The 56,884-nt window shown below is 63.9% G+C and carries 54 protein-coding genes (2 of these 54 cut by a window edge); 32 read left to right on the top strand and 22 right to left on the bottom strand.

Annotation, left to right across the window (positions count from 1 at the left end; all coding sequences use genetic code 11):
* The 3 genes in view from HBF25_RS20890 to HBF25_RS20880 are tightly spaced (at most 10 nt apart) and all read right to left on the bottom strand, a layout consistent with a single transcriptional unit that may run on beyond the window.
* Positions 1-1,015, bottom strand: partial view of a Gfo/Idh/MocA family oxidoreductase gene (locus tag HBF25_RS20890; RefSeq protein ID WP_166952436.1) — the 5' portion only. Its footprint begins 2 nt before the window's first position; the window shows 1,015 of its 1,017 coding nt (coding positions 1-1,015); its start codon is at positions 1,013-1,015; its stop codon straddles the left edge of the window (only 1 of its three bases is visible, at position 1).
* Between the two features lie 10 nt (positions 1,016-1,025).
* Positions 1,026-2,018 (bottom strand): inositol 2-dehydrogenase, encoded by a 993-nt coding sequence (gene iolG, locus HBF25_RS20885; protein ID WP_166952433.1) that lies wholly within the window; start codon positions 2,016-2,018, stop codon positions 1,026-1,028.
* The gene (locus tag HBF25_RS20880; protein ID WP_243853350.1) at positions 2,011-2,877 is read right to left on the bottom strand and encodes a MurR/RpiR family transcriptional regulator; all 867 of its coding nucleotides are present in this window, start codon (positions 2,875-2,877) and stop codon (positions 2,011-2,013) included. Before HBF25_RS20880 ends, iolG begins: the two co-directional genes overlap by 8 nt.
* 199 nt (positions 2,878-3,076) lie before the next feature.
* Here HBF25_RS20880 and HBF25_RS20875 point away from each other — a divergent pair, with 199 nt between their 5' ends.
* The 9 genes from HBF25_RS20875 (at position 3,077) to HBF25_RS20835 (ending at position 14,644) form a co-directional block, all read left to right on the top strand.
* Entirely contained in the window at positions 3,077-4,120 is a 1,044-nt protein-coding gene (locus tag HBF25_RS20875) for a sugar ABC transporter substrate-binding protein (RefSeq protein WP_166952429.1), read from the top strand.
* Between the two features lie 16 nt (positions 4,121-4,136).
* Positions 4,137-5,297: an ABC transporter permease gene (locus tag HBF25_RS20870; RefSeq protein ID WP_208392704.1), complete on the top strand. Its 1,161-nt coding sequence runs from the start codon at positions 4,137-4,139 to the stop codon at positions 5,295-5,297.
* A gap of 11 nt (positions 5,298-5,308) precedes the next feature.
* Entirely contained in the window at positions 5,309-6,097 is a 789-nt protein-coding gene (locus HBF25_RS20865) for an ATP-binding cassette domain-containing protein (RefSeq protein WP_166952426.1), read from the top strand.
* Positions 6,098-6,114: 17 nt separating this feature from the next.
* The gene (locus tag HBF25_RS20860; RefSeq protein WP_166952423.1) at positions 6,115-8,085 is read left to right on the top strand and encodes a bifunctional 5-dehydro-2-deoxygluconokinase/5-dehydro-2-deoxyphosphogluconate aldolase; all 1,971 of its coding nucleotides are present in this window, start codon (positions 6,115-6,117) and stop codon (positions 8,083-8,085) included.
* The gene (gene iolD, locus HBF25_RS20855) at positions 8,082-9,965 is read left to right on the top strand and encodes a 3D-(3,5/4)-trihydroxycyclohexane-1,2-dione acylhydrolase (decyclizing) (protein ID WP_166952420.1); all 1,884 of its coding nucleotides are present in this window, start codon (positions 8,082-8,084) and stop codon (positions 9,963-9,965) included. Before HBF25_RS20860 ends, iolD begins: the two co-directional genes overlap by 4 nt.
* Positions 9,962-10,870 carry a myo-inosose-2 dehydratase gene (iolE, locus tag HBF25_RS20850; protein ID WP_166952417.1) on the top strand — a complete coding sequence of 303 codons (909 nt, stop codon included), beginning with the start codon at positions 9,962-9,964 and terminating at the stop codon, positions 10,868-10,870. The genes iolD and iolE overlap by 4 nt, the downstream gene beginning before the upstream one ends.
* Positions 10,867-11,664, top strand: coding sequence for a 5-deoxy-glucuronate isomerase (gene iolB, locus HBF25_RS20845; protein ID WP_166952414.1), 798 nt, complete (start codon positions 10,867-10,869; stop codon positions 11,662-11,664). Before iolE ends, iolB begins: the two co-directional genes overlap by 4 nt.
* A gap of 23 nt (positions 11,665-11,687) precedes the next feature.
* The gene (locus HBF25_RS20840; RefSeq protein ID WP_166952411.1) at positions 11,688-13,211 is read left to right on the top strand and encodes a CoA-acylating methylmalonate-semialdehyde dehydrogenase; all 1,524 of its coding nucleotides are present in this window, start codon (positions 11,688-11,690) and stop codon (positions 13,209-13,211) included.
* A gap of 119 nt (positions 13,212-13,330) precedes the next feature.
* A complete protein-coding gene (locus tag HBF25_RS20835) occupies positions 13,331-14,644 on the top strand; it encodes a carbohydrate porin (RefSeq protein WP_166952408.1) in 1,314 nt (437 codons plus the stop codon).
* 148 nt (positions 14,645-14,792) lie between these two features.
* Here HBF25_RS20835 and HBF25_RS20830 read toward each other — a convergent pair whose 3' ends face one another.
* The gene (locus tag HBF25_RS20830; protein ID WP_166952405.1) at positions 14,793-14,984 is read right to left on the bottom strand and encodes a CPXCG motif-containing cysteine-rich protein; all 192 of its coding nucleotides are present in this window, start codon (positions 14,982-14,984) and stop codon (positions 14,793-14,795) included.
* A gap of 41 nt (positions 14,985-15,025) precedes the next feature.
* On the opposite strand from HBF25_RS20830, the gene HBF25_RS20825 reads away from it, so the two are divergent.
* The 4 genes from HBF25_RS20825 to msrB all read left to right on the top strand — a co-directional run bounded on the left by HBF25_RS20825 (position 15,026) and on the right by msrB (position 17,885).
* On the top strand, positions 15,026-15,730 hold the full coding sequence (locus tag HBF25_RS20825) for an HAD family hydrolase (RefSeq protein ID WP_166952402.1): 705 nt from the start codon (positions 15,026-15,028) through the stop codon (positions 15,728-15,730).
* A gap of 198 nt (positions 15,731-15,928) precedes the next feature.
* A complete protein-coding gene (locus HBF25_RS20820) occupies positions 15,929-16,858 on the top strand; it encodes a YihY/virulence factor BrkB family protein (RefSeq protein ID WP_341778310.1) in 930 nt (309 codons plus the stop codon).
* On the top strand, positions 16,855-17,199 hold the full coding sequence (locus tag HBF25_RS20815; RefSeq protein ID WP_166952399.1) for a glycine zipper 2TM domain-containing protein: 345 nt from the start codon (positions 16,855-16,857) through the stop codon (positions 17,197-17,199). The genes HBF25_RS20820 and HBF25_RS20815 overlap by 4 nt, the downstream gene beginning before the upstream one ends.
* Positions 17,200-17,276: 77 nt before the next feature.
* Positions 17,277-17,885 (top strand): peptide-methionine (R)-S-oxide reductase MsrB, encoded by a 609-nt coding sequence (gene msrB / locus HBF25_RS20810; protein WP_166952397.1) that lies wholly within the window; start codon positions 17,277-17,279, stop codon positions 17,883-17,885.
* Between the two features lie 1,643 nt (positions 17,886-19,528).
* Here the strand turns inward: msrB and HBF25_RS20805 are convergent.
* Together HBF25_RS20805 and HBF25_RS20800 are read right to left on the bottom strand one after the other, a co-directional pair.
* Positions 19,529-21,847: a S9 family peptidase gene (locus HBF25_RS20805; protein WP_166952394.1), complete on the bottom strand. Its 2,319-nt coding sequence runs from the start codon at positions 21,845-21,847 to the stop codon at positions 19,529-19,531.
* A gap of 87 nt (positions 21,848-21,934) precedes the next feature.
* Positions 21,935-22,753 carry an SDR family NAD(P)-dependent oxidoreductase gene (locus tag HBF25_RS20800; RefSeq protein WP_166952391.1) on the bottom strand — a complete coding sequence of 273 codons (819 nt, stop codon included), beginning with the start codon at positions 22,751-22,753 and terminating at the stop codon, positions 21,935-21,937.
* Between the two features lie 159 nt (positions 22,754-22,912).
* On the opposite strand from HBF25_RS20800, the gene HBF25_RS20795 reads away from it, so the two are divergent.
* On the top strand, positions 22,913-23,371 hold the full coding sequence (locus tag HBF25_RS20795) for a PA2169 family four-helix-bundle protein (RefSeq protein ID WP_166952388.1): 459 nt from the start codon (positions 22,913-22,915) through the stop codon (positions 23,369-23,371).
* Positions 23,372-23,547: 176 nt separating this feature from the next.
* On the opposite strand, the gene HBF25_RS20790 is transcribed toward HBF25_RS20795, so the two are convergent.
* Complete coding sequence (locus HBF25_RS20790; protein ID WP_166952385.1) at positions 23,548-24,075, bottom strand: hypothetical protein; 528 nt, start codon at positions 24,073-24,075, stop codon at positions 23,548-23,550.
* A 58-nt stretch (positions 24,076-24,133) separates the two neighbouring features.
* Positions 24,134-24,907 carry a YdcF family protein gene (locus HBF25_RS20785; protein ID WP_166952382.1) on the bottom strand — a complete coding sequence of 258 codons (774 nt, stop codon included), beginning with the start codon at positions 24,905-24,907 and terminating at the stop codon, positions 24,134-24,136.
* A gap of 87 nt (positions 24,908-24,994) precedes the next feature.
* On the opposite strand from HBF25_RS20785, the gene HBF25_RS20780 reads away from it, so the two are divergent.
* From HBF25_RS20780 to HBF25_RS20765, 4 genes are all read left to right on the top strand, one after another.
* Complete coding sequence (locus HBF25_RS20780; RefSeq protein ID WP_166952379.1) at positions 24,995-25,909, top strand: hypothetical protein; 915 nt, start codon at positions 24,995-24,997, stop codon at positions 25,907-25,909.
* Between the two features lie 39 nt (positions 25,910-25,948).
* Positions 25,949-26,125, top strand: a complete 177-nt coding sequence (locus HBF25_RS20775) for a hypothetical protein (protein WP_166952376.1) — start codon at positions 25,949-25,951, stop codon at positions 26,123-26,125.
* 94 nt (positions 26,126-26,219) lie between these two features.
* The gene (locus tag HBF25_RS20770; protein ID WP_166952373.1) at positions 26,220-26,984 is read left to right on the top strand and encodes a helix-turn-helix domain-containing protein; all 765 of its coding nucleotides are present in this window, start codon (positions 26,220-26,222) and stop codon (positions 26,982-26,984) included.
* A 14-nt stretch (positions 26,985-26,998) separates the two neighbouring features.
* Positions 26,999-27,505: a MarR family winged helix-turn-helix transcriptional regulator gene (locus HBF25_RS20765; RefSeq protein WP_166952370.1), complete on the top strand. Its 507-nt coding sequence runs from the start codon at positions 26,999-27,001 to the stop codon at positions 27,503-27,505.
* 17 nt (positions 27,506-27,522) lie between these two features.
* Here the strand turns inward: HBF25_RS20765 and HBF25_RS20760 are convergent, their stop codons facing one another.
* Complete coding sequence (locus tag HBF25_RS20760; RefSeq protein ID WP_166952366.1) at positions 27,523-28,152, bottom strand: LysE family transporter; 630 nt, start codon at positions 28,150-28,152, stop codon at positions 27,523-27,525.
* 297 nt (positions 28,153-28,449) lie between these two features.
* Between HBF25_RS20760 and HBF25_RS20755 the strand changes: the two genes are divergently transcribed.
* Together HBF25_RS20755 and HBF25_RS20750 are read left to right on the top strand one after the other, a co-directional pair.
* A complete protein-coding gene (locus tag HBF25_RS20755) occupies positions 28,450-29,754 on the top strand; it encodes a NupC/NupG family nucleoside CNT transporter (protein ID WP_166952363.1) in 1,305 nt (434 codons plus the stop codon).
* A 4-nt stretch (positions 29,755-29,758) separates the two neighbouring features.
* Positions 29,759-30,604 (top strand): PfkB family carbohydrate kinase, encoded by an 846-nt coding sequence (locus HBF25_RS20750; RefSeq protein WP_166952360.1) that lies wholly within the window; start codon positions 29,759-29,761, stop codon positions 30,602-30,604.
* Between the two features lie 140 nt (positions 30,605-30,744).
* On the opposite strand, the gene HBF25_RS20745 is transcribed toward HBF25_RS20750, so the two are convergent.
* Together HBF25_RS20745 and HBF25_RS20740 are read right to left on the bottom strand one after the other, a co-directional pair.
* A complete protein-coding gene (locus HBF25_RS20745; RefSeq protein WP_166952358.1) occupies positions 30,745-33,375 on the bottom strand; it encodes a M1 family metallopeptidase in 2,631 nt (876 codons plus the stop codon).
* 175 nt (positions 33,376-33,550) lie between these two features.
* Complete coding sequence (locus HBF25_RS20740) at positions 33,551-34,792, bottom strand: tetratricopeptide repeat protein (RefSeq protein WP_166952355.1); 1,242 nt, start codon at positions 34,790-34,792, stop codon at positions 33,551-33,553.
* A gap of 187 nt (positions 34,793-34,979) precedes the next feature.
* Here HBF25_RS20740 and HBF25_RS20735 point away from each other — a divergent pair, with 187 nt between their 5' ends.
* Complete coding sequence (locus HBF25_RS20735) at positions 34,980-35,987, top strand: zinc-binding alcohol dehydrogenase family protein (RefSeq protein ID WP_166952352.1); 1,008 nt, start codon at positions 34,980-34,982, stop codon at positions 35,985-35,987.
* A 94-nt stretch (positions 35,988-36,081) separates the two neighbouring features.
* Here the strand turns inward: HBF25_RS20735 and HBF25_RS20730 are convergent, their stop codons facing one another.
* The 6 genes from HBF25_RS20730 to HBF25_RS20705 are packed head-to-tail and all read right to left on the bottom strand — an operon-like array spanning position 36,082 to position 41,480.
* Positions 36,082-38,016, bottom strand: coding sequence for a response regulator (locus HBF25_RS20730; protein ID WP_166952349.1), 1,935 nt, complete (start codon positions 38,014-38,016; stop codon positions 36,082-36,084).
* Entirely contained in the window at positions 38,003-38,854 is an 852-nt protein-coding gene (locus HBF25_RS20725) for a sensor histidine kinase (protein ID WP_166952346.1), read from the bottom strand. Before HBF25_RS20725 ends, HBF25_RS20730 begins: the two co-directional genes overlap by 14 nt.
* Entirely contained in the window at positions 38,851-39,864 is a 1,014-nt protein-coding gene (locus HBF25_RS20720; protein WP_208392703.1) for an ATP-binding protein, read from the bottom strand. Before HBF25_RS20720 ends, HBF25_RS20725 begins: the two co-directional genes overlap by 4 nt.
* Positions 39,855-40,259: an anti-sigma regulatory factor gene (locus HBF25_RS20715; RefSeq protein WP_166952343.1), complete on the bottom strand. Its 405-nt coding sequence runs from the start codon at positions 40,257-40,259 to the stop codon at positions 39,855-39,857. The genes HBF25_RS20720 and HBF25_RS20715 overlap by 10 nt, the downstream gene beginning before the upstream one ends.
* Entirely contained in the window at positions 40,256-40,618 is a 363-nt protein-coding gene (locus tag HBF25_RS20710; protein WP_166952340.1) for an STAS domain-containing protein, read from the bottom strand. The genes HBF25_RS20715 and HBF25_RS20710 overlap by 4 nt, the downstream gene beginning before the upstream one ends.
* A gap of 4 nt (positions 40,619-40,622) precedes the next feature.
* Positions 40,623-41,480 (bottom strand): STAS domain-containing protein, encoded by an 858-nt coding sequence (locus HBF25_RS20705; protein ID WP_166952337.1) that lies wholly within the window; start codon positions 41,478-41,480, stop codon positions 40,623-40,625.
* A 145-nt stretch (positions 41,481-41,625) separates the two neighbouring features.
* Between HBF25_RS20705 and HBF25_RS20700 the strand changes: the two genes are divergently transcribed.
* Both HBF25_RS20700 and cycA read left to right on the top strand, forming a co-directional pair.
* On the top strand, positions 41,626-41,979 hold the full coding sequence (locus tag HBF25_RS20700) for a response regulator (RefSeq protein ID WP_166952334.1): 354 nt from the start codon (positions 41,626-41,628) through the stop codon (positions 41,977-41,979).
* A 218-nt stretch (positions 41,980-42,197) separates the two neighbouring features.
* Positions 42,198-43,571 (top strand): D-serine/D-alanine/glycine transporter, encoded by a 1,374-nt coding sequence (cycA, locus tag HBF25_RS20695; protein WP_166952331.1) that lies wholly within the window; start codon positions 42,198-42,200, stop codon positions 43,569-43,571.
* A 97-nt stretch (positions 43,572-43,668) separates the two neighbouring features.
* On the opposite strand, the gene HBF25_RS20690 is transcribed toward cycA, so the two are convergent.
* Positions 43,669-44,127: a PH domain-containing protein gene (locus HBF25_RS20690; protein WP_166952328.1), complete on the bottom strand. Its 459-nt coding sequence runs from the start codon at positions 44,125-44,127 to the stop codon at positions 43,669-43,671.
* A 17-nt stretch (positions 44,128-44,144) separates the two neighbouring features.
* Positions 44,145-45,470 (bottom strand): lysozyme inhibitor LprI family protein, encoded by a 1,326-nt coding sequence (locus tag HBF25_RS20685; RefSeq protein ID WP_166952325.1) that lies wholly within the window; start codon positions 45,468-45,470, stop codon positions 44,145-44,147.
* A 364-nt stretch (positions 45,471-45,834) separates the two neighbouring features.
* On the opposite strand from HBF25_RS20685, the gene HBF25_RS20680 reads away from it, so the two are divergent.
* From HBF25_RS20680 to HBF25_RS20660, 5 genes are all read left to right on the top strand, one after another.
* Complete coding sequence (locus HBF25_RS20680; RefSeq protein WP_166952322.1) at positions 45,835-46,674, top strand: restriction endonuclease; 840 nt, start codon at positions 45,835-45,837, stop codon at positions 46,672-46,674.
* Between the two features lie 90 nt (positions 46,675-46,764).
* A complete protein-coding gene (locus tag HBF25_RS22315; protein ID WP_166952319.1) occupies positions 46,765-47,073 on the top strand; it encodes a type III PLP-dependent enzyme domain-containing protein in 309 nt (102 codons plus the stop codon).
* Between the two features lie 7 nt (positions 47,074-47,080).
* Positions 47,081-48,019 (top strand): ornithine cyclodeaminase family protein, encoded by a 939-nt coding sequence (locus HBF25_RS20670; protein WP_166952316.1) that lies wholly within the window; start codon positions 47,081-47,083, stop codon positions 48,017-48,019.
* A 35-nt stretch (positions 48,020-48,054) separates the two neighbouring features.
* The gene (gene dbpA, locus HBF25_RS20665; RefSeq protein ID WP_166952313.1) at positions 48,055-49,428 is read left to right on the top strand and encodes an ATP-dependent RNA helicase DbpA; all 1,374 of its coding nucleotides are present in this window, start codon (positions 48,055-48,057) and stop codon (positions 49,426-49,428) included.
* A gap of 28 nt (positions 49,429-49,456) precedes the next feature.
* Positions 49,457-50,146 (top strand): hypothetical protein, encoded by a 690-nt coding sequence (locus HBF25_RS20660; RefSeq protein WP_166952311.1) that lies wholly within the window; start codon positions 49,457-49,459, stop codon positions 50,144-50,146.
* Here HBF25_RS20660 and yjjJ read toward each other — a convergent pair.
* Positions 50,141-51,517, bottom strand: a complete 1,377-nt coding sequence (gene yjjJ / locus HBF25_RS20655; protein WP_166952308.1) for a type II toxin-antitoxin system HipA family toxin YjjJ — start codon at positions 51,515-51,517, stop codon at positions 50,141-50,143. The two genes, HBF25_RS20660 and yjjJ, sit on opposite strands and share 6 nt — an antisense overlap.
* Before the next feature lie 249 nt (positions 51,518-51,766).
* Here yjjJ and HBF25_RS20650 point away from each other — a divergent pair, with 249 nt between their 5' ends.
* Entirely contained in the window at positions 51,767-52,624 is an 858-nt protein-coding gene (locus HBF25_RS20650) for a hypothetical protein (RefSeq protein WP_166952305.1), read from the top strand.
* 39 nt (positions 52,625-52,663) lie between these two features.
* Here HBF25_RS20650 and HBF25_RS20645 read toward each other — a convergent pair whose 3' ends face one another.
* The gene (locus HBF25_RS20645; RefSeq protein ID WP_166952302.1) at positions 52,664-53,566 is read right to left on the bottom strand and encodes a cupin domain-containing protein; all 903 of its coding nucleotides are present in this window, start codon (positions 53,564-53,566) and stop codon (positions 52,664-52,666) included.
* Between the two features lie 100 nt (positions 53,567-53,666).
* Here HBF25_RS20645 and HBF25_RS20640 point away from each other — a divergent pair, with 100 nt between their 5' ends.
* A complete protein-coding gene (locus HBF25_RS20640) occupies positions 53,667-54,410 on the top strand; it encodes an SDR family oxidoreductase (RefSeq protein ID WP_166952299.1) in 744 nt (247 codons plus the stop codon).
* A gap of 228 nt (positions 54,411-54,638) precedes the next feature.
* On the top strand, positions 54,639-55,526 hold the full coding sequence (locus tag HBF25_RS20635; RefSeq protein WP_166952296.1) for a restriction endonuclease: 888 nt from the start codon (positions 54,639-54,641) through the stop codon (positions 55,524-55,526).
* A 148-nt stretch (positions 55,527-55,674) separates the two neighbouring features.
* Here the strand turns inward: HBF25_RS20635 and HBF25_RS20630 are convergent, their stop codons facing one another.
* Complete coding sequence (locus HBF25_RS20630; RefSeq protein WP_166952293.1) at positions 55,675-56,091, bottom strand: lysozyme inhibitor LprI family protein; 417 nt, start codon at positions 56,089-56,091, stop codon at positions 55,675-55,677.
* 603 nt (positions 56,092-56,694) lie between these two features.
* On the opposite strand from HBF25_RS20630, the gene HBF25_RS22480 reads away from it, so the two are divergent.
* A protein-coding gene (locus HBF25_RS22480) for an HNH endonuclease (RefSeq protein WP_166952290.1) crosses the window boundary here: on the top strand, positions 56,695-56,884 show its beginning. The gene runs 254 nt beyond the window's last position; the window shows 190 of its 444 coding nt (coding positions 1-190); its start codon is at positions 56,695-56,697; the stop codon falls past the right edge of the window.

Here is a 56,884-nt window from a genome sequence, read left to right as displayed (position 1 = left end):
AATCCAGCAAAACCGGCTGCCCACTCTGCAACGACTCACGCATCGCGATGGCAATGCGCGTCGCCTCGACGGCATCCTCCATGGTCAGGTCGAACGGCGTCTCGTCGAGGATGGCATCCACGAAATGCTTCGCCTGCGTCACGAAGGCCGGTGCGAAGCGCTCGTAGAACGACGGCAGCACCGTATTGCGGACGCCCGCCGCATCGGAAATCTCCACCCGGTCCGCCCTCGGATTGCGGCCCACGCTCACCTTGCCGGCCGTACCCGTGACATCGGTATGCGTATCGTGCCCGTGCGCCTGCGTGCGCGAGGCATGGAACATCGCCATGCGGCCGCCTTCGAATTCCACGATGGCAATACCGTTGTCGATGTCGCCGATCTCCTTCAGCGCCGGATACATCGCCACCGTACCCGTCGCATAGGCCTTCACCGCTTTCGGGCGCCCCAGCAACCAGCGCGCCAGGTCCACATCGTGCACGCTGCAATCCAGGAAAATGCCGCCGCTGGTCGGTGCGAACTTGATGAAGGCGCCCGACGGATCGGCCAGGTCAGCCGTCTGCGAATACACCAGGAATGGATGCCCGATGCCGCCCGCCGCGATATGTCGGTAAGCGTTGCGATAGCTTTCATCGAAGCGACGCACGAAACCTACCATGGCGCGCTTCGTGGACTTATCCGCGTGCTCGGCGGCACGACGGCATTCGTCGAGATCGAGCGACAAGGGCTTTTCGCAGAACACATGCTTGCCGGCATCCAGCGCCTGCTCGATCTGCGCCGGATGCAGCGAGGTCGGCGTGACCAGGAACACCGCATCGATGGATGGATCGGCGAGCATGCGCTCGTAGCTGTCATGAATGACCGGGATGCCCAGTGTCTCGCGCGCCCATTCACGCTCGCTTTCCACGGGGCTGCACGCGGCCACCAGTTCCGCCCGGGGCACGGCCCGGGCGAGGTTTTCCGCATAGCGTTGGCCAAGCCGGCCGAGGCCGGCAAGGCCGATACGAAGGGTAGTCATGGACGTGGCCTCAGATGTTCACCTGCACGGCCTGGCCTTCACGCCAGGAACGCGCGGCGGCTTCGGCCAGTTCCAGTGCCTTGATGCCGTCGGCGATGGTGGTGCGTACCGGCGTGCCGGCCGCCAGGGCATCGAAGAAGTGCGCGATCTCGGCGGCATAGGCCTCGCGGTAGCGCTCCAGGAAGAAGTGCTCCGGCAGGTCATGCGCGATGTTCGTGGCCGTGTGCGAAACGACCTGGGTCGGCGTGACATTACCCGCCTGGAGCATGCCCTTGCTGCCGAGCACTTCGAAGCGCTGGTCGTAACCGTAGGCGGCGCGACGCGAGGTATTGATCTGGCACAGCTTGCCGCTCTTCGTGCGGATGGTGACGGCCGTGGTATCGATATCGCCCGCACCTTCGATGGCCGGGTCGGTCAGGCAGCTGCCCGCCGCATGCACGCTGACCGCCACGTCGCCCAGCACCCAGCGGAAGATGTCGAAGTCGTGGATCAGCATGTCCTTGAACACGCCACCGGAACTCTTGATGTAATTCACCGGCGGCGCGCCTGGATCGCGGCTGGTCACCACCAGCACTTCCGGCGTGCCGATCTCGCCATCGTCCAGGCGCTTCTTCAGCGACGAGAACGTGGGATCGAAGCGGCGCTGGAAGGCAATCATGCAGACCACGCCCGCCTTTTCCACCGCGGCCTGGCAGGCACGCGCACGTTCCACGTCGAGATCCACCGGCTTCTCGCAGAAGATCGCCTTGCCGGCGGCCGCCGCGCGCTGGATGAGGTCGGCATGGGTATCGGTGCTGGAGCCGATCACCACCGCGCCCACGGCCGGATCGTTCAGCGCCTCGTCGACGCTGGCGACGGTGGCGCCATGTTTTCCGGCCAGTTCCTTCGCCGAGGGTTCGTGCACGTCCACCACGTAGCGCAGCTTCGCTTCCGGGTGACGGGCGACGTTGCCCGCGTGGATCTTGCCGATGCGACCGGCACCGAAAACGGCAACTTCAATCATCGTATTCTCCTCGGGGAATCGTTTCTTCGACAGTGAGTTCGAGCTTGTAGGCCAGCGCGACGAACAGCGCCTGGCACAGGCACATCGTGCTGGTGAGGCCACGGAAGGCAAACGCACTGCCCTCCTTCACCTTCAGCAACACATCCGAATGACGCGCCAGCGGACCGAGATCGCTCTCGGTGATCGCCAGCACGTTCGCGCGATGCTGCTGCGCCACGCGCATCGCATAGAGGGTTTCCTTGCCGAACGGCGGGAAGCTGATGGCGATCAGCGCATCGCCCTTGCGGATGCTGCGAAGCTGTTCGCGATACATGCCACCCAGGCCGTTGACCAGGTGCACGCGCTTCTGCGTGTGCTGCAACGCGTAGGCGATGTAGGTGGCAATGGCGAACGAGCGACGCACGCCCACCACGTAGATGTTCTCGGCCTCGGCGAGGATATCCACCGCTTTCTGGAAGCGGCGTTCGTCGAGTTCGGAGGCCAGTTCGTCGAGGCCTGCACGGCTGGCGTCGATGAAGCGGGATGCGATCTCACCGGCCGGGATACCGCCTTCGCGGTCTTCGATCACCCGACGGATGCGTTGCTGGTAGCTGCGCGAGGGAGCGGACTGCGCCGCCCAGGCCTCGCGGAACACCGCCTGCATCTCGGTGAAGCCGGAATAGCCGAAGCGCTGGGCGAAGCGCACCACGGCCGAGGCGTGGACACCGCAACCTTCTGCGATCTCACCCACCCGCTGGACCATGATGGAACTACGGTGTTCCTCAAGGTACCGCGCCACGCCTTGCAACTGGCGCGGCAAGGCCTCGAATTCCTCCGCAATGCGCTGCATGAGCGCGTCGGCTTCGCTGCGTTTTGCCATGGGTGGCTCCGTGTCGGGGACGGACGGCATTGAAGCACGCGATGGAACATATTTTCCATTTATTTTTTTGCTGCAATGCAAATTGCAACCCGCATTCCACGGGTCCATGCTCAGCCCGCTTTCGGCAAAACAGCGGCCGTCAGGCCGTATCGCGTTCGACACCATCCCGGCCGGGTTTCCGGCCCCCTGTGGAGGCACTATGCGATCCAAACTGTTCCACGCCTCATTGGCGGCCGCCCTGGCCCTCGGCCTCGGTCTTTCCACCCCCTCGGCCCACGCCGCCCCCGGCGACCGCTACGTGCTGGTCTCCCATGCGGCCGACTCGGACTCCTGGTGGAACACCATCAAGAATGCGATCAAGCAGGCTGGCGAAGACTTCGGCGTGGCCGTGGACTACCGGGGCTCCGGCAACGGCGACCTGAGCGAAATGGCCCGCCAGCTGGAATCCGCCGCCGCCCGCAACTACCAGGGCGTGTCGTTCGATATCGCCAGCTACGCCGTGCTGAAGGCCCCTGCCGCCAAGATCACCGCCAAGGGCATTCCCATCGTCACCATCAACTCCGGCACGCCCGACGAAAGCAAGAAACTCGGCGCGATCATGCACGTGGGCCAGGGTGAGTACGACGCAGGCAAGGCCGCCGGTGAACGCGCCAAGGCCGCCGGCATCACCAGCTTCGTCTGCGTGAACCACTATGCCACCAACAACGCCTCGTTCGAACGCTGCCAGGGCTTTGCCGATGCCATCGGCCTGAAGGACTGGCGCAAGACCTCCATGATCGACACGGGCATGGACCCGACGGTGGTCGCCAGCAAGCTCAGCGCCTACCTGCGCGCCAACCCGAAGACCCAGGCGATCCTGGCGCTCGGCCCGAACGCCGCCGAACCGGCCATCAAGGTGGTGCAGGACATGCACCTGGTGGGCAAGATCAACTTCGGCACATTCGACCTCTCGCCCGCCATCATCGACGGCATCAAGTCCGGCACCATCCAGTACGCCATCGACCAGCAGCCTTATCTGCAGGGCTACATGGGCATCGCCGCCCTCGTGATCGCCCACGACGAAAAGACCAACGACCCGGCAAAGATCATCGCCGCGCTCAAGGCCAATCCGAAGTTCCAGGCCCGCCTGAAGCAGTACGACCTGAAGCCCATCTACACCGCCACCGGCGTCAGTTCGGGTCCGGCCTTCGTGACCAAGGACAACGTTGCCACCGTAGAGAAATACGCCGGTCAGTACCGCTGATCGTCGGGAGTCGAACATGAGTGCCATCAACGAGAGCGTCACCCACATGATCCAGCGCCAGCGCGACACGTCGCCGCAAGCCGCGAAACCCTCGGACGAACGCGTCAGGAAGGTCTCTCCCTGGCGCATCCTCCTCGAAAGGCCCGAACTGGGCTCGATCGCGGGCACCGTGCTCGTCTTCGTGTTCTTCGGCTTCACCGCCGGCGGCTCGGGCATGTTCGCCCTCGATGGCGTCATCAACTGGGCCCAGGTGGCGGGCTACCTCGGCGTCCTCGCCGTGGGTGCCTGCCTGCTGATGATCGCCGGGGAATTCGATCTGTCGATGGGTTCGATGATCGGTTTCTCGGGCGTGCTGGTTGCCATTCCCCCCATGTACCTGGGCTGGCCGCTATGGGCCGCCGTGATCTTCGCCTTCGCCGCGTCCATGGCGCTGGGCTGGCTCAACGGTTACCTCGTGGTGCGCACGAAGCTGCCGTCGTTCATCGTCACCCTTGCCTTCATGTTCATCCTGCGCGGCCTCACGCTGGTGCTGTCCACGGGCTTTGCCAACAGCACCATCGTGAGCGGCGTGGGCGACAAGTTCACGGCCGACCCGATCAGCAGCGCGCTGTTCGACGGCACCACGATGCACTGGCTGTTCAGCGCACTGGCCGGCATGAACCTCATCGACAAGCTGCCCAATGGCGATCCCGTGGTCGGCGGTATTCCCAAGGTGCTGCTGTGGTGGGCGCTCATGGCCATCGTGGCCGGCTTCGTGCTCGCCCGCACCCGCTTCGGCAACTGGATCTACATGGTGGGCGGCGACGCCAACGCGGCGAAGAACGTCGGCGTGCCCGTGCGCCGCGTGAAGATCTCGCTGTTCGTGCTCACCGCCTTCTGCGCCTGCCTGTTCGGCGTGCTGCAGGTGGCCGACGTGGGTTCGGCGGCGGCGGATCGCGGCCTGCAGAAGGAATTCGAAGCCATCATCGCCGTGGTCATCGGCGGCACCCTGCTTACCGGTGGCTTCGGTTCCGTCATCGGCGCCTGCTTCGGTGCGCTGATCTTCGGTGTCGTGCAGATCGGCATCTCGTACACCAACATCGATTCCGACTGGTACCGCGTGTTCCTTGGCGGCATGTTGCTGCTGGCGGTGCTGTTCAACCACTACATCCGCAGCCGCGCTGCGAGCACCAAGTGAGGACCGCCACCATGGCCGACGACTACATCCTCGAACTGGACAACGTCAGCAAGTTCTTCGGCACCGTGATCGCCCTGCAAGGCGTGACCCTGCGCCTGAAGCGCGGCGAGGTGCACTGCCTGCTGGGCGACAACGGCGCGGGCAAGTCCACCCTCATCAAGACACTGGCCGGCGTGCACCAGCCCAGCAGCGGCGAATACCGCGTGGACGGCAAGGCGGTGCGTTTTGCCTCGCCGCGCGAAGCGCTCGACCAGGGCATCGCCACCGTCTACCAGGATCTGGCGCTCGTGCCGCTGATGAGCGTGGCGCGCAATTTCTTCGCCGGTCGCGAACCCCGCCGCAAGCTGTTCGGCGTGATACCCGTGATCGACATGAACTACGCCAACGAGACGGCGCGCGAGAAACTGGCCGAGATGGGCATCTTCGTGCGCGACGCCGGCCAGGCCGTGGGCACCATGTCGGGCGGTGAGCGGCAGTGCCTTGCCATCGCCCGCGCTATTCATTTCGGCGCCAAGGTGCTCATCCTCGACGAGCCCACCGCCGCGCTCGGCGTCAAGCAGTCATGCAACGTGCTCAAGCTTATCCACAAGGCCCGGGAGCGAGGCATCTCGGTGATCTTCATCACCCATAACGTCCATCACGCCTATCCCATCGCCGACAGCTTCACCCTGCTCAACCGTGGCCAGTCCATGGGCACCTTCGCCAAGAGCGACATCTCGAAGGAAGAAGTGCTCGACATGATGGCCGGCGGTACCGAGATCCAGAGCCTTGTCGACGAACTGGAAGGCCGCGCGGCCTGAACACGGAAAAACCACCCATGCGTAGTCCCCCGCCTCGTTCTCCCTCCCGTCCCGTCGACATCGCCTGCCTGGGCCGTCTCGCGGTCGACCTCTATGCCCAGCAGATCGGTGCGCGCCTGGAGGATGTCACCAGTTTCGCGAAATACCTCGGCGGCTCGTCGGCCAACGTGGCCTTCGGCACCGCGCGGCTCGGCCTGCGCTCGGCCATGCTGGCCCGCGTCGGCGACGACCACATGGGGCGCTTCCTCACCGAAACGCTCGCCGCCGAAGGCAGCGACACCAGCCAGATCCGCATCGATCCCGAGCACCTGACCGCATTGGCCATTCTTGGCATTAAGGATCGCGAAACCTTTCCCCTGTTGTTCTATCGCGAGAACTGCGCCGACATGGCGCTCGTGCCGGGCGACATCGACGAGGGTTTCCTCGCCGGCTGTCGTGCGCTCGCCATCACCGGCACGCATTTCTCACAGCCCGGCGTGCATGCCGCGGCCAGCCGTGCGCTGGCCCTGGCACACAAGCACGACGTGCGCACCGTGCTCGACATTGATTACCGCCCCGTCCTGTGGGGGCTTACCGGTCGTGCCGATGGCGAACAGCGTTTCATCGCCGCCGACCATGTCACCCGCCATCTGCAGGCGATTCTTCCCCAGTTCGACGTCATTGTCGGTACGGAAGAAGAATTCCATATCGCCGGAGGCAGCGAGAACCTCATCGAAGCCTTGCGTGCCGTTCGCACCGTGAGCGAAGCCACCCTCGTGGTGAAGCGCGGGCCGATGGGTTGCAGCGTGGTCGACGGACCGGTCCCCGCCGATATCGACGATGCGCCCACCTATCGCGGCAGCCGCGTCGACGTGCTCAACGTGCTGGGCGCCGGCGATGCCTTCCTGTCCGGCTTCCTCGCCGGCTGGCTGGGCGGCGAATCGCTGGAACGGGCGTGTGCGTTTGCCAACGCCTGCGGTGCCATCGTCGTCTCCCGCCACGGCTGCGCACCGGCCATGCCGTGCCGCGACGAACTGGACGCCTTCCTCGCGCGTGACGGCGCCATTCGTCGTCCGGATCTCGATGCCGAGTTGTCGCACCTGCATCGTGCCGCCATCGCCCGCAAGCGCTGGGACGAGCTGTACGTGTTCGCCTTCGACCACCGCACGCCCTTCTTCGAACTGGCCCGCGAGGTGGGCGGCGACGAGGCACGGATCCCGCGACTGAAGGAACTGCTGGTCGAAGCGGTGGCCGCCACCGAACAGGCTGGCAGGCTCCAGGGCCATGTGGGCCTGCTGGCCGACGACCGCTACGGCCAGGATGCATTGAATGCCGCCACCGGCCGGGGCTGGTGGATCGGCCGACCGGTCGAGGTTCCCGGTTCCAATCCGCTGGAATTCGAACGTGGGCGCTCCATCGGCAGCCAGCTGGTGAGCTGGCCGAAGGAACACGTCATCAAGTGCCTCGTGGCTTTCGATCCCGACGCGCCGGCCATGCATCGCCTTGAGCAGGAAACCCAGCTGCACGCGCTCTACGACGCGGCAAAGCTCAGCGGGCACGAGCTGCTGCTCGAAGTGATTCCGCCGAACTGCAACGACCAGGCGCATCGCGATGAACTCACCCTGCGTGCGCTCAAGCGCATCTACAACATCGGCATCAAGCCCGACTGGTGGAAGCTCTGCCCGCTGGGCCGCGACACCTGGCAGGCCGTGGATGCACTGATCGAAGAGCGTGATCCGTACTGCCGTGGCGTGCTGCTGCTGGGCCTCAGCGCCTCCGTGGAAACACTGGCCGAAGGGTTCGTCGCTGCTGCGGGCAGCCGCACCTGCCGTGGCTTCGCCGTGGGCCGCACGCTGTTCAAGGCACCGTCCGCCGACTGGCTCGCCGGCCGTATCGATGACGCCACCTTCGTGGCCCGCGCGCGGGCCGCCTTCGAAGAAATGATCGGCCTGTGGCAGCAGGGCCGCCGGGCTACCCACCCCGCACTGAAGGAAGGCGCCGCCGCATGAGTGCCACCGTCCGCCTCACCTGTGCCCAGGCGCTGGTGCGCTACCTCGCCGCGCTGCGTTGTCGCGACGTGGACGAGGAAACCAGTGCGCCACTGTTCGGCGGTGTCTTCGCCATTTTCGGCCACGGCAACGTGGCCGGACTGGGCGAGGCCCTGCACGCCGCCCGCGACGAACTGCCCACCTTCCGAGCGCACAACGAACAGGCGATGGCACACGCTGCCATCGCCTATGCCAAGACGAACATGCGCCGTCGCATGATGGCGGTTACCACCTCCATCGGCCCCGGTGCCACCAACCTCGTCACCGCCGCCGCGCTCGCCCACGTCAACCGCCTGCCGGTGTTGCTGCTGCCGGGCGATATCTTCGTCTCGCGCGCACCCGACCCCGTGCTGCAACAGCTGGAGGATTTCTCCGACGGCACGGTATCCGTCAACGACTGCCTGCGCCCCGTCTCGCGCTATTTCGATCGCATCGTTCGCCCTGAACAACTGCTCACCGCGCTGCCCCGCGCCATCCGCGCACTGACCGATCCGGCCGCCTGCGGTCCGGTCACACTGGCCTTGCCGCAGGACGTGCAGACCGAAGCCTACGATTTCCCCGTGTCGTTCTTCGAACCACGCGAAATCGTCTTCCGTGCGCCGATTCCCACCGACGACGAGCTGATGGCGGCCCTCGACGCCATCGAAGTATCGCAGCGGCCCGTCATCATCGCTGGTGGCGGCAGCCTGTATGCCAAGGCCACACCCGAGCTGATGGCCTTCGCGGACAAGCACGGCGTGCCTGTCTGCGAAACGCAGGCCGGCAAGGGCGCCATGCCGTGGAATCATCCCTTGCAGCTGGGGCCTGCCGGTGTCACCGGTTCCACCGCCGCCAACACCTTGCTGCGCGATGCCGACCTCGTGATTGCCGTGGGCACGCGCCTGCAGGACTTCACGACCGGCTCAAACGCGCTCTTCCGCCATGTGCCCATCCTCTCGATCAACGTCAATGCCTTCGACTCGCTCAAGGGCGATGGCGTGGAAGTGATCGGCGATGCCGCCATTGCGCTCGACGACCTCAGCTTCGGCCTCGACGACTGGGCCGCCCCGGAAGCCTGGACCACCCGCGCACGTGACGCAGCACGCGAATGGGTGGACACCGTCACCCGCATCACCGGCGAGCGCAAGGCACCGGCGGGACGCCTGCCCTACGACGGCGAAGTGATCGGTGCCGTGCAGCGCTCGTCCGCGCTCTCCGCACAGAGCGACATCGTGGTCTGCGCCGCAGGCACGCTGCCCGCCGAGCTGGAAAAACTCTGGCGCACCGAAACGGCCGGCGGTTACCACATGGAATACGGCTACTCGTGCATGGGCTACGAGATTGCCGGCGGCCTCGGCGTGAAGATGGCGGCGCCCGATCGCGAGGTGATCGTGATGGTGGGCGACGGCAGCTACCTCATGATGAACTCGGAGATCGCCACCTCGGTCATGCTCGACGCCAAGCTGATCATCGTGGTGCTCGACAACCGCGGCTACGGCTGCATCAACCGCCTGCAGCAGGCCACCGGCAGCGCGCCGTTCAACAACATGTTCGACGACTGCGTACAGGGTCGCCACGGCGCGCCGCGCATCGACTTCGCCGCGCATGCCCGTGCCATGGGCGCCATCGCCGAACACGTGGCCGACATCGCGGGCCTTGAATCGGCCATGGAACGCGCACGCGCGGCCGACCGCACCTATCTCATCAGCATCGACACCGATCACACCCGCACCACCGCCGATGGCGGCGCCTGGTGGGAAGTGGCCGTGCCGGAAGTCTCCACGCGGGACGCCGTACGCGACGCGCGCAACGGCTACGAATCCGCCACCGTGGGCCGCAAGGCCAGGAACACGTCAGCATGAAGAACGATCCCATCCGCATCGGCATCAACCCCATCTCGTGGAGCAACGACGACCTGCCGTCGCTCGGCGGCGAGACTCCGCTGTCCACGGCATTGAGCGAAGGCAAGGCCATCGGCTACGAAGGCTTCGAGCTGGGCAACAAATTCCCGAAAGATCCCATCGAACTGCGCGAGCTGATGGCCGGTTATGGCCTCGACGTGGTGTCCGGCTGGTATTCCGGCCGTGTCGCCGCGCGCAGCGCGAAAGAGGAATGCGAAGCGGTCGGCGGCCATTTGCGCCTGCTCGCGGAAAACGGCTGCAAGGTGATGGTCTACGGCGAAGTGGCCAACGCCATCCAGGGTGAGGCGGTACCGCTGTACAAGCGTCCGCGCTTCCGCACGGCCGACGAGTGGAAGAGCTACGGCGAACGCCTCACCGAGTTCGCGAAGTTCACCCTGTCGCACGGTGTACGCCTCGCGTATCACCATCACATGGGTGCGTATGTGGAATCCCCGGACGATGTCGACCAGCTCATGGCGAACACCGGCGAGGAAGTGGGCCTGCTGTTCGACAGCGGTCATACCTATTTCGGCGGGGGCGATCCGCTGACCGTGCTCGATCGCCATATCCAGCGCATCTGCCACGTGCATTGCAAGGATGTGCGCCCCGGCGTCGTCCGCCTGGCGCGCAACCGTCACTGGACCTTCCTGGAATCCGTGCTCAATGGTGCCTTCACCGTACCCGGCGACGGCATCATCGATTTTGCGGGCATCATCGACCGGCTGAAGTCGCATGGTTACCAGGGCTGGCTGGTGGTGGAGGCCGAACAGGACCCTGCCGTGGCACCCAGCTACGAATTCGCCGAGAAGGGTTACCGCACCCTGCGTTCGCTGCTCGACCGCGAGGCGGTCCGGGAGGTCGCATGAGCCTGCTCGTCAAAGCCTCACCGCGCGGCGAGAGCATCGTCACCGTCACGCCTGAGTCCGCGCACTGGAAACATGTGGGCTTCGAGGCACGTCGCGTCCAGGCCGGCGGTTTCACCACCGTGAACCTGCCGACGGATCGCGAAGGCTGCCTCGTGGTGCTCACCGGCACCGTGGACATCTCCGTCGACGGTCGCGACTTCAAGGGCCTCGGCGGCCGCGCCAGCGTATTCGATGACCAGTCGCCGACGGCCATCTACGCACCGCCCGGCTCCGTGTACTTCATCCGCGCCTCCACCGATGCGGAACTGGCCATCGCCAGCGCGCCGGCCACGGGCAAGCTGCACGCCCGCCTGATCGAGCCGGCTTCCATGAAGCGCTCGGTGCGCGGCACCGGCGCGAACACGCGCTACGTCTGCGACATCCTCCCTGAAACGGAACCCGCCGAATCCCTGCTGGTGGTGGAAGTGCTCACCCCTGCCGGCCATTCGTCCAGCTATCCGCCGCACAAGCACGATACCGACGCGCTACCGGAAGAAAGCGTGCTGGAGGAAACCTACTACCACCGCATCGATCCGCCGCAGGGCTTCGCCTTCCAGCGCGTCTATACCGACTCGCGCGACATCGACGAGTCCATGGCCGTGGGCGACCACGACGTCGTGATGGTGCCGCGCGGCTATCACCCCGTGGTGATGCCGCATGGCTATCGCGGCTACTACCTCAACGTGATGGCCGGTCCCCGTCGCGAATGGCATTTCCGCAATGACCCCGCCCACGAATGGATGATCGCGCGCTGAGCGCGCGATCGGAGCAACCGAACATGTCCGCACAGCCCTCCTCCCCCTCCCTGCCACGCGTCAGTCATTTCGTGGCCGGCAAGCCCTTCGCCGGCTCGCCCATCGGCACCTCCCCCGTCTACAACCCGGCCCATGGTCATGTGGCGGCCGAAGTGGATCTTGCCTCGGTCGCCGATATCGATGCGGCCGTGCGCGCCGCGCATGCGGCCTTCCCCGCCTGGTCGCAGACCCCGGCGCTTCGCCGTGCCCGCGTCATGTTCCGCTTCAAGGAACTGATCGAACGCGACATGGATCGCCTGGCCCGGATCATCGTCGCCGAGCACGGCAAGGTGCTTTCCGATGCCAAGGGCGAGCTGGTACGCGGCCTGGAAGTAGTCGAGTACGCCTGCGGCATCCCCGAACTGCTCAAGGGTGAGTACACCGAGCAGATCTCCAACGGCATCGACGCCTGGACGATGCGCCAGGCGCTCGGTGTGTGCGCGGGCATCACCCCGTTCAACTTCCCCGCCATGGTGCCCATGTGGATGTTCCCCATGGCCATCGCCTGCGGCAACAGCTTCGTGCTGAAGCCGTCCGAGCGCGATCCCTCGCTGGCCATCGAACTGGCCCTGCTGCTCAAGGAAGCCGGCCTGCCCGATGGCGTGTTCAACGTGGTCAACGGCGACAAGACCGCCGTGGACGCGCTGCTCGACCATGAGCTGGTGCGCGCCGTCAGCTTCGTGGGCTCCACGCCCATCGCCGAGTACATCTATGCGCGCGGCACCGCGAAGGGCAAGCGCGTGCAGGCACTGGGCGGCGCCAAGAACCACATGGTGATCATGCCGGACGCCGACCTCGACAAGGTGGCCGACGCGCTGATGGGCGCCGGCTACGGCGCGGCCGGTGAACGCTGCATGGCGATCTCGGTGGCGGTGGCGGTCGGCCAGGCCACCGCCGACGCCCTCGTGGCGAAGCTGAAACCCCGCGTCGAAGCCCTGCGCATCGGCCAGGGCCTGGACGAAAGCATCGAGATGGGCCCGGTCGTCACCGGCGTGCATCGCGACCGCATCACCGGCTACATCGACGATGGCGTGACCTCGGGCGCCGAACTGGTGGTGGATGGCCGCGGCTACCAAGTGGCGGGCTGCGAGCAGGGCTTCTTCGTGGGCGGCACCCTGTTCGACCGGGTGACACCGGAAATGCGCATATACAAAGAGGAGATATTTGGCCCTGTATTGTGCGTAGTCCGCGTGCCGGATTTTGCCGGCGCGCTAGCTCTGGTCAATGAACATGAATATGGTAATGGCACTGCGATCTTCACGCGCGATGGACAAATCGCACGCGAATTCGGACATCGCGTCCAGGTGGGCATGATCGGCATCAATGTGCCCATTCCCGTGCCGATGGCATTTCACAGTTTCGGTGGATGGAAAAAGAGCCTCATGGGCGATCATCACGCTCATGGTCCTGAATCTGTGCGCTTTTACACAAAACAGAAAGCCATTACACAGCGTTGGCTGAACCACGATGAAAGCGCTGGCGCTGAATTCGCGATGCCCACACATTAGTACGACAAAACCCTTAGAATGCGCCGGTTGAACGCACGGGGAGCATTGTGCGTTGCAACTTAAATAATCAAAACCCAATCACGAAAAAGCGTAATTTTTCATTTCAGGGAGAAGGGTACATGCGCATTAATCTCAAAATACGGCCACTTGCCGGAATCGTGGTCGCCTGCCTGGGGTTCGCCGCAACTGCGGCCCATGCAGACGACCTTGCCAACAGCAAGTACCTGTTCGGCGACTGGGGTGGCGAGCGCACCCGGCTCGCCGAGAAGGGCATCACCTTCGACTTTGGCTACGGCTTCGAGGCGGCGCATAACTTCTCCGGTGGCGACAAGCACATCACCCGCTACACCGACCAGTGGAAGTTCGGCGGCACCTTCGACCTCGACAAGCTCTGGGGCTGGCGGGGCGGCACCTTCAAGCTGATCATCACCGACCGTAACGGCCGCAACATCGGCGCGGACGCCAACATCGGCAACAACCAGCTCATCCAGGAAGTCTATGGCCGCGGCCAGACCTGGCACCTGACGATGTTCTCGCTGGAACAGAAGTTCTTCAACGACCGCCTGACCTGGACCTTCGGCCGCCTGCCGGTCGGCGAGAACATCGGCTCGTTCTCGTGCGACTTCCAGAACCTGACCTTCTGCGGCGCCCAGCCCGGCAACATCGTGGGCGACTACTGGGTCAACTGGCCCACCAGCCAGTGGGCCACCATCCTGAAGCTGGATACCACGAAGGAAACCTGGGTGCAGATCGCCGCCTACCAGGTCAATCCGAACTACGTGAACGACCAGTGGGCCCGCCGCAACGGCTGGAAGCTCAACAACCCCGGCGGCACCACCGGCGCGCTGATCCCGCTGGAGTTCGGCTGGAAGCCCATGGTCAACGGCCTGCCGGGTTCCTACCGCGTCGGCGTCTGGTACAACACGTCCAAGGGCAACGACCTGTTCTACGACGTGAACCACCAGCCCATCGCCCTCACCGATGGCAAGCCGCTGCAGCATGACTCGCGCCAGGGCGCGTGGATCACCTTCCAGCAGCAGGTCACGGGCGAAGCCGGTGGCAAGGGCGCCACGGTGTTCCTGAACATCACCTCGGCCGACCACGCGACCTCGCAGACCAACAACCAGATCGCGCTGGGCATGGAGTACAAGGGCATCTTCGATCGCCCGAACGACTTCGTGGGCGTGGCCTTCGGCGGATCGCACGCCAACGGCGAATACGCCAAGCGCCAGCGCCTGTTCAACGCCGCCAACCCCGGCCAGGCGCAGATCGTGCAGAGCGGCTACGAGAAGGTCACGGAAGTCTTCTACAGCTGGTCGCCGATCCCGTCGATCGCGCTGCGCCCCAACCTGCAGTACATCCAGGACCCGGGTGGCAGCAACAAGCGCGACAACGCGTTCGTGCTGGGCCTGAAGACCAGCGTAGCGTTCTGATCCAAAGGCCCGGGCACTGCCCGGGCCTTTTTTGTGCCCCTACCGAAGGGTGGGAGCGGATCGTATCCGCGATGGGTGCTCGCATACCGAATGGCTATCGCCGGACACGGTCAGCTCCCACCCTTCCAGTAGACAGCAGCGGCCAGGCCTAGGCTTCGTTCTCGGCCGAGGCGGAGAGCTGAAAGCCCTCGTCCCCTTCATCGACCACCAGCCGCATCACGATGGGGCGGCAGCACACCTGGCAGTCCTCGATATAGGTCTGGCTGCCGGCCGAGGTGTCCACGGCCACCTCGATGGTCTCGCCACAGTAGGGGCAGGCAATATCAGTGAATTCGTACATGGCGCTATGCTACGCCGTTGCGGCAACACGGATACCTACCCATGATCGAACTCATCGGCTTCGACGGCGACGATACCCTCTGGCACAGTCAGGAATACTACGACCGTGCCCAGGACGAGTTCGAAGCGATCCTCGGCAAGTACATCGATCTGGGCAGCCACGGCCTGCACGACAGCCTGCTGGCCACGGAGCGCGGCAACATCGCCCTGTTCGGTTACGGCGCCAAGGGCATGACGCTGTCGATGATCGAATCGGCCATCGAACTCACCGATGGCCGCATCGAGGCCCGCGACATCCATCGCATCGTGCGCCTGGGCAAGGACGTGCTGGCCCACCCCGTCGAACTGCTGCCGGGCATCCGCGCGGCGGTGGAAGCCGTGGCCGCCACCCACCGCGTGGTGCTGATCACCAAGGGCGACCTCTTCCACCAGGAAAACAAGGTCGCCCGCTGCGGCCTCGCTGACGTGTTCCATCGCATCGAGATCGTCTCGGAAAAGGACCCGGCCGCTTATGCGCGCCTGTTCCGCGAATTCGACGTACCGGCCGAACGCTTCGCCATGGTGGGCAATTCGCTCAAGTCCGACATCGCGCCCGTGGTGGAGCTGGGCGGTTGGGGCGTCTACATGCCCTACCACAGCACCTGGGCCCACGAAGTGGTCACCGGCTTCACCATGACCGAGCGCGTGGTCGAAGTCCGCGGCGCCGACGGCATCCCCGCCGCCATCCAAAGCATGCAAACCCTGTAGGAGCGCGCCTCGCGCGCGACCGTTAAAACCGAAACGCAGGGGCCATCAGAACCGCGCCCAACCGCCGCTCCGCCTCATTTCATGGCATCCCCGTTTTACAGCACGTCCTGAGGCTGTCGCGCGCGAGGCGCGCTCCTGCACACACATTTCTTTCGCACCCTTGCCACCACCCTGTCCCCGTACCAACGGAGGACACGCGTGGATCGAAGGATCAAACTTGGCCTGCAGGTGGTCCGGACCACCGCGAAGGGCTTCAGCGACGACGAACTGATGACCCGCGCCGCCGCGCTGGCCTTCTACTCGGCCCTCTCCTTCGCGCCGCTGCTGGTGCTCCTGCTCTGGGTGGTGGCCTCGCTGCGCCCCGAATGGCAGGCCCAGCTCATCGACAGCCTCAACGGCCTCGTCGGCCCGCGCGCCTCGGACGCGGTGCGCCTGGTGATCGCCAACGCGAAAGAAAAACCCAGCGTCGGCAGCATGGCCGGCCTGATCGGCCTGGGCGTGACCCTGGTCGGCGCCTCCGCCGTGTTCGCGCAGCTCCAGGGCGCCCTCAACCGCGTCTGGAACCTCCAGCCCCGGCCCGGCAACACCAGCCGCGCCATCCTCGGCTGGCTGCGCGCCCGCCTGCACGCGCTGGGCCTGCTGCTCTCCCTCGCCTTCCTGCTGGTGATCTCCTTCTCCGCCAGCACCCTTATCGCCGTCTTCGTGCGCGGCGGCACCACCGGCTGGCACCTGCTGGAAATGGTGGTCTCGCTGGCCGTATTCATCGTGATCTTCGGCGCGATCTACAAGGTGCTGCCCGATGCCATCATCGAATGGCGCGACGCCATCATCGGCGCCAGCCTCACCGCCCTGCTCTTCGTCATCGGCAAGTTCGCCATCGGCATCTACCTGGAGCGCAGCAACGTCGGCGGCCCTTATGGCCCGGCCGGCGGCGTGGTGGTGCTGCTGGTCTGGGTCTACTACTCCGCGCTCATCCTGCTGCTGGGTGCGGAGCTGACCGAAGCCGTCGCCGAGGCCCGTGGCACGCCCATCCGGCCCCGTCCCTACGCCATGTCCACGAAGACACCACCCGCTACTCACGAAGCTGCGGGTATCTATGACAGTCACAGAAAGGAGGACTCGCCATGAAGACGCATCTCATCGCAGCCGCCGTGCTCACGCTCGCCGCCGGAACCATCGCCTCGGCGCCCGTCGAGGCCCAGGCACGCCGCAGCCAGCACCAGGTATGCCGGAACGTGCAGGTCAAACAGATCAACTCCAAGGACGACAACCGCCTGATCGGTACGGGTGTCGGCGCCGTGGCGGGCGGCCTGCTCGGCAATCAGGTCGGCGGCGGCAAGGGCAAGACCCTGGCCACCGTGGCCGGCGCCGTAGGCGGCGGTTACGCCGGTAACCAGATCCAGAAGAACCACCAGGACAAGAACGCCACCTACACGACCAAGCGCGAATGCCATTGGGTCGACGACTGATGTAAGGCGCCGGCGGGAACCCCGGTCTCTCATGGGGAGGGTGCAAAGGCGCCCCTCCCTGCTCCCCCGGAGGCTGTATGAGCACCGATCCCGAGCGCCGGCGATTCCTCGGCGTACTGGCCGCCACCGCGGCCTTTTCCGTGTCCCTGCCGTTCATCGTGCGCGGCACCCGCCCCGCCGTGGCCGCGGAAGCCCCGCCACCGGCCACGGGCGATGTGACGCTGGATTGTTTCGCACCCGACAAGAAGCCCCTGGGCCCATGCACCGAGCCCCGCGTGGTGATGACCGACGACCAGTGGCGCGCGAAGCTCGACAAGCGCTCCTACTACGTCACCCGCCACGAAGGCACCGAGCCGCCGTACTCCGGCCCCGGCTGGAACCGCCACGACAACGGCATCTACCGCTGCATCGGCTGCGATACGGCGCTGTTCGACTCAGCGACGAAATTCGACTCGGGCACCGGCTGGCCCAGCTTCTGGCAGCCCATATCCAAGCGCAACGTCGTGCAGACCGACGACCGCAGCCTCGCCATCGAAGACCGCACGGCCGTAAGCTGCGCACGCTGCGGCTCGCATCTGGGCCACGTGTTCGACGACGGCCCCGATCCGACGGGGTTGCGCTACTGCATGAACGCGGTAGCAATGCACTTCGTACCCGTCCCGGGCGTACACATCACGCTGTCCTGAAACACCCCAACCCCACTGTAGGAGCGCGCCTTGCGCGCGACCGGTTGAAACGATACCGCTTCGTAGTAAAGCAGCCCGTGTGGTGTTTCGCTCCGTAGGGTGGGCTCGCCTGTCGCCCTCGCATCGGCGCTGGAACGTGGCGTTGCAGAGGCGACGGGGGCGGCCCTTGGCGCGCCGGCCTGCGGTGTCCCTCGGGAAAGGAGGAGCCGCTGCGCGGCTCAGTGTTTTGATGGCTTGCGCCCCTTCGGGCCCGGGGAGCGGGCGGGGTTTCTCGACTCGGCCTCCGTGCCTCGGCGAGAAAGACGGGTCATCCTGACCCGTCCCCTTCGGGCCTTTTCCGCCCGCTCCCCTCACCTCCATCACCTCGCGCCAAGAGCCGCCCCCGCCGCCTCTCCCCATCGTGATCGCGGCTTGTTGTAGGAGCGCGCCTGCGCGCGACCGGTTGCCGCGAAAACCATCATCGTTTCGATGCAACCGGTCGCGCGCAAGGCGCGCTCCTACAGGTATGCGGTGTCGCACGATGGATCGCCGATGCGACCTGCGCCAGCTCACAACTAAGCTGACGTAGCTACTGGCGTGTAGGAACGCACCTCGCGCGCGACAGCATCTTCGCGAAAGCGCTGCCACCAACGGAGTCGGAGCCGATCGCATCGGCGATGGCGGTGTAACGGGTTTGCGCGAATACGCTGCTCACACAAAAGCCGATGCAACGTCATCGTGTTTGCTGGCGAACCGAGGCGCTGGGTTCCTGCGTGCGCAGGAACGACGTGTATCGAATGGGCCAGCAGTGCATCAAGCAGGCGAACGTCAGGCGTATGGGGGACGAGGAGCGTACGCTGGGAGGGGCGAAATGATCGTGGGGCTGTGGGAAGTGGGTGTCGCGCTGGTGTTGCTGGTGGTGAACCTGCTTGTCTACATGAGCAGCTATGGCAGGTCTTGTTCACTCGCGACGGGCGCGCGGATATTTTCGGTGTTGGCGTTTGTGGCGTTTATTGCCGGGTCGTTCGCCGTGGGGACATGGCGGCGCACGGGTGTTTGCTGCCGTGGGAGGCATGGCCGGGCATGGTGTTTGACGCGGCGAGTGCGGGATTGGTGGGCACGTCGCTGGCGGCGGTCTGGCTTTGGGGATGTCGCGGTAGCGATGTGCCTGACGACACCGTATCCCTGTAGGAGCGCGCCTTGCGCGCGACCGGTGATATCGAAACGATGAAAATGTTTCGCGACAACCGGTCGCGCGCAGGCGCGCTCCTACAAGATCACCGTGAGATCGGTAGAGGCGGCGGGGGCGGCCCTTGGCGTGACTTGATGGAGGTGAGGGGAGCGGGCGGAAAAGGCCGCGTAGCGGGGCCGGCCAGGAAGGCCGGCCTTTTTCGCCGAGGCAGGAGCCGAGTCGAAAAACCCCGCCCGCTCACCGGGCCCGAAGGGGCGCAAGCCATAACACACTGAGCCGCGCAGCGGCTCCTCCTTTCCCGAGGGACACCGCAGGCCGGCGCGCCAAGGGCCGCCCCCGTCGCCTCTGCTCCGCCACGCATGAGCGCCGATGCGAGGCCGATAGGCGAGCCCTTCCTACGGAGCGACGCACCACACGGCCTGCTTTACTACGGAGCGACACCGTTCCAACCGGTCGCGCGCGAGGCGTGATCCTACATGGGGGTGAGTTTGAATTCCTTGGGCGGGGTTTCGCCTTTGAGGTAGCGCACGAAGTAGTCCCAGCGGCGGCGTGTCATGTATTGCGTGGCGGCGCCGTAGCCGTGGTGCGCGTTCGGGATCATCACCAGATCGAAGTCCTTGTTGGCCTTGATCAGTGCATCCACCACCAGCAGGCTTTCATACGGCGGCACGTTGTCGTCCGACGTACCGTGGGCCAGCATCAGGTGGCCCTTCAGGCCGTCCACCCACTTCTGGTTGGCCTGGTCGTCGTAGTTCGACTTGCCATCCTTGTCGGTGACCAGGAGGCCCTGCCACTTCTCGGCCCAATCGTCTTCGTAGTTGCGGTTGTCGTGGTTGCCCGACTCCGAGATGCCCACCTTGAACACGTCCGCGTAGCGGAACATCGCCGTAGCCGTGGCATTGCCGCCACCGGAATGACCCCAGATACCCACGCGATCGCCATCGATCCACGCATTCTTCTGCACCAGCTGCTTCACCGCCGCCACCTGATCGGGCAGCGTGTTGTCGCCGATGTTCTTGAAATACGCATCGTGGAACGCCTTCGAACGCCACGGCGTACCCATGCCATCCACGGCCACCACGACAAAGCCCAGTTCGGCCAGCGCCTGGTTATCACCGTGCGACGGGGCAAAGCTGCGCGTGCGCACCGAGCCGACCTGCGGGCCCGGATAGATGTAGACCACCAGCGGATATTTCTTCGATGCATCGAAATGCGACGGCTTGAACATCTGGCCGTAGAGATCCGTCTTGCCGTCGCGCGCCTTCACCGTGAACGCAGTCGGCGGCACCCAGCCCGCAGCCTTCAGGCGCGAGATATCGGCCTTCGCCACTTCCTTCACCGTGGCACCCGTGTCGCTGCGACGAACGAGCGCGACCGGAGGCGTATCGATGGTGGAATACGAGTCGAAGAAATACGTGCCGTCCGTGGACAGCGACACCGTGTGGTCTGCGTTCTCCGGCGTGAGCAGGGTCAGACCCTTGCCGTCGAAGCCCACCTTGTAGAACTGCTGGTAATACGGATCGACACCCTTCTCACGGCCCACGCCGCGGAACCAGATTGTTTTCGTCTTCGCATCGATGCGCAGCACCTGGGTGACGTTCCAGTCGCCACTAGTGATCTGGTGCTCCAGCTTGCCGGTCTTCAGGCTGTACATGTACAGATGACCCCAGTTGCTCCGCTCGGAGAACCAGATCACCTGGTCGGTCTCGGGCACGTACTGCCAGTTGGCCGTGCCGTTGCCGCTTTCAAAGTATGTCTTGGCCTTTTCGTCGAACACCGTGCGCACGTCACCCGTTTCCGGGTTGGCGATGCGGAACCATTCCTGCGTGTGGTCACGCGAGGTGGAAACGAAGGCGATGCTCTTGCCATCGCTGGCCCAGCGCACGTCGTCCCACACACCAGGGCTGCACGAAACGTCGTCGCACAGCGTCGAGCGATGCTGGTCGGCCGGCATCTTGAAACGCACGAGCTTCTTCGTCGGCACGTCGATCACGACGCGCTCGATCATGGTCACGTCCTTGTCGCCCGGCAGTGGATACTTCCACGTATCGACCTTCGGATGACCCACGTTCACGCTCACCAGCGTCATCTCGCCGGTCTTGCGCTGATCCTGCTGGAAGGTCGCGATTTTCTTCGAATCCGGCGACCACACGAGGATCGCCTCGTCGGTGTGCTTCCAGCCGGCGTTGTCGGTGGCGTAGCCGTAATCCTTGATGCCGTCGGTGGTCAGCTGTGTTTCCGCGCCGGTGGCGATATCGCGCACCCACAGGTTCCAGTTGCGGATGAAAGCCTCGGACTTGCCGTCCGGCGACTTCAGGCCCGGCTCGTCGCCATAGGGCTTGCCGTTCGCATCCTTCTTCACCGCCGCAAGCTCGCACTTGTCGAAGAGCTTGTCGCAGACGTACTGCTTGCCACCCGAGGTGACGTCGACGCCATCATCCGGACGCACTACGAAATCGCTCACCGGCAGCTTGGCGACGTCGACCTTCTTGCCCGTCGCGGCAGAAAGCGCAGCGGCAAGCTTGTCGCGGTCGAATGCACGGGTGGCCTGCCCCGTGGCGAGGTCCAGGCGCAGGAACTGGTCGCCGTCCTTGTCGTGATCGCGATACCACAGGTGGCCGTCATCGATCCACTTCACTCGCTGGATCGAGTGATCGACCAGCGGCATCGTGTTGTTGGCGAGCATGGCATCGGCGCGACGATAGTCCTCGACGCTCACCGTCTGGGCAGATGCCGCCCCGATCAGGCCGAAAAGAACGACGCCAGACAGCGCCGGGTGAAGTTTGTGCATAGGATTCCCCGTGGAGGCACGGCAGCAGGAACAGCCACTAAATGGGCGAGGCTATCCCCCGGGGCGCAGGCCGGCGTATGCCATTGGTCATGGATGGCCGCCATCCCTGCCCACGCGGAAGCGATGGGACTGCCGCTCGACCATCTTCAGGGCCAGGGCATCGGGAAGCAGCTTGAACAGGATCTTGATCGCCGTATTTACCTTTCCGTTGACGTAAACGGCCTTTCCGGCCTCTACGGCATCCATGCCCTGCTTCGCCACCGTCACGGCGTCCATCCACAGATGGCTGGGCATCTTCGCGACCATGGCCCGCGAGCCGGTGACGTCGTGGAATTCGGAATAGGTGAAGCCCGGGCACAATCCCGTGACGTGAACGCCGGTGCCCCGGGTTTCCAGTGCCAGCGACTGCGAGAATTTCACCAGATAGGCCTTGGACGCGCCGTACAGCGTATGCCCTGCCGAGCCGGGGATATGCGCTGCCAGCGAGGCCACGTTGACGATGCGGCCGTAACCGCGGGCTTTCATGCCCGGCAGCAGGCGATAGGCCAGTTCGGTGGGTGCCGTCATCAGCACCTGGATAAAGGCCGCCTGCGCTTCCCAGGAGGCTTCGTCGAAGAAACCGGGCACCGCGTAGCCGGCATTGTTGATCAGTACGTCGATGTGCAGGTGTTGCGCATCGAGCGCAGCGACCAGTGCTTCGGGTCCGTCCACGCGGGACAGGTCCAGTGGCGCCACGATGGCGTCCACCCCGTGACGGTCGCGCAACTCGGCGGCCAGGGTTTCAAGGCGGTCGGCACGACGCGCGGTGAGCACGAGATCGTGGCCGCGACGGGCCAGCTCGCGGGCGAAGGCCTCGCCGATGCCCGAGGAAGCGCCGGTGACCAGTGCGCGTCGATTGGATGCCATGGAATGCTTCTGCCTGCAATGGTGTCGATCGCAAGTATGCACCGCGCCAGCATGAACGAATGCACGTCCGTGGTGGTGGTGGCGACGGCGATTTCACGACCCCGTGCCGGTTCCGGCAGCGATGCTGGACCTTCCTTACACCCCACACGGAGATACGCCATGTCCAGTACCGACCACGACATCAAGGTCCTCAACAATCTCATCGAGACCACGATCGACAGCGCCGAGGGCTATGGTGAAGCGGCCAAGGACGCGCACAACACGCGTTACGCCGCCTCCTTCCAGCAGCGCGCCGCCGAACGTCGCCAGGTGGCTACGCGCCTTCAGCAGCAGGTGAGCTCGCTGGGCGGCAAGCCGGAAGATGACGGCACCGTGCTTGCGAAGGCTCATCGCATGTTCGTGGAGCTTCGCGCGAAGATCGGATCGAAGGACGATGTGGCCATCGTCGATGAAGTCGAGCGCGGCGAGGATCACATCAAGGCGAAGTATGAGGATGCCTTGAAAGATAACGATGTCACCGCGGGTACGCGTTCGTTGATCAACGAAGCGTATGTGTCGGTGAAGAGCGGGCATGACCAGATGCGTGATCTGAAGCATGCGTTGCATGGCGCCAAGTAAGCATCTGGCGAAATGCAGAGGGGCCCTTTGAGGGCCCCTTTTTTTGCTTCGTAGGTTGGTGTCGCGCGCGAGGCGCGCTCCTACAGGTACGCGGTGGGGCTGGCTGTCGCGCGCGAGGCGCGCTCCTACAGCGGCTCGCAGCCTTGTAGGAGCGCGCCTCGCGCGCGACCGCTCTGTTACTTGCCCTGATCCTCGGCCATCAGCGCGTTGATCTTGTCCTTGTGCGACTCATAGAAGGCCACGTTCTTCTGGTTCACCTTCGACTGGTCGACATAACCGGCCAGCTGCGGATTGCTCTTGGCCTCCGAGGCGATAGCCGCATTGGTGACGGCCAGGTTGGCCAGCAGGAATTCACGCGGGGTGAAGCCGTTGGCCTTGATCAGCGGACCGATACGCGGATCGGAATCGGTGATCTGCTTCGCCAGGTCGTCGAGTGAGTGGATCTTGCTGAAATCGGTCTGTGCGTTCTTCGGCTGGATGCCCTGCTTCTTGGCCTCCTGCGACACCTTCACGATACGGTTGAACACGTCGTCGTTGAGGTTGTAATCCTGGATGGCCTGCTTGTCGGAGGCCGGGATCTGCGCGGCCGGGTTCGGCGCGGCATTGCCCTGAGCCTGCGGAGCCGGGGCGGCCTGCTGCGCGAAAGCGGCAGGTGCGAGAGAGGCGGTGGCCAGCAGCGCGGCGAGAATATAGCGATGTTTCACGGGCGTCTCCTTGAAATCGGTCGTGGCTGGACGATGGGCCAGCATAAAAGGCCGAATGTTACGTATGTGTGGGTGCGGTCAGATTTTCTTCAGGAATCTTCGGCACATTCCAACCCATGGCGTTATAGAGGTGGTAACGAAGGATCCCTGTGTACTCATGGATCGCGAAATCCGCGTAGAAGATGTTCTCCGACGAGGGCAGCCAGTCATATCGCGCGTTGACGTAATCGCCCCTGACCGGCTCGGCACGAATGCCGAAATGCGCGAAGTACAGCACGGAACGCTTCAGGTGAACGCCCGAGGACACCAGCACCACCTTGTCGGCCCCGAAGGTTTTCAGTAGCGGCTGGGTGAACTGCGCGTTCTGGAAGGTGTTCATGCTGTTGCCTTCGAGCACCAGGTCAGCACGCGGCACGCCGAGTCGGTCGAGCGTGATGGCATAGGTCTCGGCTTCCGAACGGCCGAGCTTCATGGCATCGCCGCCGCTCACTTCCAGCTTGCATTCGGCCCCGGTGGCCTTGCACGAGCGATACAGCTCAGTGGCCCGGAGAATGCGGCCGTTGGCATAGAAACTGGGCTCGACCACGCCCGCGCCACTGCGTACCGTGCCGGCACCCAGCAGGATGATGTAGTTACGCTGCCCCCAGCTCGTCACGTCCGGCGGAAAACCCGATTGCAGGTTGCCCAGCAGCGTGCCGGTAAGCGGCCCGCAACCGGCATAGAACAACCAGGCCAGGGCCAGCACGATAAAGACCGGACCCGAGCGGCGGCGACGACGCCACAGCAGAAGGAGTCCGATGACGAGAAGCAGCAGGAAGAAGGGTACGATCATGGGGGCGGAGCGTAGCAAACCCCGACGTCATCCGTGCAACCGTCGACGGTGTACATTGCAGGCACCATCAGGGATGCAGGGATACACGTGGCGATCGACGAGGCGATCAACCCCGGACGCGACGAACGGCTCACGGCCGAACGTGCCTACGAACTGTACTGGGCCGACCTGCTGGGTGCCGATGCCACCTTCCTGTGCATCGGCGAAGGCTGCCAGGCACTCCTGATCTGCGCCTGTCTGGAGAAGCCCGAACAGAACCTGCGCATCCGCCCTTACTTCCGCTCGCGGCGCCTGGAAGACCACGCCGACACCTGCGAGGTCGTGCGCGGCAAGGACGGCGACCGCAAGGAGAAACTGCCTGACGTGTTCGAGGCCCAACGGCCGCTCGATCACTTCCGTGCGGTGCCGCCCGTCACGGCGCCGGCCACCGCTACGACCACCCCGCCACTGCCCCGGCGCACCACCAGCGGCGGTGGCAACCTACCCCGGGCCAGCCACTACTACCGGCTCTCGTCGCTGGTGCAGAAGTTCCTGGAACACCGTCGCGACAACGACCTCGACGAGGCCAGCGTGGAGATCGGTGGCGAGAGCACCACCTATGCCGAGCTGTTTCGCAACGTCTACCGGCAGAAGGTCGCCGATCTCACCGCCACGCGTGCCGTGTGGTGGGGCAAGGCCACCCTGCGCGCGACGAAGGAGGGCGGCTATTTCCTCACGTTTACCCGGCCCTTCCGGCACGACGACAGCGAGCTGCGGCCCACCATCACCCTGACGGCCAGGGACATCGACGCCTATGCAGTCCGCCGGCTCCTGCGCGCGCGGCTGGACAAGCTGATCGACGAAGGCGGCCGTTGCGTGGTCTTCGTATGGGCAAAGCCCTGGATGCCGAAAAACACCGAAGAGCCCTTCGTGCGTTTCTACGTCAACAACCTCGATCACATCGACGTGCGCGGCACCGATATCCTCGAAGAGCTGAAAAACACCTCGCGCATCGCCCGCTGAGCGACGGTCCCTTGACGTGCGACGGTGGAACATCACCCCATGACACGCCGCAAACGCCTGCGCCTGCCCTTCGTGCGACATCCCCGGGATGCCTCGCAGGAATTCGACGATGCGAGCTATGACGGCGGTATTTCCGGGGGTTCGTACCTCCGGCACGTGGTGCTCGCGGTGGTGATCCTGACCATCCTGGCGGGTGTCGTGCGCTGCGTCACATAACCATTTCCGGCCGTCCCCCATTCGGGGGTAGGGCTCAACCTTTGCGTGCGCAATGCTTTGATCCTCCCCCCGAGCGCCGAGAGGATCGGCACCGATGTACCGCATCGACACTAGCCTTCCCCCAGTCCCCCCCCGCCCCGCCACCGTCATCGTCGACCTTGCCCAGCGCTCAGCCGCACTGGACCGGGGCGACCGTCCCGGTGCGGAAAACCTGCTGGAAAACCTGCGCGGACGTGCCGCCCTGACCGAGATCGTTCTCGACGGGACGGCCGACGACCTGTTGCTGGTCTACCGGGCTGCCCGCGCCACGGATGGAGACGGCGCCGGCGCCATCTTCTTCCGTCGCCAGGCCGACGGGCTGACCTGCACGCAGGGTCATCCGCCTGCCGTACGGACGCTGGCCAGCATCCTCTTCGACAGCTTGCGCACGGATATGCCAAATACACCGCTGGTCGCCCACGTTGCCCTCGCCCTGCGCGCGATCCTGCCGTGCAGCCCCTCGACTGCCGAACCCAGCGGCATCACCCGCGGCGGCCTGGCCGGATGGCAGGAGCGTCGCGCCGTGGCCTTCATGGAAGAGCGGCTCGACCAGTCCTTCCCCGTGGCCGCGGTGGCCGAGGCCTGCGGATTGTCGGTGAACCATTTCTCCCGCGCCTTCCGCCGGAGCATGGGCAAGCCGCCACACCGCTGGTTGCTCGACCGTCGTATCGAACGTGCCCAGGCCCTGCTTCGCACCAGCGACATGTCGCTGGCCGATGTGGCCCTGGCCTGCGGTTTCGCCGAACAAAGCCATTTCACCCGGGTATTCACCCGCACCGTCGGCATCCCGCCGGGGGCATGGCGGAGGTCGGCAAACTGATGAGCGGCGTGGACATGACAGCTACGGCAGCCACCCACGCCGAACGTCCGGCTTTCGAGCACGGCGCCATCGTGGTCGAGCGCGACGCGAGTCCTTCCGCCGCGCTCGCCCTGGGACGTGATCTCATGCTGGCCGGCTCCCGCCTGCGCGATGCGGTGGGGCGCCGGGCCCAGCGCGAATTCGGGATCACCGCCCTGCAGGCGGAAATGCTCCTGCTGCTGGCCGGTCGCCGCAGCATGATCTCCACCGAGCTGGCGATGGCCTGCGGCGTCAACGCCAGCACCGTCACCCATGCGGTGGATGCCGGTATCGAACGTGGCCTGATGGGCCGCGAGCGCAACACCGCCGACCGCCGCCTCGTGGACATCGCGCTGACCCCGCTGGGCAAGCGCATGGCCGACCGGGTGCGCACCCTGGTGGCCGAAGTGGCCGGCGATGCCCTGAAGGGCATGCTCCCACCCGACCTGGCCCGCTTCGCGGCGAGCCTGTCGCATGTGGGACGAAACCTCGAAAAAAGCTGAACCGACAAGGGCGGTCGTCAGACCGCCCGGCGACCCAGGATGAGGTGCAGGCCGAACAGGGTGAAGATCACCCCTGCACCACCGTCGATCCAGCGCGCCGCCCGTACATAGCCGCGACGCATTGCCGGCAGGGCGAACACCGCCGCCACCACGCCGAACCACAGCATGGTTTCCCCGGTGACCAGCGCCCACAGGCCCCAGCGCGCGGCCGGGTTCACGCCTTCACCCAGGAAGGCCGAGAAAATCGAGGCGAAGAAGATCGCGGCCTTGGGATTGGCAAGGTTCGTGGCCAGCCCGCGCAGCAGGGCCCGGCCCGGGCTGGAATCGCGCACGTCCACCACCGGCACGGCCGCGTCCGGGTTGGCCTTCCACGAAGCGCGCAGCATTTTCACGCCCATCCAGCACAGGTAGGCGCCGCCGGCGATGGCAATGCCACGCTCCAGCCACACCAGCTTGTGCAACAGCAGTTGCAGGCCGAGCAGGGCCAGCGCCGCCCATACGGCCACGCCCATGGCGATGCCGATGACGCCCGCAATGGCTTCGCGGCGCGAGCGGCTGGCCGCCAGCTGGGAAACGAAGAAGAAGTCCGGTCCGGGCGTGATCAGGGCCACGAGCTGCACCAGGGCGATAGTGAGGAAGAGGTTCATGGAACGACCTGTCGCATCGAGCGTTGGGGAATCACGAGATTAAGCGCCGTCGCCCCCGTCGATGCAAGACACCCGCGGTTGCCTCCACCGCACCCGCTGCGATCCCTGGCCTTCCCACCAGCCCACCCGCTAACCACCCGTCGCTCCTGCGAAAGCAGGAGCCCGGCGCCCCGGTCTCCGGACTGGCGAGACGGTTTTTTCGCAGTGCGCCTTGCCCCACACCGCCACCTCCCGTAACCTCCCGTTTTTTAAAGCGGTCACGGGGCTACCCCCGGCCTTTGCAAGGGGTAAGTCACGATGCTGGGTCTCTTGGGCCACGTTCTGTTTGGCCTGTTCGGTTTGGCGACCCTGATCGCCATCGCCTTCTGTTTCTCCAACAACAAGCGCGTGGTCGACTGGAAGCTCGTCGCCACCGGTGTTGGCCTGCAGATCGTCTTCGCCGCCATCGTGCTCAAGGTGCCGCTGGGCCGTGATGTCTTCGACACCATCGCCACCGGCTTCGTGCGCCTGCTCGACTACGTGGACGTGGGCTCGCGCTTCATCTTCGGCAGCCTGCTCGACAGCGAGAAGTTCGGCGTGATCTTCGCCGTGAAGGTGCTGCCCACCATCGTCTTCTTCGCTGCCCTTACCGGCGTGCTCTACCACCTCGGCGTGATGCAGCAGATCGTCAAGGGCATGGCCTGGGTCATCACCAAGGTGATGCGCGTGTCCGGTGCCGAGACCACCAGCGTCTGCGCCAGCGTGTTCATCGGCCAGACCGAGGCCCCCCTGACCATCAAGCCGTACATCGAGCGGATGACCCAGGCGGAGCTGATGACCGTGATGATCGGCGGCATGGCCCATATCGCCGGCTCGGTGATGGCCGCCTACGTCGCCATGCTCGGCGGCGACGACCCGGCGCAGCGCATGTTCTTCGCCAAGCACCTGCTCACCGCAAGCGTCATGGCCGCCCCGGCCACCATGGTGCTGGCCAAGATCCTGGTGCCCGAGACCGGCGAGCCGCTCACCCGCGGCACCGTGCGCATCGAAGTGGAGAAGACCACCGCCAACGTCATCGACGCCGCTGCCGGTGGCGCGGGCGACGGCCTGAAGCTGGCCATGAACGTCGGTGCCATGCTGCTGGCCTTCATCGCACTCATCGCGCTGGTCAATGCGCCGGTGCAGTGGGTGGGTACGCTCGGCGGCGACCACAGCCTCAATGCATGGCTGTCGGTGCAGGCCGGTCATCCGGTGAGCCTCAGCCTCGAAACCATCTTCGGCTGGGTGCTGGCCCCGGTGGCCTGGCTCATCGGCGTGCCCTGGCAGGACGCCACCCTGGTCGGCAGCTTCATCGGCCAGAAGGTGGTCATCAACGAGTTCGTGGCCTATGCCGACCTCGCCCGCCACCTGCCCCAGATGCTGCCGGAAAGCCGCCTGATCGCGACCTACGCGCTGTGCGGTTTCGCCAACTTCTCGTCCATCGCGATCCAGCTCGGCGGCATCGGCGGCCTTGCCCCGAACCGTCGCGCCGACCTCGCCCGCCTCGGCCTGCGTGCCGTGCTGGGCGGCACCATCGCCACCTTCATGACGGCGACCATCGCCGGCGTGCTCGAACGCTTCTGATCGAATGACCGCCGCGCGTCTCCTGGTCGTCGGCGGTTACCACGAGGAAGAGCGCTGGCATGTGCCGCGCCTTCCTCGTCCGGGCGAGCCGGTCGCTGCCACCTCGTTCGAACGCGCACCCGGCGGCAAGGCCTGGCACCAGGCCCTCGCCGCGTCACGCAGCGGTGTGCCCACCGCGCTGATCGCCGCCATCGGCGACGACATCATCGATCCATCCGGATTGCCGGCACGCGGTACTGCGCGCTGGCAGGTCGTAGCCGGCGTGCGCACCGGCCGGGCCACCGAGATCGGCGACGGCAAGAGCCCGACGCTTTCGGTCGTGGCCGATGGGGCCAACGAACATCTCGACGGCGACTTCATCGCCCGGCAGACCGACCTGCTCGCTGATGCCCGCGTCCTGCTGGTTTCGGCGCAGGCCAATATCGATGCCGTGGCCGCCACGCTGGAACTGGCCGGCGAGCGACGCATGCTGCGCCTGTTCGATCCGGGTCCGTTGCCGCCGCGTCTTTCCGTGCGTGAATTCGCCAGCACCGACGTGCTGCTGTTTGACGTGTACGAGTTTGCCCACGCCTGCGGGCGCTTTCTCAATATCGATGTCACCGCGCAAGCGGTCACCGGTATGGGCGATACGACGATCAACGCCCTCGCACGACGTCTGTGCGCGGGCACGGTGGTAGTGTCGCTGGATCGCAGCTGCCTGGTCTCGCATGGCGTGGACCGGCGCGGTGACGACGCGGAGCTTTACCGCCTGCCGACCTGCGGCAAGGGTGATCGTTTCAAGGGCTTGCTGGCAGCAGCCCTGGTCGATTCCCCCCGCTTCCGCGACGCCCTCACCGCCGCCTGCGAGTAACCTCACCCTTGTAGGAGCGCGCCTCGCGCGCGACCGGTTGTCGCGATATGTACCCGTTCGCGACAACCGGTCGCGCGCGAGGCGCGCTCCTAAAAAAACGCCCGCCGGTCGTGTGACCGGCGGGCGTTTTCAAACCACCATCAACCGTTCTTCTGCAACCACGCATCCACGGCAGGCAGGCGCTCCTTGCGCACCTGCAGGCGATAACGGATGTTGGCCACCGCGCTTTCGGCCTCGCGACGCGATGTTGCCGCGAGATACTTCTGCGCAAACGCTTCCACTTTCGGAATCATCGCCTCGTCCAGCGAACCGTAGGCCAGCCGCGGGTAGTAACGCGACGCCGAGGAACCATCGACGAAGGTATCCACCTTGTCCTTGTGGCTCACGGCGAAATCGAAGGCCAGCTCCGGATGACTGCCGGACACGCGCGTCAGCATGCTCGCGCTGTTGGTCGCGCCCGGCTCGTCCGTGATGGCCAGTTCGAGCGCGCGCTTCGCCAGCGCTTCGTCGCGCGTCGAGGCCAGCAGGGCATACAGGCGATCCTTCACCAGCGGCGTCTTCTCCGCCTTCGCCTGCGCATGCAGCTTGTCCCACGTCGCGGCATCCGCGTTGTACGCCACCACGCCGAGGATCACCTTGCGCAGGTCGGGCGCCATCTTGTCGCTCTGGTAACGGTTGCGGGCTTCGGCAATCACCTTGGCATCGCCAAGGCGACCCAGCGTACCGATCAGGCGCGAACGCAGGAGAGTCACCGGCGAGGCTTCGCCCGCCTTCGGCTCCCAGCCCAGTTCGTCGAGCTTCGGGCTCAGGCGCGCGATGGCGAACTTGCGGAACACCGCCTGCTGCTTCGCTTCGCCGTCGTAATACGTATCCAGCCCGGCCAGGTCGCCGGCGATGTCGTTCCACAGCACCGGAGATGCATCGCGCGGCGTGACCTTCACCAGGTCAAGAACGTCGGATGCCGGCTGCAGACCCGTCATGCCCAGGGCCCAGGTATCGGCCACCAGGCCCAGCTGGTCGATCGGCTGCAGCTTCGCGAACGACTGCTGCAAGGCCTTGAACTGCTCCGGCTTGTACGCCGTGCGGTAGTAGGCGGTCTGTCCGGCATTCACCAGCACCGGGCCGCAGCCGGCCACGGTGAGCGTGCCTTCGCCGTCGAGCAGGGTCGAGGCCGGCGCACCGCCCAGCGTTTTCGCAATCACCGGCACGTGCCAGCGCAGCGGCGTCTTGTCCGGGCGATCCCGGGTGAATTCACCCTGCGAAAGCTTCAGCGTGGTGCTGCCATTGGCGCAGGTGACCTCATCCACGCGCACGAGCGGAATGCCCGGCTGCAAGGTGAAGTCGTGGGCGATCGTGCTCACCGGCTTGCCGGCCGCCGCATCGATGGCCTTCCACAGATCGTCCGACACCGTGTTCGAATACGCGTGCGCCTTGATGTAATCCTGCACGCCCTTGCGCCATGCATCCGGGCCCACATAGGCCTCCAGCATGTGGATGACGGATTCACCCTTGGCATAGGTGATGTTGTCGAAAGCCTGGCTGGCCTGCTCCACCGTATCGATGTGCTGCACGACCGGATGCGTGGTCGCCACCGAATCCTGGCTCATCGCCGCCTCGCGCGTACCCACGGCGTCGAGCTCGGTATGCCATTCCGGGTGCAGGCGCTCCGTGGTGCGCGAGGCGAGCCACGAGGCGAACCCTTCGTTAAGCCAGAGGTCGTCCCACCAGCGCATGGTCACCAGGTCGCCGAACCACTGGTGCGCCATTTCGTGCGCGGCGGTGTTGAACACTTCCTGCTTGTCGCCCTGGGTGGAGAACGACGGATCGAGCAGCAGCGAATACTCGAAGGTGTAGATCGCGCCCCAGTTTTCCATCGCCGAGAAGAACTGGCTCTGGCCCGGCGAGGCGATGTTGTCGAGCTTGGGCAGCGGATACGGCACGCCAAAATACGCGTTGTATTCCTTCAACACGGCCTTGCCCGTATCGAGGGTGAACTGCGCCTGCGAGATCTTGCCCTTCTGCGTGATGACACCGATTTCCACGCCATCGGACGTGGTGGTGGCGCGTTCGAAATCGCCCGTGCCGAAGAACAGCAGGTAGGTGGACATCTTCGGCGTCTGCGCGAAGCTCACCTTCGACAGGCCGTTACCGAGATCCTTCGTCGAGGCGGCCGGCATGTTGCTCACGGCCATCTGGCCGCTAGGCACCGTGGCGTCGAGGGTAAAGGTGGCCTTGTAGGCCGGTTCGTCCCACGACGGGATGAAACGGCGTGCATCGGAGTTCTCGAACTGCGTGTAGAGCGCACGCTTCTTGCCGTCGTGCTCGGTGTCGTAATCGATGGCGAACAGGCCGTTGGCCTGCGTGCCGATCTTGCCCGAGTAATCCATCGTCAGGCGGTAGTCGCCGGCGGGGATCGCATGGTCGAAGGTGAATGTGGCGGTCTGCGCCTCTTCATCCACCTTGACCTTCGGTGCAGCAAAGCTGGCCTTGCCCTTCACCGGCGCAAGGGACACCTTCGCAAAGCTCATGTCGATCGCATTGAGCGTGATCGAACTCGTGGGTGTGGCCACCGTCAGGTCGATGGACACCTTGCCGTCGAAGCTGAGCTTGTCGGCGTGCGTGGCGATGGACACGTCGTAGTGCGTGGGCGTGATGCCACGGGGCAGCTGAGTGGTGGTCTGGGCAGCCGGATCGGCAGCCGGCGCGGCGAACGCGACCGACGAGACACCGGCGAGCGCGATGGCGAGCGCACGGACGAGAGGTTTGCGCATGGAAAGGGTGCCCCTGGGGAAGTTGACCCGGCGATAGTCGCGCCGGGCGAGCAAGGGCGTGAAGCGCCGGAAGTCATGGTCCCCCCTGTAGGAGCGCGCCTTGCGCGCGACCGGTTGTCGCGAAATGGAAGCAGATCGCAAGAACCGGTCGCGCGCAAGGCGCGCTCCTACAGGGTTACCAGAGCTTCCACCAGGGGCGGGGTTCGAGGCGGCGGATGGCTTTCAGGTGGCCGCGGGCCGCTGCCTTGCGATACCACGCGCGCGCCACCGAAAGATTTCGCGGTACGCCATCGCCGGTTTCATGAAAACGTCCCAGCTCGTACTGGGCTTCCGGATAGCCCTGCGATGCGGCAAGCCGGTACAGCCGCAGCACTTCCTCGACGTTGCGCGGCACGCCGCGCCCTCCGTCGATCATCTGCGCCAGCAGGCACTGCGCGGCCACATGGTCACGCTCGGCCGCCAGCGCCAGCCAGCGGATCGCCTCCGGATCATTGCGCGCCACGCCATCGCCCAACGCGAGGCGCCTGCCCAGGTCGAACTGCCCCTCGGCATCCTGCGGCCCCAGCCGGGCAATCCTTTCCGGTACTGCTTCAGCCTCCGGCTCGGCATCGAGCATCGCCAGGCGTTGCTTCGCCTCGTTGTCGCCCTGCTCCGCCGCCAGCCCCAGCCAGTGCTTCGCCTGCGGACGATCGACAGGCAGGCCATCGCTGCCGTCCATGAACATGCGCCCCAGCGCGAACTGCGCGCTGGCATTGCCCATTTCCGCCGCGCGGCGGTAATGCAGCGCACCGAGACGGGTACTGCGTGCCACGCCGATGCCATCACAGTACATATGCGCGATGCTGCACAACGCATCGCCATAGCCCCGGGCCTCCGGGCTGCCGCGTTCCACCGCCTTGCTGTAGAAAGCAAACGCCAGCTCGGCATCACGCGGCACGCCACGACCGAAATAATGCGACACGCCCAGGTTCAGGCAGGCCTGGACATGCCCCTGGTCAGCGGCCAGGCCCCACCAGTGCAAGGCCTGCTCACGACTGGCCTCCACGCCCTGGCCGCGCGCATGCATCGTGCCTAGCGCGCATTGCGCCTCGGCATAACCGGTGTCCGCCGCACGCTGGTACCAGATCACCGCCTCGATGGGATCGAGCGGCACGCCCTGCCCCTCGGCGTAATGCTCGGCGAGCCGGCACTGCCCTTCCAGGTGCCCCTGTTCCGCCGCGCGGCGGAACCAATGAGCTGAGCGCTGGCGGTCACGCGCCACTTCACGGCCATCGAAATAAGCTTCACCAACGAGGAACTGGGCTTCCACATTGCCCAGCTGCGCATCGCGCTCCATCCTGCCGAATGCCTGTAAGGCATCCATCGTCTCGGCCAGTTGCCGATCGACCGGGGGCCCTGCTGTTTTCCCTTCCGACATCCCTATGCCCCTGTCACGGCGTAACGCCGTGCGCGCATCATAGGCGCGGCCGGCGAGGCTGGATATCTGCTTTTTAGGCAGCGGGGCATTTTCAATCGAATAACGAAAGTGATGCCTCCGGATACGGGTTTTTCTCGTTGAAAGCGAGGGCCACCATAGGCCTCATCCCCTCAACGGACCTTCCGCCATGAAAGCCATCGCCTATACCCAGCACGGCCTGCCCATCGACGATCCTGCCAGCCTCGTCGAGGTGGACCTGCCCCGCCCCGTTCCTGGTCCCCGCGACCTGCTGGTTGCCGTGCGCGCCGTCTCGGTGAATCCGGTCGATACCAAGGTGCGCAACGGCATGGCCACCAGCGAACCCCGCGTGCTGGGTTTCGACGCGGTGGGACGTGTGGAGGCTGTCGGCAACGAGGTAAGTCTGTTCAAGGTCGGCGACGAGGTGTTTTATGCCGGCTCGCTGATCCGCCCGGGCAGCAACGCGGAATTCCAGCTAGTGGACGAGCGCATCGTCGGCCACAAGCCCCGCAGCCTCGACGACGCCCACGCCGCCGCCCTGCCGCTCACCGCCATCACCGCCTGGGAACTGCTGTTCGACCGCTTCGATATTGCCGAAAAGAGCGGCAAGGGCCAGACCCTGCTGCTGATCGGTGCCGGCGGAGGCGTCGGTTCGATCCTCGTGCAGCTTGCGCGCCAGCTCACCGGCATCACGGTGATCGGCACCGCGTCGCGCGACGAGACAAAGCAGTGGGTGCGGGAACTGGGTGCGCACCATGTCATCGATCACGGCAAACCGCTCGGCCCGCAACTCGAAGCTCTCGGTATCCAGGGGGTGGACTATGCCATCAGCCTGACCCACACCGACCAGTACTACGACCAGCTCGTGGAGATCATCAAACCGCAGGGCAAGCTGGCCTTCATCGACGATCCGAAGACGCTGGACGGCATGAAGCTCAAGCGCAAGAGCATCTCGCTGCACACCGAGTCGATGTTCACCCGCTCGACCTACCAGACACCCGACATGATCAAGCAGCACGAACTACTCGAACGTGTCGCTTCGCTGGTGGATGCAGGCACGCTTCGCACGACCCTGGGCGAACACTTCGGTCGTATCACCGCCGAAAACCTGCGCCGCGCGCACAAGCTCATCGAAAGCCACACGGCCAAAGGCAAGATCGTCCTCGAAAGCTTCTGATCTCCCTGTAGGAGCGCGCCTGCGCGCGACCGGTTTCAGCGATACCGATCCATATCGCTGAAACCGGTCGCGCGCAGGCGCGCTCCTACAGGGGTTAGTCGAGTATGTGGCGGATGCGGGCTAGCAGGTCGTCGATTTCGAAGGGCTTGGTGATCATGTCCATGCCCTGGCCGAGAAAGCTGGCCCGGTCCATCGCGTTTTCCGCGTAGCCGGTCATGAACAGCACCGGCAGCGCCGGCCGCCACGCGCGCGCCACTTCCGCCAGCTCGCGACCGTTCATGCCGGGCATGCCGACATCGGTCAGCAACAGATCGATGGCGTCATCACCACGCAGCACGCGCAATGCGTGCTCCGTGTCATCGGTAACGATGCAATCGTAGCCCGCATCGCGAAGCACCTCGGCGGCCATCATGCGCAACGATGCGGTGTCCTCTACAAGCAGCACCCGCTCGCCGCGCCCGCGTTCGACACTGCTGCGCAATGCAGGCACCGCCTCCACCGCCTGCTCGCTGGCCGGCAGCAACAGGCTTACCTGCGTGCCCTTGCCGACCTCGCTTTGGATACGCGCCTGCCCACCGGACTGCCGCGCAAAGCCGTAGATCATCGACAGGCCCAGCCCCGTACCCTGGCCAAGCGGCTTGGTGGTGAAGAACGGCTCGAACACCTGCGCAAGCACCTGCGCCGGAATGCCCTGGCCGTTATCACTCACGGTAAGCGCCACATAGTCGCCGTCGGCGAGTTCCGCATCGCCACGAATACACAGGCCTGCCGTGCTAACGCGCACCACACCACCATGGGGCATCGCATCGCGTGCATTGATGACCAGGTTGATGATGGCGTTATCGAGCTGGTTCGGGTCCACATTGGCAATGGTGCATCCTTCCGCCAGTTCCAGCACCAGCTCCACGTGTTCGCCGATCGTACGGTGCAGCATGTCTTCCAGCGAACGCACGCGCTCGTTGAGATCGGTAGGCCGCGTATCCAGCGCCTGCTGGCGGGCAAACGCAAGCAGGCGATGCGTCAGCGCCGCCGCCCGGCGTGCCGAACCCAGCGCGGCATCGGCGAAACGATGCAGGCGCTCCGGATTCGCATCACCGATCTGCCGGTTGATGAGGTCGATACCCGTGATGATGCTGGTGAGCAGGTTGTTGAAATCGTGTGCGATGCCGCCGGTGAGCTTGCCCAGCGCGTCCATCTTCTGCGCCTGTAGCAGTTGCAGTTCGGTACGCTCGCGCTCGGCAATTTCCAACGCCAGCTGGAGATTGGCCGTGTCGATGCGCTCCAGCTGGTCGCGCTCGCGCCGGCGCTGTTCGGTGACGTCGTCCACGAAGACGAGCCCGGCATCATGCCGGTGCGGCGTGATGCGCCATTCGGTCTCCCTTTCGCCGGCTGCCGCATGCATCGCCAGCACGCCCCGCCATCGCTGCTTGGATTGCAGCGCCTCGCGCATGCCTTGCAAGCTTTCCGACTGGCCCTGGGCAAAGCAGGTCACCAGTGAGTCGTCGCAGCCTGCATCGCCGACGAGACGGCGGAACGCATCGTTGGCCTCGATCACGCGCAGGCCCTCGTCGATGACGGCAATGGGTGCGGCGATGCTCGTGAATATTTCCCGGAACCGCGCCTCGGCATCGCGCAGTTCGTCTTCCGCCTTGCGCACGCGCAACAGCGTACGAATGGTGGCCAGCAGCACGTCTGGATCGACGGGATAAATGAGGTAAGCATCCGCACCGTTATCCAGGCCCGTGATGAGGTCACCGGTATCGATCGAGGCGGCGGATACATGCACGACGGGCAACAGTGCTGTCGCCGGTGTGTCGCGCAGCTTGCGCACCACGTCGAAGCCGCTCATGTCGGGCAGGTTCACGTCGAGGATCACGGCCGACACCTCGGTCGTTTCGAACAGCATCAGCCCCTCGGTGCCCGTGCCGGCCTCGACGGCCACGTAACCATGGCGTTCCACGGTGCGCCGCATCGCATAACGCGTGGCAGCGTTGTCATCGACGATCAGCAGGCGATCAACAGGCGCCATCGGTCACCTCGGGAGCAAGTTGCCTGGGCAGCACGACATGGAAGACGGAGCCTTTGCCCGGCGTGCTCTCAAGCCCCACCTCGCCTCCCAGAAGATGCGCGAACTGACGGCACAGGGACAATCCCAGGCCCGTGCCGCGTACCCGCCGCTGCAAGGGTGAATCGACCTGGGTGAAGTCTTCGAAAAGAATGCCCTGGAGGTCGGGCGGAATGCCGATCCCCGTATCGCGGACCGAAAAACGCACCCGGCCATCGGCTTCCAGCTCGGCCGAGACACGGACCTCGCCACGTGGGGTGAACTTCAGCGCATTGGAAATGAAGTTGCGCAGGATCTGCGCAAGCTTCTTGTCATCCGTGTAGAGCTTCGGCATGCCCTGCGGCTCTTCGAAGATCAGGTCGGCTTCCGTCGTGTCCACGATGGGGCGGAACATGCCGCGCAGGGCGGCAAACAGGTCCACCAGTTCGAACCACGCCGGGGAGATGGTGATGCGGCCGGCCTCGATCTTCGCCAGGTCGAGCAGGTCGTCCACCATGTCGCTCAGTTCCCGTGCCGCCCCGGCGACGAAACCGACCTGCTTGTGCTGCTCTTCGTTGAGCGGCCCGTCGAGTTCATCGACCAACAGGCGCGTCATGCTGAGGATGGAACCCAGCGGGGTGCGGAACTCGTGGCTCATGTACGACAGGAAGCGGCTTTTCAGCTCGGAGGCCTGGCGCAACTGCTCCGCCTGGATGTCCAGCTCGGCGTACAGCGCCAGCACGCCCTGGTTGGTTTCATCCAGCTCCGCGCGAAGCGCGTCGTTCTCTGCGCGAAGGCGCGCGGTATCGTCATTGCCGCTCATGCGCGATCCTCCAGGGTCATGGCAAAGACCGTGACATCGTCACGGCCGCGGTTGTAATCACGATACAGAAGCGCCGTGACGACGGCGGGATGGCGGGTCACCAGCCCCGGATAGTCACGCAGGTTCCAGCGTGACTGCAGACCGTCGCTATGCATGAGCAGAAGCTTGCCTCGTGCCGCTGGAAAATCGAAGCCCTGCGTACGCCGGGTGGGGCCGCCCACGATGCCGGGATAGGAGGCCAGCCCGCGCGAGCCGCCGAGGTCCTGCAGGCTGGCCGACACGTTGCCGATGCCAGCGAAACGCAGTGCACCCGTGGTGGCGTCGTAACGCGCCAGCGCCACCGCACCACCGCGCGTGGACGACATGGCGGCGCCCAGCGTGCCCATCAACGCAACCGGTTCATCGCCAGGGCCCTCAAGATAGGCCTCCACGCAGGCCAGGGCCGCATCGTGGGCCAGGGCCCCATGCCCCAGCCCGTCCACCAGGACGGCGGCCCGGCCCTTGTCGTGCACGGCGAAGGCCCAGCCATCGCCGCATACCAGTTCGTCGGCCAGCAATTGCTGGGTAGCGCCGAAGCGGATGTCGGAACCGGGAAAAGCCCGGGGATACATACGTGCCAGGACCACGGCGCCACGCTCGTCGGCGTACATATCCATGACCTGGGCCTGTCGCTGTATCGCACCCAGTCCTTCGCCGCGCGAACCCGCCGTGGAGTAACCGTCCGGCAGGCACTGGGCCAGTACGAAACCCGGACCACGATCGACGGCAATCACCTCGACCCCGCGAACGCGGGTGCCGGGCACGACCGCGATATGGACTTCTCCGCCCCGGGCATGACGCAGCACGTTGCTGGCCAGCTCGGTGCACACCAGGGCCACGCGGCCGGTATCCACTTCGTCGAAGCCCGCTTCGAGGGCCAGCTGCTGGGCCACGCGTCGCGCATGGCCAATCTGCGTGCTGTCCTCGATGGGAACCCTATGCGTCAGGCCGCCGGCAAATCTCAGCTCCATTTACAGATTGTCACGCGCGTGCCGACGCCTGGCGCGCTTTCGAGCGAGAACTCGTCGACCAGGCGACGTGCGCCGGTAAGGCCCAGGCCCAGCCCGTTGCCCGAGGTCCAGCCGTCGGTCATGGCGAGCTTCACATCGGGGATACCCGGCCCTTCGTCACGAAAGACCAGGCGCAGCCCCTTGCGTACACCGTCTTCCGCGATTTCCCAGTCCATGTCGCCACCACCACCGTAGGTAACGGCGTTACGAGCCAGTTCGCTGGCCGCGGTCACCAGCTTGGTCTGATCGACCAGGCGCAGCCCGCATTCGACAGCGAGCTTGCGTGCCATCTGGCGCGCCAGCACGATGTCCTGCTCGGTGCGGATCGGTTGCGAACCACTGCGAGCGGAGGTCATTGGTCGTGCACGCGCTTGCGGAGCAGCTTCATGCCGCGCTCCACATCAAGTGCCGTGCTCACTCCCGGAAGATCCAGCCCCAGTTCCACGAGCGTGATGGCCACGGCAGGTTGCATGCCCACAACCACGGTCTCCGCATCCATGACCTTCGAGAGCCCGGAAATCATGCCGATCATGCGACCGATGAAGGAATCGACCATGTCCAGCGCTGAAATATCTATAAGAACGCCCTTGGCCGAGGTGCGGCTGATGCGCTCTGAAAGATCGTCCTGCAGGGTGAGTGCCAGCTGGTCGTGCATATCGACCTGGATGGTGACGAGCAGGAACTCGCCCATGCGCAGGATAGGGATGCGTTCCATGGCGTCAGCCTGCCTTGCTGACCTGGACACCGGAGCGCTTGAGCGCCAGGGCCAGCGCATCGGCGAGATTGGCCTTGGTCACGATGCCCTGGAGATCGAGACCCAGGTGGACGATGGTCTGGGCGATCTGCGGACGCACGCCGCTGATGATGGCATCGGCACCCATGAGGCGGATGGCGGTGACCGTCTTCAGCAGGTGCTGCGCCACCAGGGTATCCACGGTGGGTACGCCCGTGATGTCGATGATGGCGATTTCCGAACCGGTATCCACGATCCGCTGCAGCAGCGATTCCATCACCACCTGGGTACGCTGTGAGTCGAGCGTACCGATCATCGGCAATGCCAGCACGCCGTCCCACAGCTTCACCACGGGCGTGGACAGCTCCAGCATTTCCTCCTGCTGGCGGGCGATGACTTCCTCGCGCGACTTCTGGAACGTGCGTATGGTGTGCATGCCGAGCGAATCGAGCAGTTCGGAAATGGCCCACAGCTGCCCCGCCTGGTCGGCCGGATCGCTTGCGTATTCTTTTTGCAGCAGTTCGAACAGCGGCTGCTTCAGCGAGAAGATGAACTGTGCCGTGTGCGCCGAATCGAAACCCTGCGTCGCGCGGCTGCGCGAGAGCTTTTCGAGGAAGGCGCGCGTTTCGCTCCACTCGTTGCTGGCGACGCTGCTTGCATCGCCCGTGGACGAGCCGTTGATCAGCAGGCGGAGGAATTCCCGCGTCTGCGCCTCAAATTCGGAGTGGGCGATACGGATATCCCGCGACGCACCACTGGCCTCCAGGTTGGCGGACCAGCTCGCCAGCAGGGTGGGCTCGTTGCTGCGAATGGCATCGATGGTGCGCTGGCTGAGTGCGGACATGGGTACCCCCTTTAAAAACGCTATGATGCGGGGAGCCGGGCGGCAATGGAATAGCGCGAATGCAAGGCGTTCGCGTTGACATTGGCTTCACGTCCAAGGCGATATCTGCACGCGATCAACCGCTCCACCAGGCTCCCGGATACCCATGACCCACCCATCCCCCCTCGTCGTGCTGCTCGTCGAAGACGACAACACCATCCGCGAACTGACCGCGATGCTGCTCGAGGGCGATGGACATACCGTGCATACCGCACCCAACGCGGATGTGGCCGAGGCATGGCTCCAGACCGGCAAGGCCGACGTGCTGTTCACCGACGTGCGCATGCCCGGCACGATGACCGGGCAGGAACTGGCCCTGCGCCATAGCGACATGCCGGTGCTGGTCACCTCCGGCGAGCACAAGGACCAGCACCCCTGGCTTACCGGAGGCATGCGTTACCTCGCCAAGCCCTACGACCGGAAAACCCTGCTAGCCGCCCTACGCGAAGTCACCGTGTAGGAGCGCGCCTTGCGCGCGACCGGATGCCTGCGCCCGATCGGTCGCGCGCAAGGCGCGCTCCTACAGGGTGTGTCATGCCGCGTCGCAGCATACGGCTCTCCACTCCGGCCAGCCCACGCGCCCCGCCTCATTTAACAGGACACGATACTTTTATCCCTTGTGGCCGATCCGCGGCCCCCGTATGTTGCGGGGCTTCGTACGATTGCGAGCCGCCGCCCATGTCCCTTCCGCAGGACGCTTCGCCCGAGCATCTCCGGCGCAGCCTTTCCAACCGCCACCTCCAGCTCATCGCCATCGGCGGCGCCATCGGCACGGGCCTGTTCATGGGCTCGGGCAAGACGATCAGCCTCGCCGGCCCGTCCATCCTCTTCGTCTACCTCATCATCGGCATCATGCTGTTCTTCGTGATGCGGGCCATGGGCGAGCTGCTGCTGTCCAACCTGGAGTACAAGTCGTTCATCGACTTCTCCACCGACCTGCTCGGGCCGTGGGCCGGATTCTTCTGCGGGTGGACCTACTGGTTCTGCTGGATCATCACCGCCATCGCAGACGTGATCGCCATCGCCTCCTACGCGCAGTTCTGGTTCCCCGGACTGGCGCCATGGATTCCCGCGGTGTTGTGCGTGCTCCTGCTGCTCACGCTGAACCTCACCACCGTGAAGCTCTTCGGCGAGCTGGAATTCTGGTTCGCCCTGATCAAGATCGTGGCCATCTGCGCGCTCATCGTCACCGGTTTCGGCATGATCGCCTGGCACTTCCATTCGCCGGACGGCCACCAGGCCTCGCTGACCAACCTGTGGAGCGACGGCGGATTCTTTCCCAAGGGCGTCGGCGGCTTCTTCGCCGGCTTCCAGATTGCCGTATTCGCCTTCGTGGGTATCGAGCTGGTGGGCACCACGGCGGCGGAAACCGCGAACCCGGAACGCAACCTGCCCAAGGCGATCAACTCGATCCCCGTGCGCATCATCCTGTTCTACGTGCTGTCGCTCATCGTCATCATGTCGGTGACGCCGTGGCGCGAAGTGCTGCCCGGCAAGAGCCCCTTCGTGGAGCTGTTCGTGCTTGCCGGCATCCCCGCCGCCGCCAGCCTGATCAACTTCGTGGTGCTGACCTCGGCCACCTCGTCGGCCAACAGCGGCATTTTCTCCACCAGCCGCATGATGTACGGCCTGGCGGAAGAGGACCACGCGCCGAAGCCCTTCAAGAAGCTCTCGCGCGCCGCCGTGCCCTCCAATGGCCTGCTGTTCTCGTGCATCTGCCTGTTCGGCGGCGCGATGCTGGTGTACATGATCCCGAACCTGGTCACCGCATTCACCCTGGTGACCACGCTCTCGGCGATCCTTTTCATGTTCGTGTGGTCGCTGATCCTGTGCGCCTATATCGCGTATCGCAGGAAGCGCCCCGAGCTGCACGCCGTATCGACCTACAAGATGCCCGGCGGCGTGTTCATGTGCTACGCCTGCCTCGCATTCTTCGCCTTCGTGCTGGTGCTGCTCACCCTGGAAAGCGACACCCGCCAGGCCCTGATCGCCAGCCCCGTCTGGTTCGCTATCCTGGGCGCCGGCTACTTCCTGCGCCGCAAAAAAGCCTGACCCACCCCTGTAGGAGCGCGCCTTGCGCGCGACCGGTTATTGCGAAAGAAAAAGGTTCTCGCGATAACCGGTCGCGCGCAGGCGCGCTCCTACAGAGTCAGGACTGGGCTTTTATCGCTGCTGCGAAGGCCGCCGGGTTATCTGGCGACAGCACCCATTTCTTGCCCGTCGCCAGCGTGAGCACCACGCCGTGATCGCGGTTGCGGGCGAACACGCGCACGGAACCCAGTCGCCGCGACCAGTACATGCCATGCACGGCAAAGAACCCACCGTTGCCAAAGGTACGAATCAACCCCTGGAAGGCCTCCGGATCGATCTCGACCTTCGCCCCGCGCAGGTTCGCCGTGGCACGCCCTACCTGACGGCGCACGACCAGCTGCCCGTCAGCCACTTCATAGCGAAAGGGCGACAAGGCATAAGTGATCGACAGGATCACCAGCAACAGCCCGGACAGCGGCACGCTGAAGGTGGCATTCGGCCGTGAGGCCATCAGCCCTACGACGAGAAACAGGATCACGAGGGTGAGCATGCCCGTCCAGCGGACCGACCTGCTCATGGTGGTGGCGAAAACGTTCACAAGGAGGGCCTGGGCGTGGGAGGTACCGACGACGAGAACAGGATACGCCCCGGGTTGGCCTCGATATATGCAGAAGCGACGGGCTCCAGCTTGCCGCCCTTGAGCCGCCATGCGGACACCAGCCAGTCGTCGTTCTGACGCCAGCCCACATGCCCGTGCCCGATCAGGCCCAGCAGGGTTTCGTTGCGGAAACGGATCGGAAAGGTGGTGGCCTCGCTGGCATAGCCGCTCATGCTGTAGCCCGTGATCTTGCTGCCGAAGGTGGGCAGCTCGGCGGCACCGGTGTCCTTGCCCTTCGGCGCGATACCGTCGGGTGCGGTGGCCACGGCGACGGCTGCCGCATAAGCCGCCTTGTCCATCCCCTTGTCCAGCCGGTCGATGGTGCCCGGCTGCGGACGCAACGCATAACGCGTGGCGTACTGCATGGCCAGCTTGCCGAACTCATCGCAGGGCGATTCCTTCGGTGCGCAGGCGGCGCCTTTCAGGGCAAGGGTGACGTCGAAGCGTGCAAGCAGTTCCACGGCGGGGCCGAATGCGTTGCCCTGCCAGCGGCTGGCAGCAAAGGTGGTTTCCGCAGTGCCACCGTCCACCCTCAACGCGACGACATCGCTACCGATGCGGGCGATTTCATGTCGCGTCATGCAGTCGGTGCCCCAGATTGGAGGCATATCCACGCCCACTGCCTTGTTTCCATCCCGTCGATAAGGCGCCTCGGAATAGCAATTGGCCGTGCCACCGAGCGCATAAAGCGACCCGATGGGAGAGCCATCCAGCACACGGTTCGTCAGGCGACCGTCGTCCATATCGATCTGCTTGCGCAGCGATTCGTCGGCCTGGAATGGCAGCGACTTCGGGTCCGGTACCTCAACCTCTTTGGCAAGCGTCAGCACACCTGCCGAAGCCAGCGCCTTGACCACATCGGTGGTTCCCGCGGGAATCCCTGGCAACGCCGACTGCACGGCATCCAGGGGACCGCCCGGCTTGTTGCCCACGCCTTTCAGCACGGCAATACGTCGCTGATACAGGCCGGTGAGCGATTCCTGGATCGAATTGTCCAGCGCACTGGCCTTGAATCCCCACGTCACATCGTCGCGACCGGCCAGCCAGTGCCGCTGATCGAGGCGGATCGCATCGGCCAGCTCGGGATGCGCCTGCACGGCGGCCTGGAATGCCTTGCCCAGGTCGCTGTCCAGGGCGGAAAGCTTCGGCGAGGCGCATACCTGTTTCTCTGCCTCGCTGGACGCCTTCGCGCAATCGAAACCCGCCGCACTTGCTGCGCCCGGCGCCAACAGCACCAGCGCCAGCCCGATCAGACCCTTCATCGACGACACTCCTTTCCCGACGGCGGACCAGGATGGCCCGTCTTCGTCCCGGCGCAATTAGACCGTGCCGGGTACCGGGACACCATGGCTGGACCTGCTGCGTCTATCGTGACCCTAAGCAGACGTTCATCGGGTGAGGCTTGATCACCACCCGCAGCCCTGTAACGCAACCGACACAGGCGATACCCAAATTCGGCCACAACCCTTTGGCGCCGGCCGCGCCCCTCCGATAAGCCGCTATAGTCGGGCGATCCATCCGGCCGGCCGAGGGGGCGGGCGTCAGGATGGCACAGGGGAATGCCATGGAAGTCTGCACGGACGCTCTTCGGCGTCACAGGGTCCAGTCGTTGCGGAACGTCGTCCGATGAGCGGCTTCCGTCCCGTTCGCTATCGCCATGACGACGCGCTGACCCGCGTGTCGTGGCAGGCTTTCGAACGGATGATCGCCGAACACTTCCGCCTCAACGGCTATGAAGTGGAACACACCGGCAGCGGCCAGAAGACCCGGCACACCGATGGCGGCATCGACCTCAAGCTGCATCGCGCACCGGAAACCATTCTCGTGCAGTGCAAGCACTGGCCTGCCTTCCAGGTGCCGCACGACGCCGTGCATGAATTGATCGGCATGCTGCATACGGCCGGGGCGACCGGCGCCATCGTCATCACCTCCGGCGAATTCACCAAGGCCGCCATCGATGCCGCGGCGAAGTTCCGGCATATCCGTTTGATCGATGGTCGCGCCGTGCGCGCGATGCTTGGCCCCATCCATGAGCCGGTGGCCATCGCACCGCCGCCTCCCCTGCCGCCACCGTCGTGGAAAACCAGCATACGGGGACACACGATCGTTTCGGTACCTTCCGCACGTACACCCATGCGACATATGCACCTGATGGCCGCCGCCGCAGCCGTACTCGTGATGGCGGTGGCGTTGATGACGCTTTATCGGTTCTACATCCATGAAATCCAGCAGGCGCAGATGGCCGCGTTGCGCGACGCGCCGCCCAGCCAGCCGGTGATGGGGCTTGCACCGATTCCGCTACCATCGATATCCACGCCGCATGGTGCGAGCGAGCTCAATACCATCCATGGTCGTCCGGCGGTGGCACGCGAGGCTCCCGTATCCAAACACGATGTCGTGGAATGGACCCGACGCAACGCCGAGTCGATGAAGATTCTTGACGCATCGACAAGCGAACTTCGCTAGGCATCACACGATCACCATCCCCTTGTAGGAGCGCGCCTTGCGCGCGACAGGCCACATGCAAGGTGCCGGTGATTATGGAGATAACGCTTCGTGTCGGTCGCGCGCAAGCACGCTCCTACGACAGCCCGCCGCCGTGTTTCACGAGCGGCAGGCCGGGGCTTCTGCGGTGTACACGGTCAAGCCATTCGCGGGATTCGTCCAATCGCGCTCAATCAGGAGCACGGTATCCTGCAACCGATGCCGGAATCAGGCCTGCGTACCACCGGTTTTCCGGTTGGCACGCTGATGCGCGTCCTGCCCCACCACGCCTGTTCGACCGCCGCCCAGTTCGACGGCTACCACGTGATTTCCGATGCCCCCGGGGCCGCTCCCTACTGGCCGCGATTCCGGGGCTGGTAACGACCTCATGCATATCATCGACGAAGCCACCTCCGCCACGCTCATCACCCGGCATATGGCCTATGACGCCATCCGCGCTTCCCTTGCCGCCGCCGTCCTGCCGGATTGCCAGAGCTTTCCCGTGGTGATCGGCAACGGACCGGGCGAAGGGCAGCGGTTCGGTATCAAGTCCGCCACCACGCCCACGCTCACCGGCTTCAAGGTGGGCAGCTACTGGCCGGGCAACGAAGCGCGTGGCGAGACCAACCACCATTCCAGCATCGTCCTGCTCCATCCGGAAAGCGGCCGCATCGCGGCGGTGATCGAAGGCGGCAAGGTCAACACCTTCCGCACCGCCGCCGCCAACGCCGTGGCCACCGACGTGCTGGCCCACCCGGATGCCGCCACGCTCACGGTCTTCGGCAACGGCCACCAGGCCCACCACGAGGTGCTGGCCCTGGCGCTGGTGCGCCCCATTCGCCAGGTGCTGGTGGTGGGCCGCGACCCGGCCCGCGTGGCTGCCTTCTGCGACGGCCTTCAGGCGCAAGGCATCAACGCCCGGCCGGAGGCGGCCGAAGCGGCCTGCCGGCAGGCCGACATCATCACCACCGTGACCACCTCACGCGCACCGCTGTTCGACGCCGCCTGGGTGCGCCCCGGCACGCACGTTTCGTCGATGGGCTCGGACACCGTGGGCAAGCAGGAACTGCCCGTGGCCCTGCTGCGCGAAGGCACGCTGTTCTGTGACCTCGAACGCCAGTCGCGCGTGGTGGGCGAATTCCAGCACGCGCCGGCCTACGTCCCCGCCACGTCCATCGGCCATGTGCTCGACGGCAGCCACCCGGGCCGGACCCGCGACGACGAGATCACCGTGTTCGACAGCTCGGGCATCTCCGTGCAGGACCTCTACATCGGCGAGGCCATCCTCCAGGCGTGGCTGCGATCCCAGGAAAATCAGGGACATTGACGGGTGAGGGGAGTCGTTCATGCGATCATAGGCGCATGAACGACTTCAGCCAGCTCGCCCTCTCCCCCTCCCTGCTGTCCGCCGTGGAATCCCTCGGCTACCCCGGCATGACACCCGTGCAGGCCGAAAGCCTGCCGCACATCCTCGCCGGCAGGGACGTGATGGCCGAAGCCCGCACGGGCAGCGGCAAGACCGCCGCCTTCGGCCTGGGCCTGCTGCAACGCATCGACCCGGAGGAAATCCGCCTCCAGGCCCTCGTGCTCTGCCCCACCCGTGAGCTGGCCGATCAGGTAGCCAAGGCCATCCGCCGCCTCGCGGTGAACATCCCCAACATCAAGCTGCTCACCCTGTGCGGCGGCATGCCGCTGGGCCCGCAGCTGGCCTCGCTGGAGCACGACCCGCACATCGTGGTGGGCACGCCCGGCCGCGTGCAGGAGCACCTGAAGCGCGGCAGCCTGCACGGCGGCGGCATCAAGGCCTTCGTGCTCGACGAGGCCGACCGCATGCTCGACATGGGTTTCGAAGAAGCCATCGACGACATCGTCAAGCGCATCGCCAAGCATCACCAGACGCTGCTGTTCTCCGCGACTTACCCGGACGAGATCCGCGCCGTCAGCGGCCGCGTGCAGAACGATCCCGTGATCGTGCGCATCGATGAACCGCACAACGAAACCACCATCGAACAGCGCGTGGTGGAAGTGGAGCCACCGGTGAAGACCGCCGTACTCTCGCGCATCCTCGCCCACGAGAAGCCGGAATCCACGCTCGTCTTCTGCAACATGCGCAAGGACACCGACGACCTCGCCGCCGAACTCGACCGCCTGGGCTTCTCCGCCCTCGCCCTGCACGGCGACCTCGAACAGCGCGACCGCGACGAAGCGCTGGTGCGCTTCGCCAACCGCAGCTGCAATGTGCTGGTGGCCACCGACGTCGCCGCACGCGGCCTCGACATCGAAGGCCTGCCGCTGGTGGTGAGCTACGACGTGGCACATGACGCCGATACGCATACGCATCGCATCGGTCGTACGGGTCGTGCGGGGGCTACCGGGCTTGCCATCACGCTCGTGGGCTCGCGTGAGCTCAATAAGCTGCGTTCCATTGAGGAGCGTGCGGGTGGAGCAATTGCGCGTTATCCCGCGAAGCCGGGGGATGGGAAGAAAGTGCTCAACCTCGCGCCGAACAAGACGATCGTCATCGATGCCGGTCGCAAGGACAAGCTGCGTCCGGGCGACATTCTTGGCGCGCTTACGGGCGATGCCGGGTTGAAGGCGGCGGATATCGGCAAGATCGATGTGTATGCCACGCGTGCGTATGTGGCGATCAAGCGGGATCTGGCGGGGAAGGCCCTCGCGCGGTTGCGCGAAGGGAAGATCAAGGGGCGGTCGTTCCGGGTTCGGCCGTTGGGCTGATTCACACTCCATCAGGGAAGAACTTCGCATGACCCATAGTTCGAAGCTCACTTTCGTCGAATTGAATCGTCGATTGAGTGAGATGCCTGATTACGACTCAGGAAGGTCAACATCGCCCCAGAAAGCGAAGTTCGGATTGGCCCTGGCGGTGCTGGCGTTCTCCCTGTCCATCCTGGTGAGCAACCTTCCCATTCCGGGAGGTATCCAGATCGTCATCATGCTGCTTTTTCTGGCGCTGGAAATTCTCGGCATCACCTTGAATTTCTGGTATACGCGCCAGGAGTATTTCAGCCTGCGCGCACCGATAAGGAACTTCGCCGAGCAGCTTGACCATGACACCAAATATCATTTCGGGCTGATCGATTGGCTGGCCAGCCTGCCTATCGACACGCTTGAACGCCATTCCGCCATGGCGACCTTTCGGCGAGAACGATTCAATCAAAGGCTCCCACTCTTATTCGGTAGCACGGCAACGCTCGGGATCATTCCTGTATTCATCGCCGTCTACCTTCAGGCCGAACAGTACATGCAGGGAAAGCCATTAGGCCTGGTCGATACGTTGGCCGGCTTGGTCCTGGCGCTTCTTTATGCTTTGAACTGGATGTCTGCGATGATGAGATCGCGCGTCGAAGCCATGGACATGTATTTGCATGAAGCCATTGCCTTGAAGCAAAAAACGGAACGGCCCAGCGAAGACACGGTACCAGCGATGCTATGACGAAAAACGCTGTCGGGCCTGACTCATCAGAATCCGATTTTTCCGGGCTATGTCGCGCATTTCACGACTTAGTTCGGCGTGATTGGAAACGGTCCTCCAATAAGATTCGGACCAGCCTGCAACCTCTTGCCATACCGCCATATCCGCTGGCATCGGCACCGGTGGCGCGTAATCCCTGGCGACAATCGCTCCATTACTAGCCGGCCGATACAACATCGGAAGCATGTCGTAGCTCGGCGTGAGCGACATGGGAAGCGAATCGTCAAGGAAGAACGAGAGATTACCGAAGTGCATGTCTGTGTTGCCGATCATTCGCCCGAACCACCAGCGACGTCGTACACGCTCGACATCTTCCAACTGCACCCAACCGGCCCGGCGCATCCGTTCCGTTGCGCGCGGCCAGTCATCCCGCTCACCATCGTGAGCATCGCTCCATGCAGCAAGGGTGACGCAACCTCGTCGTCCATAAGCGCCGAGGCGATCAAATCGACTTACTTCAAGGCACAGGCGATCCTGTGACCAGACGAGATTCGTCTTCGCACTGTGATCACCATGCTCTGCCAGAAGCTCATCTGCCAGATGCTCGCAGATCAATAAATCCGCCCAGCGCCTAGCCGCAGGAGAACTTCCGACAGACTCACTGAACTTCACGATGACATGACGTGGAGAACCATCTGCATCTCGCACCATGGCTGTGAACTTGGGTTGTTCACCCGCAGCCGATGAACCTACCGACTCTCCGGCCAGTACCTTCTCTGCCAGAACAGTATATCGGGTGTCCCTGTCGGATACGGACACTTCATCATGCGAACCCGTGAGCGCGCGCTCAAGCGCACCTTCACCGAGAACGAAATTACCTTGCTCGTCGCCTCCCTGAAGAAGCAACGCGGTCAGCACAGCGTCGTCGTCCCACATGAGTACATCGGCGTGAAGTCCCAACTCACGCGCCCATCGCTGGGCGAAGAGACGGCCGAGAAATCCTTGGGGGCGCTGATCGTCCAGAAACCATGGGACGCCGGGAAAGACCCCATCGACGAACTCGTCCCGAAACCAGTCAGGCGTACTGTCTATCGATACCTGCACCCCTGCACCGTAAAGGGCCCTCATCTCACCGAATGCCTGTGGACGCCCCCGGGCGTCGATGCGAAACAGGGGCCAGTGCGTGCCCAGCCCGCGCACATTGCGCACAGCGGCATATCGCGTACGGCGAGCCCTTCCAATGCGGATAGCACGATCCCCCTCGGAGTCGAGCATTCGCGACACTGTCGGTTGGCTGACACCGAGTGCAGATGCCAGCTGCTGAGCCGACGAAGGTCCGTGCCGCTGAAGTAGGGCGAGTAAAGGCGATGGGTTGTCGGTGGGCAAGGCCATGCCTGAATAGATACTTGAATAGATTATCATCGTCAAGTGTCAATTAATTCAAATAGTTATGAATATGCATGCTTTATATTTGAATAGATACTTCTAGCAACTTATCCAAGAACTGGCGCCACACGACTCGGTGGCGCCATGCCCACGTACCGGGCGAGACCGCTAGACTGACGCCAATCGTATTGCCCGGATATCGGCAAGGGCATGCAGGCGACGTACGAAGGCCTGAACCACTCAGCGTGAGGGAATATGCAAAAGCACTATCTGATCATCGACGAGTCAGGCGCAAAGGGATATGCCGGAGCCAAGGAAAAATTCGAAGGTGAGTTGGGGGTGATGGCAGGCTTCCTCCTGCCTGCCAACCGGTTCGAACATTACAAGTCATTACTTGATGAAGCCATCCAATCCGCCGAGTTTGATGGGAAGGCACACATCACGGAGGCTCCGCCCGAGGAGCAGGCGAGATTGAGGAAGGCGTTAATCGACACGTTTCAAAAAGAAGGCATCCCTTGGCTATATGAGGCGATTTTCGTCGAAGGCCTCTATCAATCCGAGTTCGATCCGGAACGAGGTGGTGCGAAAAACGACGGGGAATTGCTTCACGCCAAGCTTTTTAGTGACGTCATGATCAAAGCACTTGCATGCCTCCATCCATACCGCGAGGAAGGCGTGTGCATCGAGGTCATCACCGATACGATCGACAATGGCGTCAGGAAGCGACTCCTTCAGGAAATTGAAAGCTATATCCAGGTCATGAAGGGCGAACCCATTGTCCATGAGGAGAAAACGCGTGACAGGGATCCCGCTAAACGGGTCACGCATGTGATGACATCGGATTTATCGAGCGTCAGCGCTTCCGTCAGGTTCGCCCATATCGATATAGGTATCCGCTGCGAACAGTCCTCCATGACGCTGGCCGCGGACATCCTGGCCAACAGCGCCCATCACCATTTGAAACAGAAGTTCAAGGATGACCCTTCTATCGAACTTAACACCAGGGAAGCCATGGCGAGCCACCCTTTAGCCGGGCAGGTCCTCCAAAACCCTCCCGCTACCAAAAGTCAGATAAACAGTCTCAGTGACGTGATTTACCGACGCCTTCCCTAGATGAATTGCCGGTCATGAAGTCGTTTCACGAGGCGTTATTCAGGGCACGACTTGAACGACGTACTTCGATGGAGCCACCCCCACATACCGCGTAAACGCCACACTAAACGTACTCGCAGACCCATACCCCACCCGCTGCGCCACCTCACTCACGCTGGCCTCCTTCTTCCCCAGCATGTGCTTGGCCAGCGCCATCCGCCAGGCGAGCAGGTACTCCATCGGTGCCATGCCCACCGCACGGTTGAATCGCTCGAAGAACGTCGAGCGCGATAGCGCCGCCTCCTTCGCCAGCTGAGCCACTGTCCACGCCTGCGTGGGGCGCTCATGCATCCGACGAATGGCCGCCGCGAGCCGCACATCGGCAAGCCCTCGCAACAGACCCGGGGATGCCGTGACATCCATGGTTGATCGCAGCACCTCGATCAGTAACACCTCCAGCAAACGAGTCAGCACCACATCACGCGCGGGACGTTCCGCCCGGAATTCATCCCTGACCAACCCGACCAGCGCCGCAAGGCGGCCGCCATCGCGGACAAGCACCACCTCGGGCATCAGGGATACCAGCAAGGAGGCATCCGCCGACTCGAACGAACAGTGGCCAATGAGGGAACGCACATCGGGTGGCACGCCGGGCGTGCCCAGCCAGATCTCACCCGGCGCGAGGACGAGGGGTGGCACTTCCGCTTCTTCTGCGGTAGGTGGATCGAAGCTGGTCATGGTGAAATCCTGCGCCGCCGGAATCAGGACAAAGTCACCTTCGCGCAGCACGGTGGGTTCCTTGCCTTCGCGGAACAGCCAGCTGGTGCCTTCGAGGATCACCGCATAGAACGGCTGCCCCACCTCCGTACGCCGGACACGCCAGCGCCCTGCCCCGCATACCCGCTTCGTTATGCCGGCACGCGGCTGGAGCAGCGCGACGACTTCGGCCAAGGGATCGGTCACGGTCGGACTCCTGCTAAAGAAACTCGGACTTGGAATGGTAGCAAGTCCGAAGGCCGGGACCTATCGTCTTTCAGGTCCCGATCACTTAATGGAGTGGCTCATGAAAACCGTCCTTATTACTGGCTGTTCGTCCGGCTTTGGCCGCGACATCGCGCGGTACTTTCTCGAACGCGACTGGAAGGTCATCGCCACGATGCGTACGCCTCGCGAGGATGTGCTCCCCCATTCGACCAATCTTCGTATCCTGCCACTCGATGTCACCGATGCAGAAAGCATTCGCCGGGCCATCGAGGCCGCAGGCCCCATCGACGCCCTCGTCAACAATGCCGGCATCGGCTGGCTGGGCGCGCTGGAAGGGATGCCGATGCAAACGGTGCGGGAGGTCTTTGAGACCAATACCCTCGGCACCATCGCCATGACGCAGGCCGTGCTTCCCCAATTCCGGGAACGTAAGGCAGGCGCCATCGTGAATGTCACGTCATCCGTCACGCTGCGGCCGTTGCTTCTGCTGCCTGTTTATACGGCGAGCAAAGCGGCGGTGAATGCTTTTACGGAGTCGCTGGCCCTGGAAGTGGAACCGTTTGGTATTCACGTTCGTGTCGTGATGCCTGGCCGGGCACCGGACACGCGGTTTGGTGACAACGCGCAGACGCGGATGGATGGTGCTATTCCGGAGGCTTATGCGGGGCTTGCGCAACAGGTGTTCGCGAGGTTCCAGGAGCCGGGGCCGATTACATATCTGGAGGATGTGTCGGAAGCGGTGTGGCGGGCGGTGAATGAGCCGGAGAGTGCGATGCTAATCCCAGCCGGGGAAGATGCTGTGCAGTGGGCTCGGGCAAGCTGACCCAAAAGCAGAGAAGCTTCGGCATTAATGGCATCCACTGAGAGCCCTTACCAGTAGCTGATGCATTTAAGCCTTTACGGCAAATCCGGCTATCTCGTAATCCCAAACTACTATCCCGTCCATTATTCTTAACAGGCGGCTCAACACGAGCCGCCTTAGAAGGCGGACAGGGGCGAACATGGATAGAGCATTCAACCAGACGGCGACGTGGCGCGACGAAGTCATGCTATGAGCCGACGCGGAAAACCGGTAGGTGAGCGCTGGACCGATACGCTGACGGGCATATCTTGGGATGCGTTCGAGCGCCTGATCGCAAACCACTACGTTGGGCAGGGATATCGGGTCGACCATAGCGGCACCGGTCAAGGTGGCCGGCAAACCGATGGCGGCATTGACCTGAAGCTCTACCGCAACAATCAGTACATTGTCGTCCAGTGCAAGCATTGGAATGCACTACAAGTTCCTCACAACGCAGTGCATGAACTCATCGGCGTAATGCACACCCAAGGCGCAACGGGCGCTATCCTGATCACTTCCGGGGAATTCACCAAGGCAGCTCGTGAAGCATCTATGCGCACGTCGTCGATTGAACTTATCGACGGACTCCAGCTAAGAAAGCTGCTCGGTTTACCTCTGGAGGACGCTACGTTCAGCACCGGAAGCGACATACCTTCATGGGCAAGGCAAGCCGGACGCCAACACAAACGACAGCCCAGGAAATCGCAGCCTGAATCGTGGATCGCCAAGCTTGTTCTGAAGACGGTCATTCCACTTGCCCCTCTGCTCGGCGGCTATTTTTACTACCAGTACACCATGCAAAAGTTCGGTCAGGACACACAGGAAATGCTCCGTAAGCAGCAAGCGTCGGCCATGGAGCATTTGCGACAGCCAAGCACCACGGCTTCCCCGGCACTTCATGCCATCAATTCGACGCCATCCCAATTAAATGTCGTCTATGCTGCACGGCAGATCCCGGCAATTTCTTCTGGGCAGAATGCCCCATCGATCCATGCCGTAACATCAGAGCAAGTCGATGACATGAAGGAGTGGGAGCGGAAGAACGCGGAGTCGATGAAGATTCTTGAGAGGACGACTCCGGTTTTGGAAGGAGAGTGAGGTTCGGCTGCTTCTCGAATTGGAATGCAAGCGATCTTGATGCCGGAATATCGCGAGTCCATCCTCAAGGCTATGGCGCCGGAACCGCATCTACTTAGTTTTGAAAGGCCAGATATCCAACCAGGCTGTCATGGCTGAGTTTTATCCATTACTTCCCAATCCGGTGTTCCAGTTCCTGCGCACGCCGGGCCGTTTCAATGACAACACAATCATATGCCGTGACCTCGTCCGTTTGACCTGGTTCGTCGCCCGCGCTACAGGCAGCATCTTTATGCCTTATCCAACTCCGCTCCTCATTTCGAAGCAACTGCTTCTCTTCCGCGACCAACGTTCCCATGAGTTTCTTGTATACGGCGTTCAGGCGCTCGTCCTGAAATGCGAATTCGACACTCATGCAATCTCGCATAGCGGGATTTACTCCGCCAGAAGCGTTGATGCACTCCTGATAAGAAAGGCGTAGGCCAATCTCGGCTGGGCGATCGGCAGAAGATTGTTTAGCCAAAGCCACCGAGGAATTGAGGATAGTGGTAAATAGCAACACGGCAGAAATAGATTTACACCACATCCAAGCCTTGCTCCCGAAGATTTCGAGCCCCTCCTAGACCCATGTCAGTCTAGGCAAAGTATGCCCACCTGAACAGACATCGCATTGATTCTCCGCAAAACCTGGCATTGATGTCATCCCATGAGCCCATTGCATGCGGAATGCCACATCTCAAAGCGTGGCTCTAACCGTATAGCAAGGCCTCAATCGCCGGAGCCAGCCATTAGTGATGAGAGTATTCTCACTTCTATATTAGAATGCGTCTTGTCTTCCGAAGGGGGAAGCCATGACGACATTCTCATTTGTAAACAGCCATAGGTATTCTAGGAACGATGTTTTAGCCCTTCTGGGCATGAATCCCGTACCTAGGTGGGGACCGTACGTAAACGGCTATTTCGAGTATCAAGGTGCCTACTTCATCTTCTGCAATGTCGGAGTCGCCGGCAGGACCGGGCACGACTATGCGAATAGATTTGAAGGAGATGATCTATTTTGGACGGGAAAAACGGGAGCTAAGGCTACTCATGAATCTATAAGACGCATGGTTACCGCCGGCGCGGAAGTTCACGTTTTTTTCGAGAAAACAATTCAGAACCATTTACTTACATCGGCCTAGCACACGCTGTGAGCGTTGATGATGCCGTGCCTGTTGGGGTTTGGTGGTCATTCTCGTTGCAGAACAGCGCAGGAGATCCATACGTCCGCGCCATAAGCACACACAAAGAAGGAGCCTCAGTCGAGGCGATCGCGAAGCACTACGAAAGAAGCCCCGCGGCAAGAGCCCAGTGCATCAAGCATTACGGTGCAACTTGCC

The organism is Luteibacter anthropi, from assembly GCF_011759365.1.
GTDB classification, from domain to species: Bacteria; Pseudomonadota; Gammaproteobacteria; order Xanthomonadales; family Rhodanobacteraceae; genus Luteibacter; species Luteibacter anthropi.
This window is presented reverse-complemented; position numbering and strand designations above follow the sequence as displayed.

Coding starts and splice junctions, on each gene's coding strand:
- iolG (WP_166952433.1), bottom strand. CDS start 2,018: ATGATTGAAGTTGCCGTTTTCGGTGCCGGTCGCATCGGCAAGATCCAC.
- HBF25_RS20880 (WP_243853350.1), bottom strand. CDS start 2,877: ATGGCAAAACGCAGCGAAGCCGACGCGCTCATGCAGCGCATTGCGGAG.
- HBF25_RS20875 (WP_166952429.1), top strand. CDS start 3,077: ATGCGATCCAAACTGTTCCACGCCTCATTGGCGGCCGCCCTGGCCCTC.
- HBF25_RS20870 (WP_208392704.1), top strand. CDS start 4,137: ATGAGTGCCATCAACGAGAGCGTCACCCACATGATCCAGCGCCAGCGC.
- HBF25_RS20865 (WP_166952426.1), top strand. CDS start 5,309: ATGGCCGACGACTACATCCTCGAACTGGACAACGTCAGCAAGTTCTTC.
- HBF25_RS20860 (WP_166952423.1), top strand. CDS start 6,115: ATGCGTAGTCCCCCGCCTCGTTCTCCCTCCCGTCCCGTCGACATCGCC.
- iolD (WP_166952420.1), top strand. CDS start 8,082: ATGAGTGCCACCGTCCGCCTCACCTGTGCCCAGGCGCTGGTGCGCTAC.
- iolE (WP_166952417.1), top strand. CDS start 9,962: ATGAAGAACGATCCCATCCGCATCGGCATCAACCCCATCTCGTGGAGC.
- iolB (WP_166952414.1), top strand. CDS start 10,867: ATGAGCCTGCTCGTCAAAGCCTCACCGCGCGGCGAGAGCATCGTCACC.
- HBF25_RS20840 (WP_166952411.1), top strand. CDS start 11,688: ATGTCCGCACAGCCCTCCTCCCCCTCCCTGCCACGCGTCAGTCATTTC.
- HBF25_RS20835 (WP_166952408.1), top strand. CDS start 13,331: ATGCGCATTAATCTCAAAATACGGCCACTTGCCGGAATCGTGGTCGCC.
- HBF25_RS20830 (WP_166952405.1), bottom strand. CDS start 14,984: ATGTACGAATTCACTGATATTGCCTGCCCCTACTGTGGCGAGACCATC.
- HBF25_RS20825 (WP_166952402.1), top strand. CDS start 15,026: ATGATCGAACTCATCGGCTTCGACGGCGACGATACCCTCTGGCACAGT.
- HBF25_RS20815 (WP_166952399.1), top strand. CDS start 16,855: ATGAAGACGCATCTCATCGCAGCCGCCGTGCTCACGCTCGCCGCCGGA.
- msrB (WP_166952397.1), top strand. CDS start 17,277: ATGAGCACCGATCCCGAGCGCCGGCGATTCCTCGGCGTACTGGCCGCC.
- HBF25_RS20805 (WP_166952394.1), bottom strand. CDS start 21,847: ATGCACAAACTTCACCCGGCGCTGTCTGGCGTCGTTCTTTTCGGCCTG.
- HBF25_RS20800 (WP_166952391.1), bottom strand. CDS start 22,753: ATGGCATCCAATCGACGCGCACTGGTCACCGGCGCTTCCTCGGGCATC.
- HBF25_RS20795 (WP_166952388.1), top strand. CDS start 22,913: ATGTCCAGTACCGACCACGACATCAAGGTCCTCAACAATCTCATCGAG.
- HBF25_RS20785 (WP_166952382.1), bottom strand. CDS start 24,907: ATGATCGTACCCTTCTTCCTGCTGCTTCTCGTCATCGGACTCCTTCTG.
- HBF25_RS20775 (WP_166952376.1), top strand. CDS start 25,949: ATGACACGCCGCAAACGCCTGCGCCTGCCCTTCGTGCGACATCCCCGG.
- HBF25_RS20770 (WP_166952373.1), top strand. CDS start 26,220: ATGTACCGCATCGACACTAGCCTTCCCCCAGTCCCCCCCCGCCCCGCC.
- HBF25_RS20765 (WP_166952370.1), top strand. CDS start 26,999: ATGACAGCTACGGCAGCCACCCACGCCGAACGTCCGGCTTTCGAGCAC.
- HBF25_RS20760 (WP_166952366.1), bottom strand. CDS start 28,152: ATGAACCTCTTCCTCACTATCGCCCTGGTGCAGCTCGTGGCCCTGATC.
- HBF25_RS20755 (WP_166952363.1), top strand. CDS start 28,450: ATGCTGGGTCTCTTGGGCCACGTTCTGTTTGGCCTGTTCGGTTTGGCG.
- HBF25_RS20750 (WP_166952360.1), top strand. CDS start 29,759: ATGACCGCCGCGCGTCTCCTGGTCGTCGGCGGTTACCACGAGGAAGAG.
- HBF25_RS20745 (WP_166952358.1), bottom strand. CDS start 33,375: ATGCGCAAACCTCTCGTCCGTGCGCTCGCCATCGCGCTCGCCGGTGTC.
- HBF25_RS20740 (WP_166952355.1), bottom strand. CDS start 34,792: ATGTCGGAAGGGAAAACAGCAGGGCCCCCGGTCGATCGGCAACTGGCC.
- HBF25_RS20735 (WP_166952352.1), top strand. CDS start 34,980: ATGAAAGCCATCGCCTATACCCAGCACGGCCTGCCCATCGACGATCCT.
- HBF25_RS20730 (WP_166952349.1), bottom strand. CDS start 38,016: ATGGCGCCTGTTGATCGCCTGCTGATCGTCGATGACAACGCTGCCACG.
- HBF25_RS20725 (WP_166952346.1), bottom strand. CDS start 38,854: ATGAGCGGCAATGACGATACCGCGCGCCTTCGCGCAGAGAACGACGCG.
- HBF25_RS20720 (WP_208392703.1), bottom strand. CDS start 39,864: ATGGAGCTGAGATTTGCCGGCGGCCTGACGCATAGGGTTCCCATCGAG.
- HBF25_RS20715 (WP_166952343.1), bottom strand. CDS start 40,259: ATGACCTCCGCTCGCAGTGGTTCGCAACCGATCCGCACCGAGCAGGAC.
- HBF25_RS20710 (WP_166952340.1), bottom strand. CDS start 40,618: ATGGAACGCATCCCTATCCTGCGCATGGGCGAGTTCCTGCTCGTCACC.
- HBF25_RS20705 (WP_166952337.1), bottom strand. CDS start 41,480: ATGTCCGCACTCAGCCAGCGCACCATCGATGCCATTCGCAGCAACGAG.
- HBF25_RS20700 (WP_166952334.1), top strand. CDS start 41,626: ATGACCCACCCATCCCCCCTCGTCGTGCTGCTCGTCGAAGACGACAAC.
- cycA (WP_166952331.1), top strand. CDS start 42,198: ATGTCCCTTCCGCAGGACGCTTCGCCCGAGCATCTCCGGCGCAGCCTT.
- HBF25_RS20690 (WP_166952328.1), bottom strand. CDS start 44,127: ATGAGCAGGTCGGTCCGCTGGACGGGCATGCTCACCCTCGTGATCCTG.
- HBF25_RS20685 (WP_166952325.1), bottom strand. CDS start 45,470: ATGAAGGGTCTGATCGGGCTGGCGCTGGTGCTGTTGGCGCCGGGCGCA.
- HBF25_RS20680 (WP_166952322.1), top strand. CDS start 45,835: ATGAGCGGCTTCCGTCCCGTTCGCTATCGCCATGACGACGCGCTGACC.
- HBF25_RS20670 (WP_166952316.1), top strand. CDS start 47,081: ATGCATATCATCGACGAAGCCACCTCCGCCACGCTCATCACCCGGCAT.
- dbpA (WP_166952313.1), top strand. CDS start 48,055: ATGAACGACTTCAGCCAGCTCGCCCTCTCCCCCTCCCTGCTGTCCGCC.
- HBF25_RS20660 (WP_166952311.1), top strand. CDS start 49,457: ATGACCCATAGTTCGAAGCTCACTTTCGTCGAATTGAATCGTCGATTG.
- yjjJ (WP_166952308.1), bottom strand. CDS start 51,517: ATGGCCTTGCCCACCGACAACCCATCGCCTTTACTCGCCCTACTTCAG.
- HBF25_RS20650 (WP_166952305.1), top strand. CDS start 51,767: ATGCAAAAGCACTATCTGATCATCGACGAGTCAGGCGCAAAGGGATAT.
- HBF25_RS20640 (WP_166952299.1), top strand. CDS start 53,667: ATGAAAACCGTCCTTATTACTGGCTGTTCGTCCGGCTTTGGCCGCGAC.
- HBF25_RS20635 (WP_166952296.1), top strand. CDS start 54,639: ATGAGCCGACGCGGAAAACCGGTAGGTGAGCGCTGGACCGATACGCTG.
- HBF25_RS20630 (WP_166952293.1), bottom strand. CDS start 56,091: ATGTGGTGTAAATCTATTTCTGCCGTGTTGCTATTTACCACTATCCTC.